The following is a 51208-nucleotide window of genomic DNA, read 5'->3' on the forward strand; positions in this document are numbered from 1 at the left end:
CGGGTCGCTGCGCGACAGGAAGCCGCCGGCAATGGCCTTCACCCTTGGTGCCAGCATGCGGTTGGCGCGTCCCATCACCGCATTCTGCTCATGGATCATCGCAGGAATGCCGATACTGGTCGCCGCCATCAGCGGCGGAACGGTCGGATAGCCGCCAAAGCCGATCACCGCCGCCGGGCGATGCTTGAAAAACAGCGCCCGCGCCTTGCGGGTGCCGATGAACAGCGTCCATGCCGCCTTGATGAGGGCGATCGGGTTCTTCGAGCCGAAGGTTGCGGACGGCACCACATGAATATCGGCGGGAAATCTGCCGGCATAGCGCTCCGCCCGGCTGTCGGTCACCAGATGGACAGCATGCCCACGCGCCGTCAGCTCATGCGCCAGCGCCTCGGCAGGAAAGACATGCCCGCCCGTTCCACCGGCGGACAGGAAGAAACAGGATTTATCCATGGTCTACTCCGCAGCCACATCGCGCGGCCGTTTTTCTTCGAACATCCGGTCGGCGCGCGATCGCTTGTCGGGCCGGTCCCGGGTCAGTGCAAGGATGAAGCCGGCGCCGATACAGGTGGCGATCATCGATGATCCGCCGGCCGAAATCAGCGGCAGCGTCATGCCCTTGGCCGGCATCAGCTGCAGGGCAACACCAATATTGATAACCGATTGCATGCCGAACTGCAGCACCAGGCCGGCAACCGCATAACGGGCGAAATCATCGCGCTCGCGATAGGCATGGTTCAGCCCGCGCATCACGATAAAGGCGAAAATGCCGACCAGAAACAGGCAGAACAGAATGCCGAATTCTTCCGCAGCAACGGAGAACACAAAGTCGGTATGACTATCCGGCAGGCTGCGCTTGACCACCCCTTCGCCAGGCCCCGTACCGAACAGACCGCCCCGCATGATCGCCTTGGCGGCAAGGTTCACCTGCATATTATCGCCCTCGCCGGTGAGAAACCGGTCAACACGCGACGTCACATGCGGCATCCAGGTATAGGCCCCGAGAAAGCCCGCGACAGCGCCACCCGATAGCCCGGCGATCCACAGCCACGACATGCCGGCCATGAAAAAGATACCGCCCCAGACGACGGTCAGAAGCACGGTCTGACCGAAATCAGGCTGGGCAATCAGCAGGACGACGGAGATCACATAGAGCATCCCGGCGAAGAGATTGCCCGGAATTTCCGGATAACGCTGATGTTCTGCAAACAGCCAGGCGCAGACAATCGCAAATGCCGGCTTCAGAAATTCTGACGGCTGCAGCGAAAAGCCCGCGATCACCACCCAGCGCCGCGAGCCATTATTGGAGGTACCGAAGAACAGCGCCGCCACCATTGCCAGCAGCGCACAGACGAGGATGACCGTGGAAAGCCGCCTGACCTGCTTCGGCGACAGAAAGGACAGACCGACCAGCGTGATGATCGAGGGAACCAGAAAAATCGCGTGCCGCCGGACGAAATAGAAGCTGTCATAGCCCAGTCGCTCCGCAACCGCCGGCGATGCGGCAAAAGACAGCATGAAGCCAATGCCCATCAACAGGATGAAGGCTGCCAGCAGATAGCGGTCAATGGTCCAGAACCAGTCGGCAATGACACCGCGCTGAACGCGACTTACCATGGCTTACATCCCTTCCTTGGGTCTCAAAAGGGTTTCAACGCCCTCAATTTCGGCCACATAGGCGGCAAAGGCTTCGCCACGATGCTCAAAACTTCTGAACTGATCCCAGCTGGCACAGGCCGGTGACAGCAGCACGACCGGCGCGTCATGGGGATCGGCAGCTGCATCTTCCGCAGCCGCGGCAACAGCCTTGTCCAGCGTATCACACATGACATGATCAACCGCGTCCCCCAGCGTTTCGGCAAAGGCATCGGCGGCTTCTCCGATGAGATAGGCGCGGGCAACCTTCGGAAAGAAGGCACCGAGAGAGGTGATACCGCCCTGCTTCGGCCGGCCGCCGAGAATCCAGTAGATCCGGTCGAAAGTTGCCAGTGCGGGCGCTGATGCATCGGCATTGGTCGCCTTGGAATCATTGACGAACAGAACCCGCCCGCGCCGCGCGACCGGCTGCATGCGGTGCGCAAGTCCGGGAAAGCTGGCGATGCCAGCCACGATTTCCGCGTCCGAAAGACCCGCTGCGAGACAGGCAGCGATAGCTGCAGCAGCATTCTGACCGTTATGGGCGCCCTTCAGCGCAGTCTGGGCCGAGAGGTCGACAACCGGGAACACGGCCTTGTGGTCAATCCTGAGCACCGCCGCGCCATCGAAAACCAGGCCTTCACTGACGGTACCAAGCTCTTTCGAAACGCGCGCGACCCGATGCCCTGCTGCGTCAAGCCGGGCGGCGATCGCCCGTGTATAGCTGTCATCGGCGGCAATCACAGCCACGACAGATTTTGCAACCAGCCGCTCCTTGATGGCAGCGTAATGCGCCATGTCGCCATGCCGGTCGAGGTGATCCGGCGTCACATTGAGCAGAATGCCGACATCGGGATCGAGACTTGGGGCCAGATCGATCTGGTAAGACGAGCACTCGACGACATAGAAACGCCCGGCGGCCGGTTCTGCCAGGCTCAGCACGGCGGTGCCGATATTGCCGCCAAGCTGGACATCGAGCCCGGCTTCTTCGAGAATATGGGCAATCAGCGCTGTCGTCGTCGACTTTCCATTGGTTCCGGTAATGGCGATCAGCGTCGCCTCGGGCGCATGGAGCCGCCGTTCGCGGCAAAACAGTTCGACATCGCCGATAATCTCGACACCGGCGGCCTGGGCCAGCTTTACACTCCAGTGTGGCACGGGATGCGTCAGAGGCACGCCGGGCGACAGCACAAGCGCGCCAGTCTCGCTCCAGTCGAGCGCGCGCAGATCACCGACGGGAATGCCCTCGGCACGCGCGCGTTCGACCATTTCGTGCTTGTCGTCAAAGGCAGTAACAAGAGCACCGCCAGCAACCAGCGCATGCGCGGTTGCCAGTCCCGAACCGCCAAGGCCGAAAAGGGCAACCTTCCTGCCGGAAAATGAAGTGACCGGAATCACGGGCGCAATCCTATCTGAGCTTCAGCGTTGCAAGGCCGAGCAGCGCCAGGCCGAAGGAGATGATCCAGAAGCGGATCACCACCTGGCTTTCGGTCCAGCCGAGTTTTTCAAAATGGTGATGGATAGGCGCCATCAAGAAGACCCGCTTGCCCGTTCGCTTGTAAACCGCGACCTGAATGATGACCGACATGGCTTCCAGAACGAAGAGCCCGCCGATGATAGCCATGACGATCTCATGCTTGGTGGCAACGGCGACGGAGCCGATCAGCCCGCCAAGTGCGAGAGAGCCGGTATCGCCCATGAAGATGGCGGCCGGCGGCGCGTTGAACCACAGAAACCCCATGCCGGCACCGATGACGGCGCTGAGGATCACCACCAGCTCTCCGGTTCCCGGCACGTAGTTGATCTGCAGATAATTGGCGAAAACCGCGTTACCGGCGACATAGGCAATCACCGCAAAGGAACCGGCGGCAATGATCACCGGAACCGTTGCCAGACCGTCGAGCCCATCCGTGAGGTTGACCGAATTTCCGGCTGCCACGATGACGAAGGCGCCGAAGGGAACGAAGAACCAGCCGAGATTGAGGACCAGATCCTTGAAGAAGGGAAAGGTCAGCGCCGTTGCCAGATGGCTGTCCGTCGGGCTGGCGATCACCGAAGCGCGCATCATGAAAAACACGGCAATGCCGGCAATGATGAATTCGAAAAACAGCCGTTTGCGGCCGGAGAACCCCTTGTCCGATTGCTTGGTGACCTTCAGATAGTCATCATAAAAACCGATGGCGCCAAAGCCGAGCGTGACGAGCAGCGTTGCCACGACATAGGCGTTGGAGAGGTCCGCCCACAGCAGCGAGGCACCGACGATACCGGCGAGGATCATCAGCCCGCCCATGGTCGGCGTGCCGGCCTTCTTGAAATGGGTCTGCGGTCCGTCAGCGCGGATCGGCTGCCCCTTGCCCTGGCGGATCCTGAGCGCGGCGATGATGGCCGGACCGAACAGGAAAACGATCAGCGCCGAGGTGAAAACCGCAGCGCCGGCACGAAAGGTGATATAACGGAACAGATTGAAAAACTGGAACCGGTCGGCCAATTCCACGAGCCAAATCAGCATAAACGCCCCTTTCCGGCGACAGCAACCCATACGCCCCCTAGAGCGCCGGGTAAGTCTCAAGCATAGTCTTCACGATCGAACCGAATCCGATCCCCAATGAAGATTTTATCATTACAATGTCGTTTACGCCCACGGAAGAAGCTACCAGAGGTCGCAAATCCTCGGTTTTTTCGCGGTATTCCACAACCATGCTGTCCGGCAGGGCCTGTTTCAGGGCCAGCATCTCGTGCCCGGCCAGAAAGACATGGCTGACGCCGGCGGAAACCAGCGGCGCGGCCAGCGCTTCATGCGCTGCCGGCGCATAGGCCCCGAGTTCGAGCATATCACCGAGCACGGCGATCCGGCGGCCCCCCTCAGCCGGCTCGGCAGCCCCCAGCAGTTCAAGGGCGGCGCGCATCGATGCAGGATTGGCATTGTAGCTTTCATCAATCAGCAGAAAGCCGCCATTGCCGATTTTCAGCCGGTGACGCTTGCCACGGCCGCTCAGCTGTTCGGCCTGGCTGAGCGTATTGATCGCCGCATCCATGTCACCGCCGGCAACCGAAACGGCTGCAAGCGCAGCAAGGGCGTTTTCCGCCATATGCTGGCCGGGGATCGCCATGTCGAAGGAAACCGGCTCATCACTGTCAAGCAGCGCCTGAACATGGCCGGTCTCGCCTGTCAGGCGATAGTCCAGCAGGCGGAAGCTGGCCTTGGCATGCTCGCCAAAGCCGATTACCTCGGCACCCGCTGATTTCGCTGCGCGCGACAGCCCCTCGAACTGCTCGATATCGCGATTCAGGATTGCGTGTCCCTGAGGCTCGAGCCCGTCGAAGATCTCCGCCTTGGCCGCTGCGATCTCGGCTATGCTGTTGAAATGGCCGATGTGAACCGGGGCGATGGTGGTGATGACGGCGACATGCGGACGCACCAGGCGCGACAGCGGGCTGATTTCACCAGCATGGTTCATGCCGATCTCGAACACACCGAAATCCGTGTCCGACGGCATGCGCGCCAGCGTCAGCGGCACACCCCAGTGATTGTTGAACGACTTGACCGCCGCATGAACATTGCCCGAAGGCCTGAGGCAGCCGGCAATCATTTCCTTGGTTGATGTCTTGCCGACAGATCCCGTCACCGCAATGATCCGGCCCTTGCAGCGCGCCCTGGAGGCGGCTGCGAGCATGACCATAGCTTCAAGCACGTCATCGACAACGATCATCGGGCAGGTCAGGCGCCCGAGCGCCGGCAGCTTCGCCTCGCTGACGACCAAGAGGCCCGCACCATTGGCGGCAGCAAAACCTGCAAAGCTGTGTCCATCGACACGGTCGCCCTTGATGGCGAAAAACGCGTCGCCGGGCGTGATGCTGCGGCTATCGATCGAGATGCCATCAACGCCCTCCGGCAGGTTGCCAACCGGACGTCCGTCCATGGCTTCGACCATTTCGGATGATGTCCAAAGCAAACTCACGATCTCAAGCCCTCCAAGGCAGTTCTGACTTCAACAATATCGGAAAACGGCCGCGTCACGCCGCCCGCCGTCTGACCTTCCTCATGGCCCTTGCCAGCGACGACAAGCGTATCGCCCTGCCGCAGAAGACCGACCGCATGGGCGATGGCCGCGCGGCGGTCGCCAATCTCGGTTGCGCCGGATGCGGCCGCCATGATTTCGGCGCGGATCACCTCCGGCACTTCCGAACGCGGATTGTCGTCGGTGACAATAACGACATCAGCAAGGCGGGTGGCGATTTCACCCATAATCGGCCGCTTGCCCTTGTCGCGGTCACCGCCACAACCAAAGACCACCAGCACCCGACCCGTGGTAAAGGGGCGCACCGCCGCAAGCACCTTTTCCAGCGCATCCGGCTTGTGGGCGTAATCCACATAGGCCAGTGCGCCATCCGGTGACTTGCCGACCAGCTGCAGACGCCCGGGCGCGCCTTCAAGCGAACCAAGCGCTGATATCGCCGTAGCCGGGGCAACACCCGTCGCGATCGCAAGGCCGGCAGCCACCAGCGCGTTGGCAATCTGAAAATCGCCGGCGAGCGGCAATTCGACTTCATAGTTCTCGCCGCCATGGCGGATTTCGGCAAACTGGCTGTCACGCTTCTGCTCGGCGCGTTTCAGCGTCAGGAAGGTGCCATTGCGGCCAACGGTCAGCACATCGTGCCCCGCTGCCCTTGCCGCCGCCGCCGCCCGCTCAGAAAAGGCGTCATCGGCATTGATGACTGCAGGACGCCCCTTCGGCAAAACGCGGTCGAAGAGATGCATCTTCGCAGCAAAGTAATCCTCGACGGTCGGATGATAATCCATGTGGTCCCGGCCGAGATTGGTAAAGGCCGCCGCTGCAAGGCGCACGCCATCAAGACGGTATTGATCGAGCCCGTGACTGGAGGCCTCCATGGCCGCATGGGTGACGCCAGAATCTGCAAGCTCTGCCAGAAGCCGGTGCAGATCAACAGGGTCCGGGGTCGTCAGCGAGCCATAATCATTGCGGCCGGGCGCGACCACGCCGGTGGTGCCGATCATGGCGGCGCCAAGCCCGGCACGGGCATAGATCTGCCGCGCAAACGAGGCGACCGATGTCTTGCCGGCGGTACCGGTGACGGCGACCATCACCGCCGGCTGGCTGTGATAGAAGGCCGCAGCCGCAAGGGCAAGAAAGCGACGCGGATTGTCACAGCGAAGCACAGGAACGGCGATCCCGGGCACAGCGGCAGCGCTGACCACAGCAGCGGCGCCGCGCTTGACGGCATCGGCCACGAATGCCGAGCCATCCGCCTTGACGCCGGGGATCGCCACGAAAAGCATTCCGGGGGTAATCTTGCGACTGTCGGCGGAAAGGCCGGAGATCTCCACGGCGCCTGCTGCAGCAGACAGTGAACGGCATAAGCCGGGAATGGCCGCTTCGGCCAGATCGTGGAATTTCATAGCTCCGTCTCCAGATCCCCGAAAAAGCGCGAACCGATTCGCGCTTCTCAAGCTTCTATCAATAGGACGCCAGCAAGGCATCTCCCTTTTCACCGAAATCCGGATCGACGCCGAGAATAGGTGCGCAGCGGCGAACGATCTCGCCGGTGATGATCCCCGCATTCCAGGCTGCTGTGCGGCCGTAAACGCCCTCGACGATCTTCGGATCGTCAATCGTGACCAACACGATGTATTTCGGATCGTCCATCGGGAAAGCGGCGAGAAAGGTGTTGAAATTATGATCATGGGCATATTTGCCATCGATGATCTTTTCCGCCGTTCCGGTCTTGGCGCCGATGCGATAGCCCGGCACCTCGGCGTTTTTGCCCGAACCGTCAGTGCCGTTCAGACGGAGCAGATAGCGCATGTCCTTGCTGGTTTGCGGCGAGATGACCCGTGTCGCAAGACTATCTGCCTGTGCCTGGGTACGCTGCAGGAAGGTTGGCGGGATCAGGTTGCCGCCATTGACGAGCGCGGCCGCAGCCGATGCCATCTGCAGCGGCGTGGTGGTGACGCCCTGGCCAAAGGAAACCGTGGCTGAGAAGACACCGCCCCATTTTTGCGGCGGCTGTGGCGTGCCGGCGCCGCCGATTTCGGTCTCGACCTTGTCCAGCAGATGGAACTTGGTCAGAAAATCCTTCTGATAGTCAGGTCCGACCGCAGCGGCGATGCGTGATGCACCGATATTCGAGGAATAGGTGAAGACTTCCGGATAGGTCAGCATCCGGTTCTGGGCATGATCATCACGGATGCGCGAACGGCCGAAAATCAGCGGCGTCTTCGCATCGACCATGCTGTTCATCGTGAACTTGCCCGATTCCAATCCCATGGCGAGCGTAAAGGACTTGAAGGTCGAGCCCATTTCATAAACGCCGGTAATGGCGTGGTTCAGCATCGCCGGGTCGGAGGCCTTTGGCGGGTTGTTCGGATCGAAGTCCGGCACCGAAACCAGAGAGACGATCTCACCCGTATTGGCATCGAGAATGGTCGCGGTCGCGCCCAGCGCCTGAAACCGCTCCATGCCGCGCATCAGCGTATCGCGGACGAGGCTTTCCACCCGGAGATCAAGCGCCAGATGGACCGGCTCGAGATTCATCGAGCTCGTCAGGCCAAGCCCCATCAGACTGGAAATGCCATCAGCCTTGTCAACGTAGCGCTCGATCCCGGAAAGGCCGCGATTGTCGATATCAACAAGGCCAAGAATATGGGCCGCCTCGGGGCCGCCGGGATAGAAACGACGCACCTCGGGACGGAAACCGACGCCGGGCACGCCGGCGGCCAGAACTTCGCTTTGCTGTTTGGGCGTGATCTGGCGCTTCAGCCAGACGAAATCGCCCTTGCGGTCAAGCAGCTTGTAGGCACGCGCGGCATCGAGATCCGGAAAGATCGGCCGCAGCGCCTCGATCACATCATCCGGGCTGGTGATCATTGACGGGTTGGCATAGAGCGACATCATGCGCACATCGGTCGCCAGGATCGCGCCATTGCGATCGACGATATCCGGACGGTGAGCCAGCGTCAGCGGCGCAACCGAACGCGATGCCGTGGCATCTTCCTTGGCGAGTGAATAGTGGATCAGCCGCCCGCCGATAACGGCATAAACGCCGACAAAGGCAGCTGTAATCACGGCGACACGACTACGGGCAAGCCCGGTCTTCTTCTTTGCCGTTCCCTGAAAGACCGCCGCTCCGTCCCGGCTGCGACCGTCTTCATCTCTCTTGGAGGCCTTGTCCTTGCGCGCGAAGAGTTTCATCAGGGCTTCACCGATCCTGTCACTACGATATCCGTTCCGTCCGGCGCCGTACCGGCCAGCGTATCAAGCGTTTCCGGATCAACCGGCGGCGGCGCGATCGGCGGCAACTGGCTGAGTTTTGCAATCTGCTCCGGCTCCGTCGGCTCGAGCCCGAGATCGGCCGAATAGAAGTTGGCGAGCCGCTGCAGCCTTGCCGGCTGGCTCAGAAGCGCCAGATCCGCTTTCAGAAGATCGATATTGTTCTGCTCCTCGGCGATCTGGTCGTCGAGCGAGCGAACGTCGTTCAGCGTGCTTTCCGCGCTGTATTTGATCGAATAGGTGACGGCAGCGGTAGCCACCATTCCAAGGATCAAAACGATATCGAGGGGTCTGAGCATGGTGCTAGTGGCCTCCTAGGCGGGAAATATCGGCAAGGGCGGGCAATCCAAAGGCATCGAGATCGTGCGGTCCGGCAGGTTCTGCGGTTCTGATCGCTGCGCGCAGCTTTGCCGAACGGGCGCGCGGATTCTGTTCGGCCTCCGCCTCACTCGCGCTCACCATGGCCTTGCCCTTGATGGCGAAAAGCTGCGGCGCCGCGGTGACGACCGGCAGATGCCGCGACCCCTGCGCCTTGCCCAACCGCTCGGAAATGAAATGCTTGACGATCCGATCCTCAAGCGAATGAAATGTGACGACAACCAGAACGCCACCGGGCTTCAGCGACCGCTCGGCTGCCAGCAGCGCCCGGGCCAGTTCACCAAGCTCGTCATTCACATAGACCCGGAGAGCCTGGAAGACCCGGGTCGCCGGATGGATCTTGTCCTTGGCTTTGCGCGGCGAAACCGTCTCGATCAGCTGCACGAGATCGCGCGTCGTCTCAAAAGGCGCCTCAGCCCGGCGTTTTTCGATCGCCCGCGCGATACGGCCGGCATGACGCTCCTCGCCCAGAAAGCCGAAGATCCGCGTCAGATCCTGAGCCTTGGCGCGGTTCACCACATCAGCGGCAGAAACCCCCGACGCCGACATGCGCATATCGAGCGGACCGTTTTTCTGGAAGGAAAAGCCACGCTCGGCTTCATCGATCTGCATCGACGAAACACCGATATCGAGCACGACACCATCATAACCCGCCTCCGGCGCGAAGACATCCAGGCGGGAGAAACAGGTCTCCTCCAGCCGCAAACGCCCGGCATAGGCTTCAAGCATGGGGGAAGCTGCGGCTATGGCATTGGGATCACGATCCAGCGCCAGCACATCGGCACCGGCATCGAGAATGGCGCGGCTATAGCCGCCAGCACCGAACGTGCCGTCAAGAATAAGCTTGCCGGGTGCCGGCTCCAGAGCAGCCAGCACCTCGGCAAGAAGAACCGGAATGTGGCGAACCAGTCCGCCATTGGCATCCTTATTGCCAAGATTCCCCGACATTCCGCTTCCCCGTCTCGTTATGCGCCGGCACGGCCGCCAAAGCGTGCCTTGCGTGCGGCATCCTGTGCCGCCTGGAAGGCCTGCGGCTCCCAAAGCTGGAAGTGATCCGCACGCCCCACGAAAGTGACCTCCGAACCGATGCCGGTGAAATCGCGGATAAAATCCGTGACCATCAACCGCCCTTCGGCATCGAGTTTCATGAACACCCCGCCACCGTGAATGAGCAACGACATGCTGTTCGCCTCCGGCGAAAAAGGATCTTCCTGATCGATCTGCCGCTCGAACCGCGCCAGAAGATCGGGACCGCCAATGCTGATCGCCGGAAAGACAAAATCCTGGAAGCAGTAAAGCTCCTCGATCTGCCGTTCGGCCAGAACGCTGCGAAATGCCGCAGGCACCGATACACGGCCCTTGGCATCGATCTTCTTCGTCTGATTGGAAAGAAATCGGTTCATCACGCGCTACAGCCGACAACGTCGACGGCACCACATGCGCCGCCACCTTCCAATCCGAAAAACTCAAACGCAACCCCATCCGCCCATGGAGCAGATTGCCCAAACATTCCGGATACTTAGAACTAGATTGCCCCTTACATGGAGCCGTGTGGCCCCGGAGCGAACTCTTGTCTAATGGGATAACATGGGACGGTTTGGGCGTCAATGGGATTACCTGTTGTTAACCATGCCGGCACGGTGTCGCATCAATGTTTATTTTAGCAATCAGCCATTAACGAAAGCTTTCCCCGCGCAGCCCGGGCGCGGGAAAGTTGGGTAAGCCCATAACGTTGATTTTGTGATGAAAACCAGTTGGCCTGTAAGCCGGGTTCTGTATGGCCCTTTCCGTCAGGAAAGGACGTGGCGACCATTCATCTGGGACAGCGCTCGCGCACTGCCTCTCGCAACCCACCCGGATGACTGGCCCGGAAACAGGCTGACGCCGAAGCGTCACGTCATCCCTATTCGGTCTTGCTCCCGGTGGGGTTTACCTTGCCGTCTGCGTTGCCGCATTCGCGGTGGGCTCTTACCCCACCCTTTCACCCTTACCCCGCCATCATGGCGTCTGCCTCTCACGCCTTAAGGCGACCAGACGTCATGAAAGCGGGGCGGTTTGCTTTCTGTGGCACTTTCCCTGGGGTCACCCCCGCCGGACATTATCCGGCACCGTGTTTCCGTGGAGCCCGGACTTTCCTCACCATACCGCCTTTCGGCATTGGTACAGCGCGGCCGCCCGGCCAACTGGTCCGGCCTACATAGTCGAGACGGGTTGAAATTGCCACTCGATAATTGATTGCATTGCGCGTTCAGCCGAATGCGGGCGCGAAATCGGCGTCATAGCCTTCGTCTTTCAGGCTGCCCTTGACCATCAGTACCGCGCCCAGCCTGCCGATTTCGTCCGAGCTTTTGGCGGCGGCCCCGCAGCCGGCGGTCAAAACGGCAATGCGGTGCGAGGGCGAAAAGCCGATCATCGGATAACCGGATGGCGAGAAGGTTGTCGCGCAGGACGATGTCAGCGTATTGCGCACGCGAATGCCGGGCATCAGATCACAGAGGATCCGGGTCAGGTGCTCGCGCGTCGCCATGCGCCCCTCGCTCACGAACCATGCCCTGAGTGCTGCTTCATCGCTCAGGCGGACATCGTCCGGATCGCCGCCGATCTTGATGTAGAACCGGCCGTCCGGATAGCGGATCGGCGGCAGAAGATAGAAGCCATGCCCCTCGCTTTCGGCACGGAAAATCACGCTTGGCATGCCGGCAAGGTCGGCAGCCTCCGCCTCGTCGAGCTCGAAAAACGCGACGGTGCGCGCATAGACCGAAAGCGCTGCAGGAACCGGAAGCAGTTTTTCATTGATGGTGAAAGCGCCAGTGGCAACAAGAACCTGTTCGCCGGTAACGCCGGTGCCATCATCCAGAGTCACCACGACGCTGTCGCCGGCATCACGAATGGCCGTGACCGTTCTGCGGATGATCGCCGCGCCCTGCCCCTCCGCCAGGATGGACTGCGCCGCGACCAGACGCCGCGGCGAGATGTGACCGGCGCCCTGCGGCTCGTAGAGCGCCTCGATTTTCGCCGGGAATTCGAGATAGGGAAAGCGTGCAGCCAGCGCCTTGCCATCGAGCAGTTGCGCCTGCGCTCCGGCCTTTTGCGATGCAGCAGAAAGCGTCTCCATATAGCGGGAGCGTTCGCGTGAGGGGCCGGCGATCAGAGCCCCGCATTCGGTGAAGAAATCAATGCCACTTGCGGCGGCAATCGCACCATAACGTGCGATGGAACGATGGGCCAGCTGACCCCAGACCGGATCGCGGTCGATGGTCCGCGTTATCCGCCCCTCATCATAGTGACTGGCAAACACACCCTGATGGGTGGCCCGGTCGAGCGGCTCATCAGGGCCGATCAGGGCGACGCCCTCGCGCATGGTCGCAAGATGCCGTGCAGCAGCGGCACCCATCAATCCGCGCCCGACAATAATGGTGTTGAAACGCCCCGACATATCACTCCCCGCCTCGGTGATCGGGCAGAGAGTGAGGGTAAGTCCGCATCAATGCAAGAGGGTTGAGGGCTCAGGCAGCCCGGCGCTCCCGCTCGATCGCCTCATAGGCAGCATTGATGCGCGCCATGCGATCATTTGCGGTGGCATGAAACTCTTTCGGCACTCCGCGCGCCATCAGACGGTCGGGATGGTTTTCCGCCGCCAGGTTGCGGTAGCGGCTCCGGATCGTGGCGAAGTCATCCGAACGCTTGACGCCAAGCACCGAATAGGGATCGCGATCGCCGGTGGAAACATGACGCGCGGTAATGGCGGCGAAGCGCGCCTCGCTGATGCCGAAAATGGAAGCAACATCAGCAAGAAAGGCCAGTTCATTATCATGCACGTGGCCATCGGCCTTGGCAATGTGGAACAGCCCGTCGATCACCTCTTCCAGCAGCGGGCACTCGCCGTCACCTTCCGTGCAGAGCGACCGCATCTTGCGGGCATAGGCATCGTATCCGGCGATATCCTGCCGCGCCAGATTATAAAGACGCGCGACGTTGACGCGCTCCTCCTCAGGGATCTCGAAGATCTCGTGAAAGGCAACGACCTCTTCCTCGGTGACAAAGCCATCGGCCTTGGCCATCTTGGCAGCGAGCGCGATCAGCGATACCGAAAAGGCAACCTGACGGCGCGTCTCCGGGTCGCCCTCGAAAAGCGTGTGAACCGCTTCGACGACACTTGCCAGCACATTACCGGCAGAAGACACGGTCTGGCTGACGAAGTTGACGAGTTTTTCCCAGAAAGACATGGCCTTGCGCTCCCTGACGCTGAAGATGCGCCGTTTTGACCGGGCTGCAGATTGAACAATATTTGCGCCCGTTTCAAGTCGAACCATGCGGTTCGATTTCACTTTTTTGCGACGTTCGTCGTGGCCCACCACCCAGAGCTGCACGATGAATGCACCCTCCCCATACCGGAAATCAAAGACCGGGAGCAATTTCCAATTGCCTGAACTTTCACACGAACGCTATACGTTTCAAAGTAATTAAGTCCGAATTTCATCGTCTTGTCTGGAGTTTTATTGAATGGAACGCAAGCATACGTTCAACTTTGGCTATTTTCTGGTCGCTTTCCTGATCATCATGGCATTTCAGGCCTGGTTTACCTCGCGCGATTACGCCGAGATCAGCTATTCCGACATGCTCAACTATGTCGACAAGGGCCAGGTCGAATCTGTTGCCATCTCCAACAACACCATTCAGGGCACCTTCACCGAGCCGGTCAACAACAAGAAATATTTCGTCACCTATCGCGCCCCGCAGGATCTGGCGGCGGATTTTGATCAGCACAAGGTCAACGTCACCGGCGTTCCCGATCACACGCTGCTGCAGAAGATCCTCTCCTGGGTGCTGCCGGTCGTCCTGTTCTTCGGGCTGTGGATCTGGTTCTTCCGCCGTTTTGCCGAAAAGCAGGGCATGGGCCTTGGCGGCATGATGAATGTCGGCAAGTCAAAGGCGAAGATCTATGTCGAACGCAAGACCGGCGTGACCTTCGATGATGTCGCAGGCGCTGAAGAGGCAAAGGCGGAGCTGAAGGAAGTCGTCTCCTTCCTCACCGACCGGGAGAAATACGGCCGTCTGGGCGCCCGCATTCCCAAGGGCATCCTGCTTGTCGGCCCGCCCGGCACCGGCAAGACGCTGATCGCCAAGGCCGTTGCCGGTGAGGCAGGCGTGACCTTCTTTTCCATTTCCGGCTCCGAATTCGTGGAGATGTTCGTCGGCGTCGGCGCTGCCCGCGTGCGTGACCTGTTCCAGCAGGCCCGCGAAATGGCGCCCTGCATCATCTTCATCGATGAGCTCGATGCGCTCGGCCGCGCCCGCAATTCCTTCGGCATGGGCGGCAATGATGAGAAGGAGCAGACGCTCAACCAGCTGCTGGTCGAGCTGGATGGTTTCGATCCGGCATCGGGCATCGTGCTTCTGGCGGCAACCAACCGCCCCGAAGTCCTTGACCAGGCGCTGACCCGCGCCGGCCGCTTCGACCGTCAGGTCGTCATGGATCGCCCCGACCGCGAGGGCCGCGCTGCAATCGTCTCGGTTCACATGAAAAAGGTCCAGATCGCCGATGATGTCGATGCCGACGAGATTGCCGGCCTTACGCCCGGCTTTTCCGGCGCAGATCTCGCCAATCTGGTCAATGAAGCGGCAATCTTCGCCACGCGGCGCGGCGGCGAAACGGTTCATATGGAAGACTTCACCCAGGCGGTGGAACGCATCGTTGCCGGCTCGGAGCGGCGCGGCCGCCTGCTCAACAAGGATGAGCGCGAGCGTGTCGCCTATCACGAAATGGGCCACGCTCTGGCGGCGGCAGCGCTGCCGAAAACCGATCCTGTCCACAAGATCTCGATCATTCCGCGTTCGATCGGCGCACTCGGCTATACGATGCAGCGTCCAACCGAAGATCGCTTCCTGATCACCGCCAGTGAATTGCGCGACCGCATGGTCGTGCTGCTTGCCGGCCGCGGCGCGGAAGATATCGTCTATGGCGAGATCTCCACCGGCGCGTCCGATGATCTGGCCAAGGTGACCGACATTGCCAAGCAATATGTCATGCGCTTCGGCATGGATCCGAAAATCGGCCAGGCTGCCCTTGATGAGCAGCGTGCGCAATATCTCGGCGCAGCGCCCGGAGCCGGCAAGGCCCGCGATTATTCGGAAGAGACCGCCCGCGAGGTGGACCTTGCGATCCGCAAGCTGATCGACGAGGCCTATGAACGGGCCAAGAAGATCCTGGTCGACCGCCGTGACGATCTCGAGCAAGGCGCGAAGATCCTGCTGGACAAGGAAACCATCACGCCTGACGATTTCCCGCCGCTGGTGCAGCAACCGCTGGCCCAGGCCAAAACCTACTGAGGCAACAGAAGAGAAAACAAGGCCCGGCCCGCAAGGCGCCGGGCCTTTCTCTTTCGCCTCACCTGAATGAAAGCGCTGTCATGCAGCACGGGACTGATAGAAGATCTCGGACCTGTTCCGCCCGCCGGATTTGGCTCTGTAAAGCGCCTCGTCGGCTTTCTTGATAACCGCGTCGAGATTGAGGTCACAGGTTGAAAAGCAGGCAACTCCTGCACTGATCGTGGCATTGATGCTGCGATCCTGATAGGCGATGGTAAGAGCGGCGATTTTCTGGCGCACGGTTTCCGCCAGTCCATAAGCCCCTTCAGCGCTTGCGCCCGGCAGGACAACCAGGATCTCCTCGCCGCCATAGCGGGCGACAAAATCGCTGTGGCGAACGCTATTGCGGATCGTGGTCGCCACCGCGCTCAAGACGACATCACCGGCATCGTGGCCAAATGTGTCGTTGACCGCCTTGAAGTGATCCAGATCGAACATCACGACCGCATAGACGTCGCCCGCCATCCCGACATGCAGGGCATTGCTTTTGCCGAAAGCCTCCAGCGCCCGGCGATTGGCAAGCTTGGTCAGGGGATCGCGTTCTGCCGCCGCCTGAAGCGCGACGAAACGATCATGATGATTGAGTTCATAGGCCAGCGCCGAGCCCAGCAGGACGACGCCAGCGAAGTTCAGCACCACGACATGCGGCCCCGTTGCGAAGAGGGCAGCGGCCGCCACATCCCTTGGCAGAAGCGCATAGGCAAAAAGATATAGCGGTGTGAGCAGGCCGAGCTGAATAAGACCGCGCATGTCCAGCCGGTTGCTCAGGCCATAGCGAAAGGCAAGGCCGATACCGCCGGAAACGGCAATGCCGAGGAGACCTGCATGAACGCCAGCACCCCCGATATATATACGTGTCAGCGCTGCCATCGCCATGCTGACAAAAGCCGCCATGGGTCCGCCAAAGGGTGCCGCAAGCACCAGCATGACAGCACGCGTGTCAATCAGGACGCCTGGTGAAAAGACCGATGGATAAACCATGGCCGCCATGGCGCCGAAGCCGAATAGCAGGCCGAGAATCACACTGTTCGGCCGTTTCTGATGCGATTTTCTCAGCAGCAGAGAGAAGACCAGCACCACGAGAGCGGCCAGGCCCAGACCGGACAGAAGATGTGACAACACGTCAAGAAAGCGGGACATCGTTACGGCCCTCAGCTATCGGGTTAAAAACGGCAACAGCGAACATGCGACGGGAAGAGCCGCTGTTGCATTGCGCGGGCGCGGGGAAAACCCGGTGAACACCGAAAATATGCACAGTTTCCATGTCTCCTTCCCGCATCTGACGGCCCTCCCAAACGGCACCTTCAGGCCATCATGACCGAAAGCGGCTCATTCCGTAATCCTGTCTGCCCGCCTCATGTCAGGGCTTGCACGTTATGATTTCACTGGCTGAAACTGATGCGCCCGTCAATTAGTACCGTCAATATGCTTTTGGTATATGCCCTTGTCTCAATCGGACAGATCGCGCAGACAAAAGCAGTAGGCCAAATCGATTTGAGTGATGACGATCATCCAAAAGCGTCAGTTCCTCCTTTCAAACAACAGATTTTGTTCGGCTTTGCGCTTTACAAAGGCCTAAGCCTGTCGCATCCATGTCGCAGATTTGCCGGATGATCGAACATTGTCTCGAGGAAGGGAACCAATGACGAAGCACAAGGTCGCCATGCTCACCGCCGGGGGACTTGCCCCGTGTCTTTCATCCGCTGTCGGAGGATTGATCGAACGCTATTCCGACCTCTCTCCTGAAACCGAGATCATTGCCTACCGCTCCGGCTATGCCGGCCTTCTGACCGGAGACAGCTTCACCGTGACCGCAGCCATGCGCGAAAAGGCGCATCTGCTTCACAAATTCGGTGGCTCGCCGATCGGCAACAGCCGCGTCAAGCTCACCAATGTCAAGGACTGCGTCAAGCGCGGCCTGGTTCAGGAGGGTGATGTTCCGCTGCAAGTCGCGGCAGAGCGCCTTGCAAGGGATGGCGTCACAATTCTGCATACGATCGGCGGCGACGACACCAATACCACGGCCGCCGACCTTGCTGCCTATCTGAAGGAGAACGGTTATGACCTGACCGTTGTCGGCCTGCCAAAGACAGTCGACAATGATGTCAAGCCGATCCGCCAGACGCTCGGCGCCTGGACGGCGGCCGAATATGGCGCACTGTTCTTCGACAATGTTTCCAATGAACAGAGCGCCGCACCGGGAACACTGGTCATTCACGAGGTCATGGGCCGCAACTGCGGCTGGCTGACCGCTGCCACGGCCCGTTCCTATCTCGATCGCATTCGCCCGGTTGAATATGTCGATGGCATGCTGATGGGCCCGGCCCTGAAGATGATCGACGGCGTCTACCTGCCGGAAATGGCCTTCGATCTCGACAAAGAAGCCGAACGGCTGAAAAAGGTCATGGCTGAAAACGGCACGGTCTCGCTGTTCGTCTCGGAAGGCGCCTGCCTGGACGCCATCGTGGCGGAGCGCGAAGCGGCTGGTGCTGAAGTGACCCGCGATGCCTTCGGCCACGTCAAGCTGGACAAGATCAATGTCGGCGACTGGTTCGCCAAGCAGTTCGCCGCCATTCTCGGCGCCGAACGCGCTCTGGTGCAGAAGTCCGGCTATTTCGCCCGCTCAGCGCCGGCCAACAGCGACGACCTGAGGCTTATTCATTCCATGGTCGACCTCGCGGTCGAAAGCGCCATGGAAGGCGTTTCCGGTGTGACCGGCCATGACGTAGAAAACAATGGACGGTTGAGAGCCATCGAGTTTCCCCGTATCAAGGGCGGCGGTCACTTCGATCTGAACACGCCATGGTTCGGTGATGTGATGGCCGAAATCGGCCAGGATTTCTCAGCTGCCGATTGACGTTTACGTGGCCCGGCGCTTTTATGTCCGGACGCGATGGAGGAGCACGCTTTGATGCTTCAAATCATGGCTGCTTTCGCCCTGCTGCTGGTGGTGACAGCTGCCCTGCCCTCGCGCGGCGTCATCGACGTCGCGCGCTTCCAGTCAGAACGGGGGCTCCGTGTGAGCCTGCCGGTGAGCGTTGTTGTGCTGTTCGTCCGGCTTGGCGCCATTGCGATCGGCATTGCTGGCGTTTCCCTGTTTCTTTCTGCCATGCCGGATGGATTGATGCTGGCGAAATATGTTGCCGGCGCTTTCGTGCTGTTGACGGTGGTGAAGCAGCTGTTGGCGCTTCGCAAACCGCTGGCCCTCGCCGACAATGACAATATGCCCGAGCGGTCGATCATCGGGATTTTGCGCTTCACCCTTGCTCGAACCCGCTTTTCCACCGAAATCCTGCTCGGGCTTTCGCTGATTGCGCTCGTGGTGCCAGCCACACCGATGACCCGCCAGGCAAGCCTGTCCATTGCCCTGATAAGCGTTGCGGTCATGATCGTGGTTCTTGCCGCCTACACCCTGTTTTCCCAGCGGTTTTTAGGACTGCTTGCACGCCCGCGCAGCCAGGCGCGCAAGGAGCGGATCGAGAAGCTCCTGTCGTCCGGCCTGCCGCGTGTCTCCGCCCGTTTCCGCCGGAACGCCGCTTAGTCCCCACCCTTTCGCCTGTCTGTCATCAAGCTTTTGCAAAGCGCGATTAACCACGGAACAACCGGCGGTCGAGCCTCTGGATCGAACCTCGCCGCCGGAGGTCTGACCGCGCTTTTCGAAGGATGGGGCTTTACCGCATGAAGGCACAAGAGACCGGGGCCGGATACAAGCGGCCACTCGACAAATCACTGCTCCAGCACCGTCCGTTATCGCGGGAAGGTCTGTCCGAGCGCCTGTTCGGCCTGATGTTCTCCGGCCTCGTCTATCCGCAGATATGGGAAGATCCTGCCGTCGACATCGCCGCCATGGCACTTGAGAGCCACCACCGCATCGTCACCATCGGCTCGGGTGGCTGCAACATGCTCGCCTATCTGACCCGCATGCCGGAGCGGATCGATGTCGTCGACCTCAATCCGCATCACATCGCGCTCAATCAGCTGAAGCTGGCAGCTTTCCGCCACCTGCCCGACCACGCTGCCGTGCTGCGTCTGTTCGGCAATGGCGAAAAGGGCAGCGCATCTGACTACGACCGCTACATCGCCCCGCACCTCGCACCGGAAATCCGGCGCTACTGGGAGGGACGCGACGGGCTTGGACGCCGCCGCATCACCGTCTTCGAGCGCAATATCTATCGCACCGGCCTGCTCGGTCATTTCATCGGCGCCGGCCATGTGATCGCGCGGCTCTACGGTGTCAGGATTGCGGATCTGACCGAGACCCGTTCGCTGCGCGAACAACGACGCTTCTTCGACGAGCACATCGCTCCGCTGTTCGACAAGCCGTTGATCCGCTGGTCGACCGCCCGCAAGGCCTCGCTGTTCGGCCTCGGCATTCCGCCGCGTCAATATGACGAGCTGGTCCGCGAAAGCATTGACGGAACACTGGCGCCGGTTCTGCGTCAAAGGCTGGAGAAACTCGCCTGCCAGTTTCCCCTGCGCGAGAACTACTTTGCCTGGCAGGCCTTCGCGCGGCGCTATCCCGATGACGAGACAAGCGCCATGCCGCTCTATCTTCAGCGGGAGGCATTTGAGACCATTCAGAGCCATGTCCGCCGGGTCACCGTCAACCACGTCAATTTCACCGATTTCCTGACCGGCAAGAACGTGAATTCCATCGACCGCTATGTGCTGCTCGATGCGCAGGACTGGATGAATGACGAACAGCTGCAAGCGCTCTGGCGCGAAATCGACCGCACGGCGAGACCGGCCGCGCGCGTGATATTCCGCACCGCCGCAGCCGAAAGCATCATCACCGGGCGTCTGCCAGCCGATATCGAGGCGCGCTGGTCCTATCTCGCCCAGACCTCAGAAGAACTCGGCATGCTTGACCGCTCGGCAATCTATGGCGGCTTCCACATTTACGAGCGAAACGTCGCATGAGCGGTGCAGCGACCAGCCATGCTGCGGCAATGGACGCGATGTACCGCTATCAGCGCCATATCTATGATCTGACGCGCAAATATTACCTGTTCGGACGCGACCGGATGATCGACGGACTCGCGGTCAAGCCCGGCATGAGCCTCCTCGAACTGGGCTGCGGCACGGGACGCAACCTCAAGCGTGCCTCGCAGCGCTTTCCAGATGCGGCACTTTTCGGCCTCGACATCTCCGAGGAAATGCTGGCATCGGCGCGGCGCAGCTTCCGGCGGGACAGCCGTATGCCACTATTCAAGGCGGGCGATGCAACCGCCTTTCAGCCCGGAGACTTCGACCGTTCGGGCTTTGACCGCATCATGATTGCCTATGCGCTTTCGATGATCCCCGACTGGGAGCTGGCGATCGAACGCGGCATGGAAGCGCTGCAGCCTGGCGGCGCGCTGCACATTGTCGACTTCGGCCAGCAGGAACAGCTGCCGCGCTGGTTCCACCACGGCCTCACCGCCTGGCTCGACAAATTTCATGTGACGCCACGCCATAACCTTGAGGCCGTCCTGGAACAGGTTGCCCGTCGCCACCTTGCCAGCCTGGAATTCCGGTCAATAAACCGTGGATATGCCTGGCTTGCGGTTCTGCGTCTTCCGGCCCCATGAATTGGACGCATTCCGGCTTTTAATGAAAGCTTAGGCTGTGCGGGCTAGGCTCTGCATCTATGTGGCAGCGCGTCCCGCCGCCCCACGAAGCAGCGTTGAGGAGACATTGATGCTTTCGAACCATACCCGGGCCTTGCTTCTGGCGGCCGGACTTTCGACTTTCGCCGCAGGCTCGGCGCTTGCCGCAAACCAGTGCGGCGCCCCTCTTCCCACCTTCCTGTCCGGCGTGAAGGCCGAGGCTGTCGCCATGGGCCTGTCGCCCGCAGCAGCGGACACAACCCTTTCAGGCGCCTCGATCAGCAGCAAGGTGCTGAGCATGGACCGCGCCCAGGGCGTGTTCAAGCAGACCTTCCTTGAGTTTTCGTCCCGCACGGCCAGCCAGGCACGCCTGACCAAGGGCAAGCAGCTGATCCAGAAATATGCCAGCACCTTTGACCGCGCGAACCGTGAATTCGGCGTCCCGCCCGGCGTTCTGACGGCATTCTGGGCGATGGAAACCGATTTCGGCGCCGTACAGGGCAACTTCAATACCCGCGACGCGCTTGTCACCCTTTCCCATGATTGCCGCCGTCCCGAAATCTTCCGGCCGCAGCTTCTCGCTCTGGTCGAAATGACCCAGCACGGCGATTTCGACCCGTCGACGGAGACCGGCGCCTGGGCCGGTGAGCTTGGCCAGGTGCAGATGCTGCCGCGCGATATCATCGAATTTGGCATTGACGGCGATGGCGATGGCCATGTCCGGGTCAAGGAGAGCGCGCCCGATGCACTGCTGACGGCTGCAAACTATCTGAAAAGCCTGGGCTGGCGTGCGGGCGAACCCTGGTTGCAGGAGGTGACGCTGCCGCAGAACCTGCCCTGGGACAAGACCGGCTTTGGCGGCGGCCTCAGCGCCGGCGACTGGTTCAAGCTGGGCGTGTCGCCGCGCGATGGCAACACCAAGTTCGGCGGTCTGCCCACGGCACTGCTGCTGCCGCAGGGCCGCTACGGACCGGCTTTCCTCGCTTATCCGAACTTCGACGTCTATCTGCAGTGGAACCAGTCCTTCATCTACACGACCTCGGTCGCCTATTTCGCCACCCGCTTTCAGGGGGCGCCCGCCTATAGCGCCGGCAAGCCGGAGCCTGGCCTTACGGACGCGCAGATGAAGAAACTCCAGTCGATACTCGCGGCCAAGGGCTACGATGTCGGTGCCATCGACGGCATCCTCGGCTCCGGCACGCGTGATGCCGTGCGCCAGGAACAGGCCCGCCTCGGCCTGCCTGCCGATGGCTGGCCGACCTCCGCGCTGCTGAACGCCTACTGATCCGAGAATAGCAAAGTAAAAAAACGCGCGGTCCCCGGGGCCGCGCGTTTTGCTATCTGCTTTGTCTCACAATGCAAAACGCCACCCGAAGGCGGCGACAGACGGCTGACAAAGTCATTCAACTTGTCTGTTTGGGGTGAAATAGCCATCGCCTCCGTCGTCATCCCCGTGCTTGTCACGGGGATCCATATTCTTAAGGATTTGAACAAGCAGAGTCTTTCGACGCGCGGACGCGCGCCGTCTGGATGCCTGTGACAAGCACAGCCATGACTTTAGAGAAGGGGCTAGGGTTTGTCAGCAATCTGACGCCACCCGAAGGCGGCGTCTCAAAATCAGTCGATATCCTCGATGTCGGATCCCGCGCCGCCTTCGATGCGGTGTGCGAGCGCCGCTTCCATGAAGGGGCTGACTGCACCGTCCAGCACGTCGGACGGGCTGGTGCTTTCGACGCCGGTTCGCAGATCCTTGACCAGCTGGTAGGGCTGGAGAACATAAGAACGGATCTGGTGACCCCAGCCGATATCGGTCTTGGAGGCGGCTTCCTTGTTGGCCGCTTCCTCCCGCTTCTGCAGCTCGGCCTCGTACATGCGCGCACGCAGCATGTCCCAGGCCTTGGCGCGATTCTTGTGCTGTGACCGTTCCTGCTGGCACTGCACCACGATCCCGGTCGGAATATGAGTGATGCGCACGGCCGAATCGGTCGTGTTGACGTGCTGGCCACCGGCACCGGAAGCGCGGTAGGTATCGATGCGGCAGTCACTCTCATTGATCTCGATATTGATCGAGTCATCGACGACCGGATAGACCCAGACCGAGGAAAACGAGGTATGACGGCGGGCATTGCTGTCATAGGGCGAGATGCGCACCAGCCGGTGCACGCCCGATTCCGTCTTCATCCAGCCATAAGCATTGTGACCTTTGACGAGAATGGTCGCGGACTTGATCCCGGCTTCTTCGCCATCATGAACTTCCAGCACATCCACCTTGTAGCCCTGACGCTCGGCCCAGCGGATATACATTCTGAGCAGCATATTGGCCCAGTCCTGGCTTTCGGTGCCACCGGCGCCGGAATGGACTTCGACATAGGTGTCATTGCTGTCGGCTTCGCCGGAGAGCATCGCCTCGACCTGCTGGCGCGCGGCGTCTGCCAGCAGATGACGCAGGGCCTCTTCCGCCTCGGCGACGACATCGTCGTCTTCCTCGGCCTCGCCCATCTCGATCAGCTCGACATTGTCGGCAAGCTCACGCTCGATCCGGCGGACTGCCGATATGCCTTCTTCCAGCAGCTGGCGCTCACGCATCAGCTTCTGGGCTTCCTGGGCGTCATCCCAGATACTCGGATCTTCGGCCTTGTTGTTCAGCCAATCCAGTCGCTTGATTGCCTGATCCCAGTCAAAGATGCCTCCTCAGCAGGGCGATCGCCTGCTTGGTTTCGTCGACTACAGATATGATTTCCGCGCGCATGATTCTCTTCTCTCGTGCTGGCGTTCAATGGTTTCGGTGGTGAAATAAGGTTCAGCGGTCAATCTGTAAACCCCTCCCGCCATACGGGATGGCAGAAGGGGTCACAGATCGGATCTTCGCTTGTCAGTATAGACCGCTGGCGCCGGTCGAAATTGCCTTATTGGCCTGACCGGAATCCTTGAGGATCTGTTCCGGCGGAACATAGCCGGCCATATCGATGACATCGAGCGACTGGGCCGGGCCTGTGCCAGGCTTGAAGGCCTCGACAATAGCGCCTGCATCACCCGGATTGGCCGCCATGCCGGTCTGACGATTGACGGCTATATTGAGCATGCCTTCCGGCTCGATGAAGTTCTCGACCGGCAGCTTCTTCAGCGCATCCGTCATGAATTCGTTGAAGATCGGCGCGGCAAGGCTGCCGCCTGTTCCCAGATGGCCGAGCGGAGCCGGCTGGTCGAAACCGACATAAAGCCCAGCCACGAGATTGGGGGTGAAGCCGACGAACCAGGCATCCTTCTCGTCATTGGTGGTCCCGGTCTTGCCGGCGACCGGACGGTCGAGATGAACGGCGCTGGCACCCGTGCCGCGCTCAATCACGCCTTCCATCATCGTGGTGATCTGATAGGCGGTCATCGGATCGAGAACCTGCTCGCGCGTATCGACAAGCACCGGCTCGGCCTGCCCGGTCCACTGCGCCGCATTGCAGTCCATGCACTGGCGGTCCTCATGCTGGAAGATCGTTTCGCCATAGCGATCCTGAATGCGGTCGATCAGCGTCGGCGTCACCTGCTTGCCGCCATTGGCGATCACCGAATAGGCCGAGACCATGCGCATGACCGTGGTCTCGCCCGAACCGAGCGCCATGGCCAGCACCGGCTCCATATGATCGTAGATACCAAAGCGTTCGGCATAGTCGGCAACGACATCCATGCCGAGATCATTGGCAAGCCGCACCGTCATCAGGTTTTTCGATTTTTCGATCCCGGTGCGCAGCGTCTGCGGTCCGGAGAAGTCTCCACCGTAATTCTGCGGCTTCCAGACTTCACCGCCGGACTCGATCTCGATCGGCGCGTCCATGACCACGGATGCAGGCGTGTAGCCATTATCAAGCGCTGCCGAATAGACAATCGGCTTGAACGAGGAGCCCGGCTGACGCATCGCCTGGGTGGCGCGGTTGAACTGGCTCTTGGAAAAGGCAAAGCCGCCCGACATCGCCAGCACGCGGCCCGTCTGCGGGTCCATGGCGACAAGGCCGCCCTGAACCCTGGGGATCTGGCGCAGGCGATAGGCATCACCGGTATCACCGACGGCCTCGACATAGACAACGTCACCCGGCTCGAGCACGCCTGACGGGCTCTTGGCGTTTTTCTTGCCCTTTTCCTGGAAACGGTAGGCCCATTTCATGTCGTCGGCGCTGATGCGCCCGGTCACACGTTCGCTATCGACCCTGTTGCCGGCATTGATCTGCGGACGAATGCCGATATCGACGCCTTTGTCATCAACGCCGAGAACGACGGCAAGCTTCCAGGACGGCACATCCCAAAGCGGCGCTATCTTCGAAAGCGGAATGCCCCAGTCGCCCGAAATGTCGATATGATCGACAGGTTTCTGGAATCCGGCTTTCTCATCATAATTGACCAGTCCGTCACGCAGCGCCTTGTTGGCGAATTCCTGTATCTGCGGATCCAGCGATGTCCGCACCGAAAGACCGCCCTCATAAAGCGTCTTTTCACCGTATTTCTCGAGCAGATCTCGGCGGACGGCCTCGGCATAGTATTCGTCGCCGGCAACGGCGCCATTGTCATGCGAGTTCACCACGCCCAGCGGCTGCTGCTTGGCCTCGTCGGCTTCCTCATCGGTGATATAGCCATTTTCCGCCATGCGATCGATGACCCAGTTGCGCCGCTCCATCGCCGCATCCGGATGGCGATAGGGATCATAATTGGCGGGACCCTTCAGCACAGCGGCCAGATAAGCACTTTCTGCGATCGTCAGATCGGCCACGGGCTTGTCGAAATAGGTCAGCGCGGCATCGGCAATACCATAGGCATTCATGCCGAAATAAACTTCATTCAGGTAAAGCTCGAGGATCTTGTCCTTGGAATAGGCCTGCTCGATGCGGAAGGACAGGATTGCCTCCTTGACCTTGCGCTCGATGGTCTGATCGGAGGACAGAAGAAAGTTCTTGGCAACCTGCTGGGTGATGGTGGAGGCGCCGACCGGACGCCGGCCGCTGCCGATATTCTTGATGTTGGTAAGCACCGCACGGGTCAGACCAACAACGTCAATGCCGGGATGGGTGTAGAAATTCTTGTCTTCCGCCGACAGAAACGAGCCGCGAACACGCATGGGAATGGCATCAATCGGCAGGAACAGACGACGTTCATGCGCATATTCGGTCATCAGATCGCCATTGCCGGCATAGATGCGGGTGGTGACCGGCGGCGCATACTGGCTCAGAACCTCATAATCCGGCAGGTCCTTGGCGACGCGGCCCAGATAGAGCGCAACGCCAAGCGCCACGACGATGAACATGACACAGGCCAGTCCGAAGAGATAACCAATGAATTTGAGTACACCCACTTTAGTCAATATCCTGTTCTTCGCCGCATCGCAGCCAGCATGCCCATTTCAGGCCAGGGCGTTTTTCTCGACGCCTGCAAATCATCGCGCAATAGCGCCGCTTCCTCGCGAAGGAAACACCTTACTGGCAATTTACGATGATTGTGGGCATTTTACGACGCCGGACAATAGTCATGATAGCAAGACGGTTCGATCTATTACCATTTGTTGCAATCTTGCGACTCCGTTCTCAACCACCAGACACAGTCGTTTCATGATATTGCTTGACGGCTTTTACCAGCCGATCGACCAGCAAGGCCCGCCAGGCCGGGTCCTGCATGCGCTTCTCATCATCCGGATTGGACAGAAAACCGATCTCCAGCAGAACCGAGGGAATATCGGGCGCCCGCAGCACCTGGAAGCCGGCATAGCGATGGGGATTGTTGATCAGCCCGATCTGGCCGTTGAACGAATCCACAATCTTGTCGGCAAAATCAATGGAAAAATTCTGTGTCTCGCGCCGCGTCAGGTCGAGCAGAATATCGGTCACCGCCTCCGGCTCATCCGTGCTGTGAATACCGGCAATGGAATCGGAAAGGTTCTCACGCTGCGCCATCGCGGCAGCCAGCTGGTCCGAGGCCGTGTCGGAGATCGTATAGACCGTGGCGCCCGAAATCTCAGGCTGCTGGGTGAGCGAATCGGCATGGAAGGAGACAAACAGGTCGGCGCCATGCTGACGGGCAATCTCGACGCGTTGCGACAGGGTCAGATATTCATCCTTATCGCGCGTCAAAACCGCATCATAGCCGCTTTCCTGTTTCAGACGGGTGGCGAAGGCTTTGGCAAAGGCCAGCGTGATCACCTTTTCCGGCGTGTGGGTGTCCTCCCCCATGGCACCATTATCGATGCCGCCGTGACCGGCATCCACGGCAACAAGAAAATCGTCATTGTCCCGGGGGATGATCGCCGGATCGCTGACGGTCGCGGAAGAAAGGGGTGCCGCACCCTCTCCCGTCTGCTTTGCCAGCTGATCAGCCATCAGCGCTGCGAACTGGTCATCGGTGATCATGGCGAAATCGACGACGAGACGATATCCGTCGGTTTCCGATTTGCGCACCTCGCCAAGGGTCATCTTGATGGCGCGCGCGCCGGTCAGCACGATCCGGGCACCGCCCTCCGGCGTCGAACCGTATCGGATGTCCGAGATCAGCCCGCGCGGACTGAGCGCACCATCCGGAAAGCCGAAGGCCGTCGGCGGCAGAGAAATGATCACCCGGTCGGGATTGGCGACATAGCGAAAGCTGAAGCTCGGCTCACGGTCGAAATCAACCACCAGTCGCGCGCGCGCGTCGTCACCGACAAGCAGCCCGTTATAGGCAATCAATGGCATGTCCTTGCTGGTATCCGAAGCCTCGGCGCGCGGCGCCTTCATGACAAATATCAAGCAAAGCAACGCCATCATCATCATGATAGCGCACACAGTGAAACCGCGTCCCATCTTGCCTGCAGCCATCACAGCTTCTCTGCCCTTGCCTTCGCCCATCATGTCCTTCGCAGATCATCTCACAAGGTCGGGAGATCGCCTTGTGATTGCATCGAATATTATTCGAAAATATCTACCTCTTGGCATGTTGCCATGCAGAAGGAAAGCGGCGATTTTCTGGCCGCGGCCTCATCCCTGGCCGGATTGAGCGCAATGTTTTCGTGAACTGCCTGTCAAACATTTCGGTCGACAGGCTTTTTTCTTGAAATTGTTGCGTGAAAAACATAGAAATGCAGATTAGGCGAAGCGTGTAGACGGGATAGGTCCGCGTAACGGCTGCCAGGAGACCAGCTCTGGCGCCATGAGTTGCGTGAGGACATCCGCCGTTAATCCATTCGCTGACTTGTGAATCTCCGCTTGCAGACGTCTCAAGCAAACAAGACGTTGCAGCGATAGCGTGCACCGCTCTTTACCGGGCAAATTCATCGGGTCCTGACGGACCTTGGCATTATTTTGAGTTCGATTGGTTCCTATGATCCCGACGCGCAATTTCCTCCAGGCACACGGAAGAGCCCCTGACAGGTCCTCCGTTCGCATGATCGAGAGACGCGTCCGTTACGAACCGTCGGAATTACATTCATCCGGCAGCAGAACACCCCGTATCGCCCGTCCGCCAGTTGGCGGCCCCCGGCGAAACTCTGATTCTGCCCGCCGAGGAGCTTTCCTTACATGGCAGACAAAATGCTTATCGACGCCTCCCACGAAGAGGAGACTCGCGTCGTTGTTGTACGTGGAAATCGGATAGAGGAATTCGACTTCGAATCGCAGCACAAGAAACAGCTGCGCGGCAACATTTATCTGGCGAAAGTCACGCGGGTTGAACCCTCGCTGCAGGCGGCCTTTGTTGACTATGGCGGAAACCGCCATGGCTTCCTCGCCTTTTCTGAAATCCATCCGGACTACTACCAGATTCCGCTTGCCGACCGTCAGGCCCTTCTCGAAGCCGACGAAGAGGACGATGACGATCTGGATAGCGGGCTGAGCGAGCCGGCCGAAGCCGCTGAACAGGCTGCCGAGGAGAAATCCGCCAAGCCGAAGCCGCGCACCCGCCGTGGACGCGGCAAGTCGAAGTCGGCCGTCAAGGCTGGTGACGAGGCGGCCACGGACGAAAAGGCCGAAACGGCCCAGGCTGCAGAAGCGGGCGAAGCCGATACCGGCAATGGCGAAGACGGCAATGACAACGGGCCGTCCCATATGGCTGCGGACGTTGATGCCGACATTGTTTCCGAAGATGTCGATGATGACGAGGCAGACCAGGTCGAATCCGTCGGCGCGGAAGACGCGCTGGAGGAATTGCCGGACCGCGCCAGCCGCAAGCCGCGCAAGCAGTACCGCATTCAGGAAGTCATCAAGCGCCGGCAGATCCTGCTGGTCCAGGTGGCCAAGGAAGAACGCGGCAACAAGGGCGCAGCGCTGACCACCTATCTGTCGCTTGCCGGCCGTTACTCGGTGCTGATGCCGAACACCGCGCGTGGCGGCGGAATTTCCCGCAAGATCACCAACCCTGCCGACCGCAAGCGGCTGAAGGAAGTCGCCAAGGGCCTCGAAGTGCCGAAGGGCATGGGCGTGATCCTGCGCACGGCCGGTGCCAACCGCACCAAGGCCGAGGTGAAGCGCGACTTCGAATATCTGATGCGCCTTTGGGAAAATGTCCGCTCCAAGACGCTGACATCGACCGCGCCCTGCCTCGTCTATGAGGAAGGCAGCCTAATCAAACGTTCGATCCGTGACCTTTACAACAAGGATATCAACGAGATCATCGTTTCCGGCGAGGAAGGCTATCGTGAAGCCAAAGACTTCATGAAGATGCTGATGCCGAGCCATGCCAAGGTTGTTCAGCCCTATCGCGACGTCCATCCGATCTACTCGCGCTCCGGCATTGAGGCACAGCTTGACCGCATGCTGCAGCCGCAGGTGACGCTGAAATCCGGCGGATATCTGATCATCAACCAGACGGAAGCGCTGGTGGCGATCGACGTCAACTCCGGACGCTCGACCCGCGAACATTCCATCGAGGACACAGCGCTGCAGACCAATCTGGAGGCAGCCGAAGAAGTGGCGCGCCAGCTGCGCCTGCGCGACCTTGCCGGCCTCGTGGTCATCGACTTCATCGACATGGAAGAAAAGCGCAACAACCGCGCCGTCGAGAAGCGTCTGAAGGATTGCCTGAAGAACGATCGCGCCCGCATTCAGGTTGGGCGGATCTCGCATTTCGGCCTTCTGGAAATGTCGCGCCAGCGCATTCGCGCCTCGGTGCTGGAATCGACCACGCAGGTCTGCTCGCATTGCGGCGGCACCGGTCACGTCCTGTCGCAGTCTTCTGTCGCCCTGCATGTTCTGCGCGGCATTGAGGAATATCTGCTGAAGAACACGACCCATGACATTACGGTCAAGACGACGCCAGATATCGCGCTTTATCTGCTGAACCAGAAGCGTCACTCGATCGTCGATTACGAAACCCGTTTCGGCCTTTCGATCAGCATCCAGGCGGAAGCAGACATCACCGGCCGTCACTTCGATATCGAACGCGGCGAGCCGGTCGAAACCCCGGTCAAGATTGAAGCCCTCTTCAACTTCGTGCCCGAGGAAGAAGAAGACGAGATCGTCATCGAGGCAGAGGTCGAGGAAGACGAGAGCACGACCGAAGCAGAGGCACCGCGCGACGACGAGAGCCGCGGCTCCAAGCGCAAGCGCCGCCGGCGTCGGCGTGGCGGTCGTGGCGGCCAGAACAATAGCGGTGAGACCGAAGGCCGTGAAACGACGCCTTCGAACAGCGAAGCCGCGGAAAATGCTGACGACAGCGACAGCGAACCGGAAGAAACAGCAGCCGAAGCCGGCACCGCTGATGCTGACGCCGACGACGCACCGAAGCGCAAGCGCCGGCGCGGCAAGCGTGGCGGACGCCGCAATCGCAGCGACGACGCGACTGGCCAGCAGGACGACAATGCATCAGACGTCGCTGACGAAACCGTCGCCGAAACCAGTGACGCTGCCGCTGAAGCAACAGACGCCAGCACTACCGAGGCATCAGCGCCGGTAGAGACAAGCGAAACGGCGCCGGCAGAAACGGCTGAAAAGCCGGATGCTGCAGAGACGCAGCCTGCAGCAGCAGAAACAGCTGCGGTGGAAGCGGCACCGGCAGAACAGGCGGCCGCTGCAAGCGAGGCACCGGCTGAAGAAGCGGCTCCGGCAAAGCCTGCCCGCCGCCGTCGCACGACCAAGAAGAAAGCTGCTGAAGCTGAGGCCGCTCCCGCTGAGGACGTCAAGGCGGAAGCGCCCGCAGCCGAAGCGCCTGCAGCCAAAGCGGAATCCGCCATCCCGGCCGAAGCCCCTGTTGCCGCCCCGGCTGCAACAGAAGTGGCAGAAACCCCGGCAGAGGAAACGGCAGCTGAGACTGAAACATCGGAAGCAACGCCCGCGCCGGCGACGGCTGCCAGCAGCGAACCGGTCGTCACATCGAGCTTCAACAATGATGATGACGAAGAAAAGAAGCCCAAGCGCGGCTGGTGGCAGCGCCGCGGTTTCTTCTGAGACCAGACCAAGTGTCAGACCTGAAAAACGCCGGCCTCAAAAGGGCCGGCGTTTTGCTGTCCGCATATCATCTCGGGATCATGGCCGCTGGCGTTCCATGATCAGGGCTGGATGGCCGAGATAGTCCCCCATGCCCATCTCGCGATATCCATTTTTCTCCGCCACCCGTATTGATGCCGCATGCTGCGGATCGAAGATGCAGACCGTCCGATCGGCCGAAAGATGCACATCCGCCCAGACCAGCGCCGCGGCAACGGCTTCGCTGGCAAGACCGCGCCCATGGACGGCAGGGATCAGGGTCCAGCCGATTTCCGGCCAGGCTTCGAGCGACGGTGTGATCTCGCGCTTGTTTGCGGAAAAGCCGACACCGCCGATGAAGGCGCCGCTTTCACGATCCTCGACCGCCCATGAGCCGAATCTCAGGGCTTTCCAGTGCCCGAAATAGCGCAGCAGCCGTTCCCAGCTCTGCGAACGCGGCTGCGGCGTGCCCGAGATGTAACGGACCACGGCCGGGTCCGCCCACATGGCCGCAAGATCCTCGAAATCATCCAGTCTGAAACCGCGCATACGGATCCGCGCGGTCAGGAGTTCGGGAACATTATCCGCTTCAGCCGTCATGACCCCTCCCTCTCATGGCCTTCCCCCTTATGGCTTGAGCCAGTTGCCGAGCCGCTGAATGGCCTCGACAATCTCGTCATAGGTACCAGCGTAAGACAGCCGCAGAAAGCGCCCGCCCTCCTCGGGATCGAAATCCGCCCCGGGCGTTACCGCCACATCAGCCCCGGCAAGGATGTTGCGGGCCAGCGCCATACTGTCATTGGAATAGCGGCTGCAATCGACATAGGCGTAGAAAGCCCCGTCCATGGGCGAGACAACCGGCAAGCCGATCTCAGGCAAGGCGTTCAGCAGAAAATCGCGGTTGGCGCGGTAACGGTCCCGGTAGATATCGAGCTGCGCGCGCGCGCCGAGGGCGGCTTCAGCCGCGACCTGCGACAGCTCCGGAGCGGAGATATAGAGGCTCTGGGCAATCTGCTCAACCGGGCGCACCATCGCCTCCGGCAGCACCATCCAGCCGACCCGCCACCCGGTCATGCAATAATATTTGGAGAAGGAATTGATGATCACCGCATTGTCGGTGACCGAAAGCGCCGAGGTTTCCTCCCCGGAAAAGACCAGTCCGTGATAGATCTCGTCGGAGATGAAAGCGGCATTTCGGGCATCGCACCAGTCGGCAATCGCCGTCAGCGCCGCCCGTCCGGTCACGGTTCCCGTCGGGTTTGCCGGGCTCGCCAGAAGCACGCCACGAATGGTCACACCATGCGCGCGTTCCGCTGCCTCCAGCCCTTGAGGGCTCAGGGTAAAGCCACTTTCCGCATCGGCAGCAACTTCAACCGGATTGAGGTTAAGAGCTTTCAGGATATTGCGGTAGGCGGGATAGCCCGGCTTGGCAATGGCGACGGCATCACCCGGATCGAACAGGGCCAGAAAAGCGAGATTGAAGCCTGCCGAAGATCCCGTTGTCACCGCAATGCGCGCCGGATCAACCGAAACGCCGATCCGGTCTTGGTAGTCCGCCGCAATGGCACGCTTCAGCGACGCAAGCCCGAAGGCATCGGTGTAGCCGACATGGCCGTGGGCAAGAGCGTCACGCGCCGCCTCAAGAGCGGCATCAGGGGCAGGAAAAGAGGGCTGACCGACGGCGAGAGAGATAACGGGGCGCCCCGCTGCCTTCATGCGATTGGCCTCCGCCAGTACATCCATGGCATGAAAGGGTTCGACTTGGCTGCGGCGTGAGGGGGAGATCATCTGTACTTCCTTGCGGGATTTCCGGATTATAGGCCTTCGATGAGGCATCGCTGCGGCAATCTCAACCACACAAAGACATTCTTCAATGCGTAATCATGTTGCAAAGGGCAGTTTATAGGACATAGCTATGGACATCGCCGCCTTTTTTGCACATTTCAAATCTAGGCACGGGGCGCTCTCGCATGGCTTCCCGCCGCGCGAAACCAAGGGGACAACATGGCTTCCAAGGGACTGACACTTGCAATAGCTGCGGTTTTCGCCACCGCAATCGCTTCGGCAGCAGCAACCACTGTGGCGATCTATCATTTCACGCCGCCGGCCCAGACCGCAGTGACCGAGACGCCCGACACCAGTCAGGGCGATTTTGGCCAGCGCGTCCATGATTATCTCGTCGCCAACCCGGAAGTGATGCTTGAGGTTCAGACTGCGCTTCAGCAAAAGCAGATGGCCGACGAGCAGGCTGCCGCCAAGGCAGCGCTGGTCGCCAACAAGGACAAGCTGCTGGAACCGGATCATGATGCCGTCTTCGGCAACAAGGACGGCGCCATCAATGTCATTGAGTTCTTTGACTATAATTGCGGCTATTGCCGTCGCGCCGTGCCGGATATGGACGGCATCATCGCTAAGAATGACGATGTTCGCTTTGTCCTGAAGGAAATTCCAGTTCTGGGCCCAGACTCGGAGGCGGCACAGAGGGTTTCCTATGCCATGCTGCGCGTTGCCCCCGACAAATACAGCGATTTCCACCACGCGCTGATGGAATCGGGCACCAAGGCAAATGAAGAAACCGCGATCGCAGTCGCCGCCTCGCTCGGCGTCGACGAAGCGACGATCCGCCAGGCGATGACGGATTACCCGGCCAAGGATGCACTTGATCCGCATTTCGCGCTCGCCCGCGCCATTGGCGTCACCGGAACGCCGGCCTATATTATCGGCGATACCCTGATCCAGGGCGCTGTCGGGGCTGACACACTGCAAAAAGCGATCGACAATGTCCGCAGCTGCGGCGACGCCAACTGCTCGTAAGCATAGCCTGGTTAAGGCGCTTTTTTAGAAATGTGCCTTAACCAAGCTGTTTTATGGCTTTTCTGGGGGCTTTTCCTCGTAGACGCGAACGTCTATAGGTGGAGCAAAAATCGGAATTGACGTATGACACGCAAGATTTACGTATTGAACGGCCCGAACCTCAATCTTCTGGGTCAGCGCGAGCCTGGCATATATGGCGCACTGACACTGGCCGATGTTGAGGCTGCCTGCCACAAGGAAGGCGACGCGCTTGGTTTTGAGATCGACTTCCGGCAATCCAATCACGAGGGTGTTCTCGTCGACTGGATCCACGAAGCGCATAGCGAAGCCGCAGGCGTTGCGTTCAATCCCGGCGCCTACGGACACACATCAATCGCACTGCATGATGCCATCAAGGCGGTCATTGTCCCCGTTGTTGAACTGCATATCTCCAATATTCACGCCCGTGAGGCCTTCCGGCACAAGAGCATGATCTCGCCGGCGGCGAAGGGCATGATCTGCGGCTTTGGCCTGGACAGCTACCTTCTGGCACTGCGTGCGCTCAAGACACTCACGGAATAAAAAGAACCAAGGAAAGACACCCCCATGGCTGATGAAAAGAAGGCAATCGACGCGACGCTCGTTCGCGAACTCGCAGTGATCCTGAAGGACACTGACCTGACCGAGATCGAGGTTGAGCAGGATGGCCTGCGTATTCGCGTCGGTCGCGACATTGTCGTCCAGCAGGCCCCGCAGCCGTTCGCCTATGCGGCGCCGCAGGCAGCGCCTGCTGCTGCTCCCGCTCCGGTCGCAGCCGCCGAACCTGCCAAGGCAGCGCCGAAGAATGAGAACGCGCTGAAGGCCCCGATGGTCGGCACGGTCTATCTGGCACCGGCGCCGGGCGCACGCCCCTTCATTGAAGTCGGCGCCAATGTCAAGGAAGGCCAGACGCTTCTCATCATCGAAGCCATGAAAACCATGAACCAGATCCCGGCGCCCAAGAGCGGCAAGATCGTCGAGATTCTGGTCGAAGACGCCCAGCCCGTCGAATATGGCGAGCCGCTGGTCGTTATCGAATAACGGGCGGCTGATCACATGTTCAACAAAATCCTCATCGCCAACCGTGGCGAAATCGCACTGCGCGTGCAGCGGGCCTGCAAGGAGCTCGGCATTGCCACCGTTGCGGTCCACTCCACGGCCGACGCGGATGCCATGCATGTCCGCCTGGCCGACGAAAGCGTCTGCATCGGCCCGCCCTCTTCGCGTGAAAGCTATCTCAATATCCACCAGATCGTCGCAGCCTGTGAAATCACCGGCGCCGATGCGGTGCATCCCGGCTATGGCTTTCTGTCTGAAAATGCCAAATTCGCCGAAATTCTTGAGGCGCATGGCATTACCTTCATCGGACCGACGTCAGAACATATCCGCCTGATGGGTGACAAGATCACCGCCAAGGCGACGGCGGAAGGCCTCGGCATTCCGGTCGTTCCGGGCTCCGGCGGCTCCGTCGACACCGACGAAGATGCAATCCGTGTTGCCGCTGAGATTGGCTATCCGGTGCTGATCAAGGCAACGGCTGGCGGCGGCGGTCGCGGTATGAAGCTTGCCCGCACGGAAGAAGATCTGCTCGAGGCCTATCGCACCGCGCGCGGCGAAGCGGGAGCCGCCTTCGGCAATGACAGCGTCTATATGGAAAAATATCTCGACACACCGCGCCATATCGAGGTGCAGGTGTTCGGCGATGGCGAAGGCGCGGCCGTGCATCTGGGCGAACGCGACTGCTCGCTGCAGCGCCGCCACCAGAAGGTCTGGGAAGAAGCCAATTCGCCCGCGCTCAATGTCGAACAGCGGATGAAGATCGGCGAGATCTGCGCTGAAGCCATGCGCAAGATGAAATATCGCGGCGCTGGCACCATCGAGTTTCTCTATGAAAAAGGCGAGTTCTATTTCATCGAAATGAACACCCGTCTGCAGGTGGAGCATCCGGTCACTGAAGCGATCACCGGTATTGACCTCGTGCACGAGCAGATCCGCGTTGCCGCCGGCAATGGCCTTTCGGTCACGCAGGACGAGATCAAGTTCTCCGGTCACGCGATCGAATGCCGCATCAATGCCGAGAACGCCCGCACCTTCGTTCCCTCGCCGGGCACGATCACGCATTTCCATGCGCCGGGTGGCCTTGGCGTGCGCGTCGATTCAGGCGCTTATCAGGGCTATAAAATTCCGCCCTATTATGACAGTCTGATCGGCAAGCTGATCGTTTATGGCCGCACCCGCGTCGAATGCATGATGCGGCTGAAGCGCGCACTGGACGAATTCGTCGTTGACGGGATCGACACGACCTTGCCGCTGTTTCAGGATCTGATTGCCAACCAGGATATCGCCAATGGCGATTACGACATTCACTGGCTGGAACACTATCTTGAAGACAAGGCGAAGTAGCCGGTCGGGATAACAGGGGCTCGATACGAAGGACATGGGAAGAAACGCAAAGGGCAGCGGCATTACGCCGGAACTGCTGCTGAATGCCTATAGCATAGGTCTTTTTCCCATGTCCGAATCGGCTGATGACCCAGAGCTTTTCTGGGTCGAGCCCGACATTCGCGGCATTATTCCGCTGGATGGATTGCATATCTCCCACAGCATGAAGAAGGCGATCCGCCGCCATCCCTTCGAGATCCGCTTCAATCATGATTTTGATTCGGTCATGCGCGCCTGCGCCGCACCGGCGCCAGACCGGCCGGAGACCTGGATCAACGCTGAAATCCTCTCGCTTTACAAGGGCCTGCACCAGATGGGTCACGCCCACAGTGTCGAAGCCTATGAGGATGGCGTTCTGGTGGGCGGGCTTTATGGCGTTTCGCTCAGATGCGCCTTTTTCGGCGAGAGCATGTTCTCCCGCCGGCCCAATGCCTCGAAAATCTGCCTCGTCCACCTGGTTGAGCGCCTGCGTGAAAACGGCTTCATGCTGCTCGACACCCAGTTCACCACCGAGCATCTGAAATCCATGGGCGCGATCGATATTCCCAAAGACGAATATATGACCATGCTCAACGCGGCTCTGGTCTGGCCGGACAAGCCGTTTCCGTGAGTGTCCGGGCGGCCGCTGCCGCCCGTCACGCCTTAGCTGTTGTTATATTCCGCCAGCCATGGCTCGGCCGGATCCGCTTCGGCGTAAGAAAGCCCTTCCGCTTGCAGCCAATCCTTGAGATAGCGGTGAAAATCGTCTGATGTGTACTGCACCGGACGGTATTTGCTGTTCCACAGCCCCGGAATGAACTCGCCATCAGCATTGCGGCTGCCGCCGCTCCAGTCGTCCCAGGGGGCTTTGGCGTCGATATGAGCACCGATCCGTGAATTCATCACCACGCATTTGCCAACCGCTTCCAGCACGTCGAGCGAGATCGTGCCGAGAGGCGGATGATCGAGTTCCGAGGTCTCGGCAAGCCGTGTGCGGTAGCCCTCGATATTCGGCGTGCCATAGGGCGTTGCACGCACGGTCTGGAACCATTGCCGGCCAAGGGCGAAAGTCCCTTTCAGTGCCGAAGCGCTGCCATCATGGGTGAAGTCGCAGTCGTTGAAGACGATGCCGTAGCGCGTGGCGATATTGGTCGACGGTGCCACAACATAGGTGTGGCCGACACGGCTGCCGAGCGAGCGGATTTCGCAGGCATCAAAGAAGGCCGTGGAGCGCCCGAAGATGAAATCGATATCGCCTTCCACCATGCAGTGGCTGTAGAAGGAGCGGACCGTATGCCCCGGCACACGGCTCTTGAAATAGAGCGTATCCTGAAAGCTCCTGAAGCCGACATTTTCGAAATGCACCCGGTCAGCATTGTGAATGAGCGCGGCAACCGCCTGATGCCAGCCGATGGCGAACTGGCCGCTGGCATTCTTCGGCCCGCCCTTGCCGTCCTCGCAATGGGAATTCACATCCGCGCGATCGGCATTATAGGCATTGTGAACGGTGAGGTTCTTCGCCTGAAAGCCATCATTCTCGACCCGCAGCACGGATGCATTCTCGGTCGAAAGACGCGGCAGCGCGGCATTGGCGCGGAAAATATCGGCAATCTCCGGCTCTAGCCCGTCAAAGACCGGACCGAAACGGCGGCCATAATCGGCTCCAGTCATGCCCTGATCGATGGCGATGCGAATGGAGGTCTTCTGCGCATCCGCATCCGCGCCGTAAAGCGTGATCGCCACAGGCTTGCCGTCGACGAACAGTTTCGGCACATAGACGAGTTCTTCATAGGTGCCCGGCTCGATCGCGATATAGGCACGCCCGGATATGGCGCCCGCTTTGGCCTTTTTTACCGCTTCGTTGACGGCCAGCTGAATGGTGGCAAGACCGCCCTCACCGACCCGGAAATCGGGTTCCACGGCGCTTTTCCCGGCCATGAAGGTGTCAGCCTTCGGATCCCACGGGTCAACGCGCTCGGCGCCCGCCCGCCCGGTATATTTCATCACTTCAAGATAGTGGTAGCGAAGCGCCTGCTCGTCAGTCAGGTGAGGCCGGGTTGAAGACATGGTTTCCTCCCATGGCGGAATGATGCGTGAGTTCTCTGGAAAGGGACAGAGCCGGAACCGGCGACCCAAAGTGCAGACTAGCATATCTGTTTTGAGAATGCTTGTCATGACCTGTCGCAAAGCCAGTGTTGCCGGCCAAGGCTCCCACGATCTGGGACGGTCTCAATGATCAGGGCTTGGGAATATCCGACTTTTCGGTGCAACCGGTCAGCCAGACGTCATAGATCGAATCCTGCACGGCATTGAGCGCCGGCGAATCAGCAAACATCCAGCCGGAGAAGATCCGGTCGACGTCCTGCTTCAGCGACACCTTGTCGACCTGAACGAAGGCATCGACACGCTGGGCCTCGGTATCATCCCGCGAATAGCAGACCCGCGGCGTGACCTGCAGACGGCCAAACTGCACCGTCTCGCCCACATAGGCGCTGAATGTGTATGTCCGTCCGGTGATCTTGTCGATACCGCCAAACACGGCGACGGGGTTCTCGATCTTCTCCGCCCTTGCCTCAGACAGCGGCAGAAACGCCGTCACAAGCGCCACCAGCGCGGCGCTTCCGGTAATAAACGAGGAACGAGAAACATTCATGCGAAGATCCTTGAACGACCAAGCGCGGCATCAGCCGCGCTTTATCATGCCTATCCGCACTTACATAACAAGCAAATGCGGCAAAATGCGATCAGCTGCCCGGCGTCCAGGCGTCGTAATCGCCCGTGACCTTGGGGCGCTCGCCGGCAGCGGCCAGCGATCCCGGCGGCAGGTAGGCTGTTGCCGTGCCGGTGCGGTTGGGAATATGCGGCTTCTGCCATTCACGCGGCTGATAATTGTCCTTCGTTGGCGGCGTATCGGTGCGGTGATGCATCCAGCCATGCCAGCCCGGAGGAATGGAGGACGCATCGGCGTAGCCCTTGTAGATGACCCAGCGCCGCGTCAGACCATAGGTCGACTTGCTGCCTTCATAATAGACATTGCCAAACTCATCTTCGCCGACCTTCTTGCCGAAGCGGCGGGTAAAGACGTCCGTCCCGATCGTCGAACCACTCCACCAGATGAACATCTTCGTCAGAAAACCAGCCATTGTCCTATCCTGTCGAAACTCGCACCGGCCAGACCGGCGCATGTCGAATGTCATGTTTTTATGGCGTCTTGCACCGGGCTTGTCCAGTGCTGCGCGATGCTATTTCAGCTTCATCTTGAAACCGAGATGCGACGGTGAGAAGCCGAGCCGCTCATAGAAGCGATGCGCATCGAGCCGCTTCGCATTCGACATCAGCTGCACCAGCCGGCAATCAAGCCGTTTTGCCTCGTCAATGGCGTAAGCCACCATCTTGCCGCCGATACCATGACCGCGCACATCCGAGCGCGTCTGCACGGCCTCAATGATCAGGCTCTTGCCGCCGCGCCCGGTCAGCGAGCGTGTCAGCATGGTCTGGAACGTGCCGACCACCGTGCCATCAAGTTCAGCGACATAAAGCGTCTCGTAGGGAGAGCTGGCAATATGATGAAAGGCGGCGCGGTAATCCGGCAGAGCCGCCGCATCGGTGGTATCGCCATGGCCGCCGAGATCATCTGCAGCAAACATGGCGATCAGCGCCGGAAGATCGTCTTCGCCCGCTTGGCGAATCAGCAGCTCAGGCACCCGGCAGCTCCTTCTCCATCACAATCGCCGGCAGACCGGAATTGCAGGAACCGCAATTTTCCGTCCGCCCGACCTCGGCAAAGCCATGGGCCAGATAGAAGGCGACGGCATTCGCATTTGCCGGTTCGACCTCTAGCCTCATCCGTCTGGCATGCGGAAAACAGGTCTCGATCTCGGCGAAGAGATCCCGGCCGATACCGTGGCGCTGATGATCGGGATGCACATAGAGCTGATGCAGCCAGACGAGATCGCCTTCCTTCGTATCAGCGGCAACGAAGGCCATGCCGCCGAGCATCTTGCCGTCATCGGCGACAAGGAACTCGCCATCCCGTCGCTGAAGCCGGGCTTGCAGCTTTTCCAGCGAGAACCAGTCATCGGTAATGGAAGCGACCTTTTTCGCCCCGTAGAGCGGGTCATAGGTCGCGTGCCAGGTGATGACCAGCAATTGCCTTACGGCTGGCAGATCGGCGGCTGTGGCTGTTCTGACGAAGAACAAGGCCTATTCCTCAACGCCGAGCTTTGCCTTGACCAGCGCCTGGACGGCCTGCGGATTGGCCTTGCCCTGGGATGCCTTCATCACCTGACCGACGAACCAGCCGGCGAGCGAAGGCTTGGCCTTGACCTTTTCGACCTGGGCCGGATTGGCAGCGATGATCTCGTCAACGATCTTCTCGATCGCACCGGTATCGGTCACCTGCTTCATGCCGCGTTCTTCAACGAGAACATGGGGATCGCCGCCTTCATTCCAGACGATCTCGAACAGGTCCTTGGCGATCTTGCCGGAAATGACACCGTCCTTGATGAGATCGATGATCGCGCCGAGCTGTTCGGGCGATACTGGCGTATCCTCGATATCGCGGCCAGCCTTGTTCAGCGCACCGAGCAGATCGTTGATGACCCAGTTGGCGGCAGCCTTGCCATCGCGCCCTTCGGCCAGATGTTCGAAATAATCGGACACCGCCTTGTCGGAGACAAGAACCGAGGCGTCATAAACGGAAAGGCCGAGATCCGCGACGAAGCGGGCCTTCTTGTCATCCGGCAGTTCCGGCAGATCAGCGGCAAGCGCTGCGACAAAGGCGTCGTCGAATTCCAGCGGCAGAAGATCGGGATCGGGGAAATAGCGATAGTCATGCGCATCTTCCTTGGAGCGCATGGAGCGGGTCTCGCCCTTTACCGGATCGAACAGGCGGGTTTCCTGATCAATCTCGCCGCCTTCTTCCAGAACATCGATCTGGCGCCGGGCTTCATATTCGATCGCCTGACCGACGAAGCGGATCGAATTGACATTCTTGATCTCGCAGCGCGTACCGAATTCGCCGCCCGGCTTGCGGACGGAGACGTTGACGTCGGCACGCATGGAACCTTCATCCATGTTGCCGTCGCAGGTTCCGAGGTAGCGCACGATGGTGCGCAGCTTGGTGAGATAGGCCTTGGCCTCGTCGGAAGAGCGCATATCGGGCTTGGAGACGATCTCCATCAGCGCCACGCCGGAGCGGTTGAGATCGACAAAGGACATGGCGGGATGCTGGTCATGCATCGACTTGCCGGCATCCTGTTCCAGATGCAGACGCTCGATGCCGATCTCGACATCCTCGAAATTGCCCTGACGGTCGGGGCCGAGCGAGATCATGATCTTGCCCTCGCCGACGATCGGATCCTTGTATTGCGAGATCTGATAGCCCTGCGGCAGATCGGGATAGAAATAGTTCTTGCGGTCAAAGATCGAACGGTTGTTGATCTGCGCCTTCAGGCCAAGACCGGTCCGTACCGCTTGTCTGACGCATTCCTCGTTGATGACCGGCAGCATGCCCGGCATCGCCGCATCGACCAGCGACACGTTGGAATTCGGCGCATTGCCGAACGTGGTCGAGGCGCCGGAAAACAGCTTCGAATTGGACAGAACCTGCGCATGCACCTCCAGGCCGATAATCACTTCCCAATCGCCGGTGGCGCCGGGAATCAGTCGTTTCGGATCAGGTGTGCGGGTGTCGACAATGCTCATCTTCGGCTTCTCAATTTCAATGGCAAATCCTTCTCCGTGAGGTAGAGCAATTGCGCCGCCGACGCAAGCCGTAGGCTTTGCCGTCAAACGCTTTCGCTTGACGAAAGGGACAACCGGGACTAGAAAAACCCATCCATTTTGGAGTGTTTATGTCCAGCTATAGGGAATCCCGCTAGGGGCCCTGCCGCTGCCGCGATTGACGCGGGTGCGCGCAGAGGCCGGAAACGAACCCCACCATGCATGACAGCATGCGCGGACCCAGTTTCCCTGTGCCTTCTTCTTTGGAAGAAGGCTGAGAGCGGATTTCACCACGATGGATATTTCCCGCGCCGAACAGCGCATTCTGCACCTGCTCGCCCAGGGCGGCAGGATCGAACTCATACGCACTGAAACCAATAAGATCGAAAAGGCCGAATGCTTCACCCGCGATGGCTGGCTCTATCCGGACCTCGATCTCATCCTGTTTCGTAAACTGAAGGCGAAACGGGCGATCCGCTCAAAAGACGGACGCCCCTACCAGATCACCGCCCGCGGGCTCGAACTGGTCAGAGCCGAACCGGACAACCGGTAATGAAGGAAGCACGGCCATGCCACAGACGATCCACTGCGAATGGGGCATGGCCGGACTTCAAGCCCTCAAGCCGCTCTGCAGCGTCATCATCATTGTCGACGTCCTGTCCTTCTCGACGGCCGTCGATATTGCCGTTGCCAGTGGCGCAACCGTCTTGCCGTTTCCACTCGGGGACCGTCGGGCTGCCGAGCAGGCCGCAGCCCGCGCCAATGCCGAGCTCGCCTATCCGCGGTCGGCACAGGGCGGCCAATACTCGCTCTCGCCCGCAAGCCTCGCGCGCATTCCCGCAGGAACCCGGCTGATGCTGCCCTCGCCCAACGGATCACGGCTCAGCTTTGCCGCAAGCGCCGAGCGCGCGGTGCTCTCCGGTGCATTACGCAACAGCAAGGCCGTTGCTGACGCCGCCCTGGCGCTGGCCAATGGCGGTGATATCGGCGTTATCCCCGCAGGTGAGATGTGGCCCGACGGCAGCCTTCGCCCGGCAATCGAGGACTGGCTCGGCGCTGGTGCCATCATCGCCGCGATGCAGGCGGCGCGCTCCAGCGAAGCCGCTCTTGCGGCTATGGCCTGGCACGCTGCCGAGACCGGTTTTCCCGGGATGATCCGCAATGCGCGATCCGGCATCGAGCTGTCACAGCGCGGATATGCGGGCGATATCGACATCGCCATCGAACATGACGCAAGCGACACAGCACCGGTGCTGATTGATGGCGCATTTCGAAGCGTGGCTGAATGCCGCCAACAGGCATCGCCGCATCCGGATCAGGCATAGCAGCCATGGACAGGACTGCCCGGATTCCGGCGGTAAGGCAAGATCCGGGCGGTGCCCGCCGCCGGCCTGCCATCACCCAAACCGCGCAGCGACGATTGCAGCTCAGCTCGCCCCGACCGTTTTCTCAAACCGCGCCAGCTGCGTGCCGGTCAGCGTGCCGTCGATGATGAAGTGGACCTTCATCGGATCAACGGCCTTGCCGCCGACAACAACTTCGTAGTGAAGATGCGGCCCGGTGGCCAGGCCGGATCGTCCGACATAGCCGATCACCTCACCCTGGCTGACCTTTGTGCCCACCTTGATATTGGCGGCGAATTTGCTCTGATGGCTATAGGAGGTCTGGTAGCCATTGCCGTGATCGATGACGATCTGGTTGCCGTCCTCGCCCTTGCGTCCCTTGAAGGAGACCACGCCATCAGCCGCAGCGAGAATGGGGGTGCCGGCAGGCGCCGACCAGTCAACGCCGGAATGCATGCGCGTATAGCCGAGAATGGGATGGCGCCGCATGCCGAATCCGGACGTCTTCTTGCCATCCGGTACGGGATTGCGCAGCAGATACTGACCGATCTTGTTGCCCTTGGCGTCGAAGAAGGCTGTCTTGCCGGAGGCCGGATCACGATAGCGGTAGAGCTTGACCTGATTTTTGCCAAGCGCGATAAGAAGGTCGAAGGACCGGGCCGAGGCGTTCAGATCATCGCCTGTGTCGGCAGAGGCATAGGCAAGCTTCAGGCGGTCATCCGGCCCCGCATTCGACTGAAGGTCGAGGTTACTATCCTGTTTGTGGACGAATTGCTGGAAAAGCTGGGTTTCACTGTTTCCGGTTGTCACGGTCGTACATCCGGTTACGGCCAGAAGGGCCGCACACATCAAAAAGGGTGCAGGTCTCAAAGTTTGTTATCTTCTATTCTGTTTCTTTGACGCCCTCTATCAAGTTGAAATCCGTGTTTTTTGTGAATTAAGACAACATGTCCAAGTGACAAAAATCGTCACATAGATTCTCTGAGCGCAATACAGGCACCGCTGCACAAAGAATACTTTGTTAAAAGTACCAACAAATGCTGAAAAAACCCATCACATCGACTTTGCCACGTTTCGTTCGGGCGCGAGACCGCGTTGCAATATTCAAATGATATCCGGAAGCAGGTCACTCTACATCGAGACATCAAGAACAAACGGGAGAAAGGCACACGGCGGGATTGCAGTGTAAATTCGGACTTACCGCAGATCACAAAGTTGCCGCAAAATCGACCATTCCGACCGGAGGCAGGCAAAGAAAAACGCCGGCTGCAGATGCAACCGGCGTCAGATTGCCGAGAAAGTCATTGGCTTGGGATGGAATAGCCGCCCCCTCCGTCGTCATCCCCGTGCTCGTCACGGGGATCCGTGCTCTTCAAAGCATTGTATTAAAAGAGTCTTTCGCCGTGCAGACGCACGGCATCTGGATATCTGCGTCAAGCACAGCTATGACGCCAGTGGGAATTGGCAAGCTTGCCAACAGGTTGATGCCGGCTGCAGATGCAACCGGCATTCCCAAATCAAGACTGGTAAAATCTGTTACCACCACTTGGACGGCATGAAACGTCCGGCAGCCTTTTCGATCACTGACGCCGTGCGGAACAGCGTTTCTTCCTCAAACGGCTTGCCGATCAGCTGCAGACCAAGCGGCAGGCCGCTCGCGTCGACACCGGCGGGAACAGAAATACCAGGCAGCCCGGCCATGTTCACCGTCACCGTGAAGATATCGTTCAGATACATCTTGACCGGATCTGCCGCCAGTGCCTCATCAGCGATACCGAATGCAGCCGACGGTGTCGCCGGCGTCAGAATGGCATCGACGCCTTCGTGGAAAACGGTTTCAAAGTCGCGCTTGATCAGCGTGCGAACCTTCTGGGCACGCAGATAATAGGCGTCGTAATAACCGGCAGAAAGGACATAGGTGCCGATCATGATACGGCGCTGCACTTCCTTGCCGAAACCTGCCGCGCGGGTGTTCTCGTACATCTCGGCAATGTCGCGGCCGGGCACGCGCAAGCCGTACTTCACCCCGTCATAACGCGCGAGGTTGGACGACGCTTCCGCCGGAGCAACAATGTAATAGGCGGGCAATGCGTATTTGGTATGCGGAAGCGAGATATCGACGATCTCGGCGCCGGCATCCTTCAGCATGGCAATACCCTTGGCCCAGAGCTTTTCGATATCCTCCGGCATGCCATCGACCCGGTATTCCTTCGGAATGCCGATCTTCATGCCCTTGACCGACTGGCCGATCGCAGCTTCATAATCAGGCACGGGCAGATCAACCGAGGTCGTATCCTTGTCATCGACGCTGGCCATTGACTTCAGCATGATCGCAGCATCACGGACATCACGGGCAATCGGGCCGGCCTGATCAAGCGACGAGGCAAAGGCGGCGACACCCCAGCGCGAGCAGCGGCCATAGGTCGGCTTGATGCCAACCGTGCCGGTGAAGGCAGCCGGCTGACGGATCGAGCCGCCGGTATCGGTTGCCGTGGCGCCAGCACAGAGATTGGCGGCAACGGCTGCGGCAGAGCCGCCCGAAGAGCCGCCGGGCACCAGGTTCTGGTTCGAGCCATTGGCGCGCCAAGGATTGATCACCGGACCGTAAAAGGAGGTCTCATTGGAGGAGCCCATGGCGAACTCGTCCATATTGAGCTTGCCGAGCATCACCGCGCCGTCGTTCCACAGGTTCTGCGTGACGGTTGATTCGTAGCGCGGCTTGAAGCCATCGAGAATATGAGACGCAGCCTGGGTGTGAACGCCTTCGGTGGCAAACAGATCCTTGATGCCGAGCGGAACACCCTCCAGCGCACCGGCCTTGCCCGCGGCAATGCGCACGTCCGAGGCCTTCGCCATGTCGCGCGCCTTCTCCGGCGTGACCGCGACATAGGCGTTGAAGGTCGCATTATAGGCATCGATCGCCGCGATATAAGCTTCGGTCAGCTCAAGAGCTTTGATTTCCTTTGCCGCAAGCTTCTCGCGCGCCTCGGCGATGGTCAGGCTGGTCAGATCGGTCATGGGTGTCACTTCAAATTAGGCCGGGAACACGCCCGCTGACTGAATATCAACGGTCGCATCCCATCATGTTGTTTTTACGCAATTACCGACGAAAACCGGTTCCTGCTATCCCGAAAGGCCTCAAAGCGCCTTCTTGAAATAGACGGAATGCTTTGACGGCGCATGGTCGAGGATCTTCTCAGAGCGCTGAAAGCCCTCTTTTTCATAAAAGGCGATCGCATCATCATATTTCGCGCCGGTCACGACAACCAGTTCTCGAAACCCTTCAGACATCGCCAGCGCACTGATATGACGCAGGACAGCCTTGCCGATCCCGTGCTTGCGGAACTTCGGCTCGGTATACATGCGCTTGATTTCGGCGATACCGTTCTTGTGGCGGACCAGCGAACCGCAGGCCACAGCCTCATTGTTGACACGGGCGACAAATGTCGTCGTATCCGGCGCGGTCATGTCGGCAACCGACATCTGATAGTCGATCACGTCATTCGTTGACATGCCGGCGAGCGAAACCTTGAGTTCCGTGAAAAGCGCGCGCAGATCCTCCTGATGCGGGCTTTCGATATCAATCTTTGTCTGTACCATCCCTCACTCCACAACCTTGGGCACTAGAAAGAAGTTCCTCTCCGATTCCGGGGCATTGGCAACGATGTCTTCGGCCTTGTTGCCGTCGGAGACGACATCTTCGCGCTTTTTCATGGCCATCGGTGTGACCGAGGTCATGGGCTCCACGCCTTCCACATCAACTTCGCCAAGCTGTTCGACAAAGCCCAGGATTGCGTTCAGCTCGCCGGTCATACGTTCGGCAGCTTCGTCATTGACGGCAATACGGGCCAGGCGTGCAACACGTTTGACGGTCGCGGTGTCTACGGACATGAATTCTCTCCGGATCGTGGTTTCCCTGAACGCTATAAAGGGCGTCGCCGCCCTTCGCAACGGGGCATTTCGTCAGAAGGAGACGCTCTCTCCCGGTTTTATCGCCTGAACTTCGGCACGCGCCCCCTCCATACCAGCGATAAACTTTTCCGCCGTCTGGTCAATAATGGGGAAAGTGCCGTAATGACAGGGCATTACGGTATCGAAGTTGAAATAACGCTGGCAGGCAAGCGCCGCAACCGCGCCGCCCATCGTGAATCGGTCACCGATCGGCACCAGACCGATCGATGGCGCATGAAGTTCATTGATCAGCGCCATGTCGGAGAAGATATCGGTATCGCCCATATGATAGAGCGTCGGCTCGTCATCGATATGCAGCATCAATCCGTTGGGATTGCCAAGCGCATGCGACACGCCATCTTCGGTGAGGAAAGCGGACGAATGAAAGGCATTGGTGAAGGTGACGGTGAAGCCATCGAACCCGACCGTGCCGCCGGTATTGCCTGCCTCGATCCGGCTGAGTCCTTTGGTGCCGAGCCAGGCGGCAAGATCGGCATTTGCCAGCACGACGGCGCCACTCTCCTTGGCAATGTCAACCGTATCGCCAATATGGTCACCATGGCCGTGGGTCAGCAGGATATGGGTCACGCCCGCCGTCGCAGCCTTGAAATCCTGCCCGGCAAAAGACGGGTTTCCAGTCAGAAACGGATCCATCAGGATCGTGGCACCGGCAATTTCGATGCGGAATGCGGCATGGCCAAGCCAGGTAACCTTCATGGGATGTCTCCTTCGGCAGTGAATTTGTGTTTATTCCTCTCTATTATGAAGGTAACAACTCGCACCACCAATTTCCACGCCAGCGGGCGGCGATGATGAAAAAATGGAAGATACAGTCATGACCGTGCTGACCATCGAGGACTTGGCTGAAACGCTTTCCCCGCCCGCCGTGATCGCCGGTCTCGACCTTGGCACAAAGACGATCGGCCTTGCCGTCTCGGATCTCGGCTGGCGGCTTGCCAATCCGCGCCCGGTCATTCGCCGGGTAAAATTCACCATCGATGCCGAAAATCTGCTGACCGCAGCCGCCAGGGACTCGGTCCGGGCCTTCATCATCGGTCTGCCGATGAATATGGACGGCTCAGCCGGCCCGCGGGTACAGGCAACGAAGGCCTTCGTGCGCAATATGGCCGAAAAGACCGATATTCCCTTCGTGTTCTGGGACGAGCGGCTTTCAACGGTGGCGGCTGAGCGGGCTTTGCTGGAAATGGACGTCTCGCGGCAGAAACGCGCCGAGCGAATCGATTCGGCGGCGGCATCGTTCATTCTGCAGGGCGCGCTGGACCGCCTGAGTGCGCTTAACCGCGGCTGAAAACGGTGCTTGGCCGGCGCTCCGTCGGCGGTACATCCGGCGGCAGGGCGCGACCGCCCTCGGCCATGACATGGCGTGCGACACGACCAAGACCACCCTGAAGCAGAAAATCGGCAACGACGACAAAGCCCATGACGGATGCGCTGATATAAAGATCCACCGGCACGGTCGCGAAAAACACGCCCGTCAGCATCATGTAGTCTTTTTTGCTCCCGGCAACCGCCATCAAACGCACTCCATTCTCAAAACCTGTGGCGGTGTTAACGCTGTCAGGCAAGCCCCCTTCTACAACAGTGGTTAAAATCACGCAAACAAAACCGATCGCATTGCAGCGGGACCAAACGCCGCGTAAGCAGAAACAGCCTCAAGACCGGAGCCGTCCATGCTGATCATCTTCGAAAGCGTCCTGCCGATCTTTCTCACCGTTGCCCTGGGCGTGGTGCTGAAACGTATCCCGATCTTCGATGACGGCTTCTGGCGCGGTCTCAATCAGCTTGGATATTATGTGCTGTTTCCGGCCCTGCTCTTCACCACCCTGTCACGGGCCGATTTTTCCGCGCTCTCCGCCTCCGGTATCGGCTGGAGTGCGATCCTCAGCGTCCTCGTGATCTCGGCGCTCTCGCTGTTTCTCTGGCTACCGCTGAAGCGCGCCGGCGTCCCCGCCCCTGCCTTCACCTCGCTGTTTCAGACGTCAACACGCTGGAATGGCTTCATGGCGCTGGCCATTGCCGACAAGCTGGCCGGTCTCAACGGCATGGCGGTCATCGCGCTGGTCATGGCCGTCAATATCATTCCGCTCAACATCCTCAATGTCGGCGTTCTGGTATGGTTTTCCGGCGAGAACCGCGATGTTCGCGCGATGATCAGAAAGGTCATCAGCAATCCGCTGATCATCGGCGCCCTGGCGGGCATCCTGTTCAATGCCCTTTCCATTCCCGTCTATGAACCGATCTTCGTGACGCTCGATCTCGTCGCCCGCGCAGCGCTTGGCATGGGCCTCATCCTCGTCGGCGCAGGCCTTGTCCTTGCCGATGCGCTGAAGCCGCGCCCCATGGTGCTTTTGGCCTCGATCATCAAGCTGATCATCTTCCCGATCGTCATATTCGCCCTTGGACGCGCATTCGGTGTCACCGGCGTGCCGCTGACCATGCTGGTGCTCGGCGCCGGCGTCCCGACGGCCATGAACGGCTATGTTCTGGCCCGCCAACTCGGAGGCGATGCGCGGCTCTACTCCGCCGTGGTCACCGTGCAGACCGCGCTTTCCTTCTTCACCCTGCCGCTTGCGCTGATGTGGCTTACGGGCTGATCCTAGCGGATATGCCGGCCCGGAACGGCCGCAACCAGTTCGACCGTGTTTCCATCCGGATCCCGCGTGAACAATCCGCGCCAGCCGGCCCAGTCAAAATCCTGAAAGCGCGCCTCATAGCCGTGCTTTTCCAGCCATGTGGCCGCGTTGGTCTGCTCCTCATGGGGCAAGCTCAGCGCCACATGATGAAGCGAGGACCGCGCGCCGGTTTCGACGTCCTCGGCAAGATCCTCGAAGAGCGCCAGCACAGCCACATGACCGCCGAAACTTTCGCCCAGCCGGTAGAAGACAATCCCCGAGCGGTGATCCCGCCCCGCATCGCCACTCAGTCTTTCAAGACCGAGAACGAGCCCGTAAAACTCCTGCATGGCCGCAAAGTCCTTGCAGCGTATGGCAATCTCCCCCAGCGCCCGCGGCGCAAATCCCCGTCCTGGCATGTCTCCCCCCTCCCGGGCTTCGACGCCCGATGATGCATCGCTTCGGGCATGATCCGTCAAAGCATGCCCTGATGGCAACGAAAAACCCCGCCGGTCGCCCGGCGGGGTTGAGAAAATCCTGATGGATCAGAAGATTACTTGATGATCGAGGCGACGATGCCGGCGCCGACGGTGCGGCCACCTTCGCGGATAGCGAAGCGCAGCTTTTCTTCCATCGCGATCGGAA

At 59.9% G+C, this 51208-nt stretch carries 47 protein-coding genes, 1 other RNA gene and 1 pseudogene (1 of these 49 only partly in view); 16 read left to right on the forward strand and 33 right to left on the reverse strand.

What is annotated here, in order from left to right; genetic code table 11:
• The 13 genes from murG to HCK86_RS09205 form a co-directional block, all read right to left on the reverse strand.
• A protein-coding gene (gene murG / locus HCK86_RS09145) for an undecaprenyldiphospho-muramoylpentapeptide beta-N-acetylglucosaminyltransferase (RefSeq protein WP_176084147.1) crosses the window boundary here: on the reverse strand, positions 1–450 show its 5' portion. Its footprint begins 663 nt before the window's first position; the window shows 450 of its 1113 coding nt (coding positions 1–450); its start codon is at positions 448–450; the stop codon falls past the left edge of the window.
• A 3-nt stretch (positions 451–453) separates the two neighbouring features.
• Complete coding sequence (locus HCK86_RS09150) at positions 454–1614, reverse strand: putative peptidoglycan glycosyltransferase FtsW (protein ID WP_176084148.1); 1161 nt, start codon at positions 1612–1614, stop codon at positions 454–456.
• Positions 1615–1617: 3 nt separating this feature from the next.
• Positions 1618–3030, reverse strand: a complete 1413-nt coding sequence (gene murD, locus HCK86_RS09155) for a UDP-N-acetylmuramoyl-L-alanine--D-glutamate ligase (protein WP_176084149.1) — start codon at positions 3028–3030, stop codon at positions 1618–1620.
• 10 nt (positions 3031–3040) lie between these two features.
• The gene (gene mraY / locus HCK86_RS09160) at positions 3041–4141 is read right to left on the reverse strand and encodes a phospho-N-acetylmuramoyl-pentapeptide-transferase (protein WP_176084150.1); all 1101 of its coding nucleotides are present in this window, start codon (positions 4139–4141) and stop codon (positions 3041–3043) included.
• Positions 4142–4178: 37 nt separating this feature from the next.
• Positions 4179–5591, reverse strand: coding sequence for a UDP-N-acetylmuramoylalanyl-D-glutamyl-2,6-diaminopimelate--D-alanyl-D-alanine ligase (locus tag HCK86_RS09165; RefSeq protein ID WP_176084151.1), 1413 nt, complete (start codon positions 5589–5591; stop codon positions 4179–4181).
• The gene (locus HCK86_RS09170; RefSeq protein WP_176084152.1) at positions 5588–7051 is read right to left on the reverse strand and encodes a UDP-N-acetylmuramoyl-L-alanyl-D-glutamate--2,6-diaminopimelate ligase; all 1464 of its coding nucleotides are present in this window, start codon (positions 7049–7051) and stop codon (positions 5588–5590) included. The genes HCK86_RS09165 and HCK86_RS09170 overlap by 4 nt, the downstream gene beginning before the upstream one ends.
• Positions 7052–7109: 58 nt before the next feature.
• Positions 7110–8843 (reverse strand): penicillin-binding protein 2, encoded by a 1734-nt coding sequence (locus HCK86_RS09175; RefSeq protein WP_176084153.1) that lies wholly within the window; start codon positions 8841–8843, stop codon positions 7110–7112.
• Entirely contained in the window at positions 8843–9220 is a 378-nt protein-coding gene (locus tag HCK86_RS09180; RefSeq protein ID WP_176084154.1) for a hypothetical protein, read from the reverse strand. The genes HCK86_RS09175 and HCK86_RS09180 overlap by 1 nt, the downstream gene beginning before the upstream one ends.
• A gap of 4 nt (positions 9221–9224) precedes the next feature.
• The gene (rsmH, locus tag HCK86_RS09185) at positions 9225–10247 is read right to left on the reverse strand and encodes a 16S rRNA (cytosine(1402)-N(4))-methyltransferase RsmH (RefSeq protein WP_176084155.1); all 1023 of its coding nucleotides are present in this window, start codon (positions 10245–10247) and stop codon (positions 9225–9227) included.
• 17 nt (positions 10248–10264) lie between these two features.
• Positions 10265–10702 (reverse strand): division/cell wall cluster transcriptional repressor MraZ, encoded by a 438-nt coding sequence (gene mraZ / locus HCK86_RS09190; RefSeq protein WP_176084156.1) that lies wholly within the window; start codon positions 10700–10702, stop codon positions 10265–10267.
• A gap of 343 nt (positions 10703–11045) precedes the next feature.
• Positions 11046–11486: RNase P RNA component class A (gene rnpB, locus HCK86_RS09195), an RNA gene on the reverse strand.
• Between the two features lie 61 nt (positions 11487–11547).
• Positions 11548–12735: an FAD-dependent oxidoreductase gene (locus HCK86_RS09200; protein WP_176084157.1), complete on the reverse strand. Its 1188-nt coding sequence runs from the start codon at positions 12733–12735 to the stop codon at positions 11548–11550.
• Positions 12736–12805: 70 nt separating this feature from the next.
• The gene (locus HCK86_RS09205; RefSeq protein WP_176084158.1) at positions 12806–13525 is read right to left on the reverse strand and encodes a DnaJ family molecular chaperone; all 720 of its coding nucleotides are present in this window, start codon (positions 13523–13525) and stop codon (positions 12806–12808) included.
• A gap of 277 nt (positions 13526–13802) precedes the next feature.
• On the opposite strand from HCK86_RS09205, the gene ftsH reads away from it, so the two are divergent.
• Positions 13803–15629 carry an ATP-dependent zinc metalloprotease FtsH gene (gene ftsH / locus HCK86_RS09210; protein WP_176084159.1) on the forward strand — a complete coding sequence of 609 codons (1827 nt, stop codon included), beginning with the start codon at positions 13803–13805 and terminating at the stop codon, positions 15627–15629.
• A gap of 78 nt (positions 15630–15707) precedes the next feature.
• Here the strand turns inward: ftsH and HCK86_RS09215 are convergent, their stop codons facing one another.
• Entirely contained in the window at positions 15708–16808 is a 1101-nt protein-coding gene (locus tag HCK86_RS09215; RefSeq protein WP_176084160.1) for a diguanylate cyclase, read from the reverse strand.
• A gap of 502 nt (positions 16809–17310) precedes the next feature.
• Between HCK86_RS09215 and HCK86_RS09220 the strand changes: the two genes are divergently transcribed.
• The 5 genes from HCK86_RS09220 to HCK86_RS09240 all read left to right on the forward strand — a co-directional run bounded on the left by HCK86_RS09220 (position 17311) and on the right by HCK86_RS09240 (position 22541).
• Positions 17311–18525, forward strand: a complete 1215-nt coding sequence (locus HCK86_RS09220) for a pyrophosphate--fructose-6-phosphate 1-phosphotransferase (RefSeq protein ID WP_176084161.1) — start codon at positions 17311–17313, stop codon at positions 18523–18525.
• 54 nt (positions 18526–18579) lie between these two features.
• Positions 18580–19209 carry a hypothetical protein gene (locus HCK86_RS09225; protein ID WP_176084162.1) on the forward strand — a complete coding sequence of 210 codons (630 nt, stop codon included), beginning with the start codon at positions 18580–18582 and terminating at the stop codon, positions 19207–19209.
• Positions 19210–19346: 137 nt separating this feature from the next.
• A complete protein-coding gene (locus HCK86_RS09230; RefSeq protein ID WP_176084163.1) occupies positions 19347–20588 on the forward strand; it encodes a DUF3419 family protein in 1242 nt (413 codons plus the stop codon).
• Positions 20585–21238 (forward strand): class I SAM-dependent methyltransferase, encoded by a 654-nt coding sequence (locus tag HCK86_RS09235; protein WP_246739518.1) that lies wholly within the window; start codon positions 20585–20587, stop codon positions 21236–21238. Before HCK86_RS09230 ends, HCK86_RS09235 begins: the two co-directional genes overlap by 4 nt.
• Positions 21239–21347: 109 nt before the next feature.
• On the forward strand, positions 21348–22541 hold the full coding sequence (locus HCK86_RS09240) for a lytic murein transglycosylase (RefSeq protein ID WP_176084164.1): 1194 nt from the start codon (positions 21348–21350) through the stop codon (positions 22539–22541).
• A gap of 332 nt (positions 22542–22873) precedes the next feature.
• Here HCK86_RS09240 and prfB read toward each other — a convergent pair.
• The 3 genes from prfB to HCK86_RS09255 all read right to left on the reverse strand — a co-directional run bounded on the left by prfB (position 22874) and on the right by HCK86_RS09255 (position 27999).
• Positions 22874–24005, reverse strand: a protein-coding gene (gene prfB / locus HCK86_RS09245) for a peptide chain release factor 2 (protein ID WP_176084165.1) whose coding sequence is annotated in 2 segments (ribosomal slippage) — positions 22874–23935 and positions 23937–24005 — 1131 coding nt in all. Because the reading frame shifts where the segments join, the coding sequence is not laid out codon by codon here.
• 123 nt (positions 24006–24128) lie between these two features.
• On the reverse strand, positions 24129–26540 hold the full coding sequence (locus HCK86_RS09250; protein ID WP_176084212.1) for a penicillin-binding protein 1A: 2412 nt from the start codon (positions 26538–26540) through the stop codon (positions 24129–24131).
• A gap of 277 nt (positions 26541–26817) precedes the next feature.
• The gene (locus HCK86_RS09255) at positions 26818–27999 is read right to left on the reverse strand and encodes an N-acetylmuramoyl-L-alanine amidase (RefSeq protein WP_246739519.1); all 1182 of its coding nucleotides are present in this window, start codon (positions 27997–27999) and stop codon (positions 26818–26820) included.
• Between the two features lie 780 nt (positions 28000–28779).
• Between HCK86_RS09255 and HCK86_RS09260 the strand changes: the two genes are divergently transcribed.
• Positions 28780–31641 carry a ribonuclease E/G gene (locus HCK86_RS09260; RefSeq protein ID WP_176084166.1) on the forward strand — a complete coding sequence of 954 codons (2862 nt, stop codon included), beginning with the start codon at positions 28780–28782 and terminating at the stop codon, positions 31639–31641.
• 78 nt (positions 31642–31719) lie between these two features.
• Here the strand turns inward: HCK86_RS09260 and HCK86_RS09265 are convergent, their stop codons facing one another.
• On the reverse strand, positions 31720–32259 hold the full coding sequence (locus HCK86_RS09265) for a GNAT family N-acetyltransferase (RefSeq protein ID WP_176084167.1): 540 nt from the start codon (positions 32257–32259) through the stop codon (positions 31720–31722).
• A 27-nt stretch (positions 32260–32286) separates the two neighbouring features.
• The gene (locus HCK86_RS09270; protein ID WP_176084168.1) at positions 32287–33447 is read right to left on the reverse strand and encodes an aminotransferase class I/II-fold pyridoxal phosphate-dependent enzyme; all 1161 of its coding nucleotides are present in this window, start codon (positions 33445–33447) and stop codon (positions 32287–32289) included.
• Positions 33448–33663: 216 nt separating this feature from the next.
• On the opposite strand from HCK86_RS09270, the gene HCK86_RS09275 reads away from it, so the two are divergent.
• The 5 genes from HCK86_RS09275 (at position 33664) to aat (ending at position 37543) form a co-directional block, all read left to right on the forward strand.
• Positions 33664–34473: a DsbA family protein gene (locus HCK86_RS09275; RefSeq protein WP_176084169.1), complete on the forward strand. Its 810-nt coding sequence runs from the start codon at positions 33664–33666 to the stop codon at positions 34471–34473.
• A gap of 123 nt (positions 34474–34596) precedes the next feature.
• Positions 34597–35034 (forward strand): type II 3-dehydroquinate dehydratase, encoded by a 438-nt coding sequence (aroQ, locus tag HCK86_RS09280; protein WP_176084170.1) that lies wholly within the window; start codon positions 34597–34599, stop codon positions 35032–35034.
• A gap of 24 nt (positions 35035–35058) precedes the next feature.
• Complete coding sequence (gene accB, locus HCK86_RS09285; RefSeq protein ID WP_176084171.1) at positions 35059–35532, forward strand: acetyl-CoA carboxylase biotin carboxyl carrier protein; 474 nt, start codon at positions 35059–35061, stop codon at positions 35530–35532.
• Positions 35533–35547: 15 nt separating this feature from the next.
• Complete coding sequence (accC, locus tag HCK86_RS09290) at positions 35548–36894, forward strand: acetyl-CoA carboxylase biotin carboxylase subunit (RefSeq protein WP_176084172.1); 1347 nt, start codon at positions 35548–35550, stop codon at positions 36892–36894.
• 34 nt (positions 36895–36928) lie between these two features.
• On the forward strand, positions 36929–37543 hold the full coding sequence (aat, locus tag HCK86_RS09295; protein ID WP_176084173.1) for a leucyl/phenylalanyl-tRNA--protein transferase: 615 nt from the start codon (positions 36929–36931) through the stop codon (positions 37541–37543).
• A 32-nt stretch (positions 37544–37575) separates the two neighbouring features.
• Here aat and HCK86_RS09300 read toward each other — a convergent pair whose 3' ends face one another.
• The 6 genes from HCK86_RS09300 to gatB form a co-directional block, all read right to left on the reverse strand.
• Positions 37576–38979 (reverse strand): pectinesterase family protein, encoded by a 1404-nt coding sequence (locus HCK86_RS09300; protein ID WP_176084174.1) that lies wholly within the window; start codon positions 38977–38979, stop codon positions 37576–37578.
• Positions 38980–39148: 169 nt separating this feature from the next.
• Complete coding sequence (locus HCK86_RS09305) at positions 39149–39565, reverse strand: DUF2155 domain-containing protein (protein ID WP_176084175.1); 417 nt, start codon at positions 39563–39565, stop codon at positions 39149–39151.
• Between the two features lie 91 nt (positions 39566–39656).
• Entirely contained in the window at positions 39657–40055 is a 399-nt protein-coding gene (locus HCK86_RS09310) for an NADH:ubiquinone oxidoreductase subunit NDUFA12 (RefSeq protein ID WP_176084176.1), read from the reverse strand.
• Positions 40056–40154: 99 nt separating this feature from the next.
• A complete protein-coding gene (locus HCK86_RS09315; protein ID WP_210259863.1) occupies positions 40155–40559 on the reverse strand; it encodes a GNAT family N-acetyltransferase in 405 nt (134 codons plus the stop codon).
• Between the two features lie 49 nt (positions 40560–40608).
• The gene (locus tag HCK86_RS09320) at positions 40609–41112 is read right to left on the reverse strand and encodes a GNAT family N-acetyltransferase (RefSeq protein WP_176084178.1); all 504 of its coding nucleotides are present in this window, start codon (positions 41110–41112) and stop codon (positions 40609–40611) included.
• Between the two features lie 3 nt (positions 41113–41115).
• Complete coding sequence (gene gatB, locus HCK86_RS09325; RefSeq protein ID WP_176084179.1) at positions 41116–42618, reverse strand: Asp-tRNA(Asn)/Glu-tRNA(Gln) amidotransferase subunit GatB; 1503 nt, start codon at positions 42616–42618, stop codon at positions 41116–41118.
• 313 nt (positions 42619–42931) lie between these two features.
• Here gatB and HCK86_RS09330 point away from each other — a divergent pair, with 313 nt between their 5' ends.
• On the forward strand, positions 42932–43189 hold the full coding sequence (locus HCK86_RS09330; protein WP_141147562.1) for a YjhX family toxin: 258 nt from the start codon (positions 42932–42934) through the stop codon (positions 43187–43189).
• Between the two features lie 16 nt (positions 43190–43205).
• On the forward strand, positions 43206–43961 hold the full coding sequence (locus HCK86_RS09335; protein WP_176084180.1) for a 2-phosphosulfolactate phosphatase: 756 nt from the start codon (positions 43206–43208) through the stop codon (positions 43959–43961).
• Between the two features lie 102 nt (positions 43962–44063).
• On the opposite strand, the gene HCK86_RS24290 is transcribed toward HCK86_RS09335, so the two are convergent.
• From HCK86_RS24290 to HCK86_RS09360, 5 genes are all read right to left on the reverse strand, one after another.
• The gene (locus HCK86_RS24290) at positions 44064–44789 is read right to left on the reverse strand and encodes a M23 family metallopeptidase (RefSeq protein WP_176084181.1); all 726 of its coding nucleotides are present in this window, start codon (positions 44787–44789) and stop codon (positions 44064–44066) included.
• Positions 44790–45515: 726 nt separating this feature from the next.
• The gene (gene gatA / locus HCK86_RS09345) at positions 45516–46997 is read right to left on the reverse strand and encodes an Asp-tRNA(Asn)/Glu-tRNA(Gln) amidotransferase subunit GatA (protein WP_176084182.1); all 1482 of its coding nucleotides are present in this window, start codon (positions 46995–46997) and stop codon (positions 45516–45518) included.
• Between the two features lie 120 nt (positions 46998–47117).
• Positions 47118–47579 (reverse strand): GNAT family N-acetyltransferase, encoded by a 462-nt coding sequence (locus HCK86_RS09350; protein ID WP_176084183.1) that lies wholly within the window; start codon positions 47577–47579, stop codon positions 47118–47120.
• Between the two features lie 3 nt (positions 47580–47582).
• Entirely contained in the window at positions 47583–47870 is a 288-nt protein-coding gene (gene gatC, locus HCK86_RS09355) for an Asp-tRNA(Asn)/Glu-tRNA(Gln) amidotransferase subunit GatC (protein WP_141147566.1), read from the reverse strand.
• A 72-nt stretch (positions 47871–47942) separates the two neighbouring features.
• Positions 47943–48647: a metal-dependent hydrolase gene (locus tag HCK86_RS09360; RefSeq protein ID WP_176084184.1), complete on the reverse strand. Its 705-nt coding sequence runs from the start codon at positions 48645–48647 to the stop codon at positions 47943–47945.
• 118 nt (positions 48648–48765) lie between these two features.
• Between HCK86_RS09360 and ruvX the strand changes: the two genes are divergently transcribed.
• On the forward strand, positions 48766–49239 hold the full coding sequence (ruvX, locus tag HCK86_RS09365) for a Holliday junction resolvase RuvX (RefSeq protein ID WP_176084214.1): 474 nt from the start codon (positions 48766–48768) through the stop codon (positions 49237–49239).
• On the opposite strand, the gene HCK86_RS09370 is transcribed toward ruvX, so the two are convergent.
• Positions 49226–49465: a hypothetical protein gene (locus tag HCK86_RS09370; protein ID WP_176084185.1), complete on the reverse strand. Its 240-nt coding sequence runs from the start codon at positions 49463–49465 to the stop codon at positions 49226–49228. The two genes, ruvX and HCK86_RS09370, sit on opposite strands and share 14 nt — an antisense overlap.
• 156 nt (positions 49466–49621) lie before the next feature.
• Here HCK86_RS09370 and HCK86_RS09375 point away from each other — a divergent pair, with 156 nt between their 5' ends.
• Positions 49622–50545 (forward strand): AEC family transporter, encoded by a 924-nt coding sequence (locus HCK86_RS09375; RefSeq protein WP_176084186.1) that lies wholly within the window; start codon positions 49622–49624, stop codon positions 50543–50545.
• Between the two features lie 2 nt (positions 50546–50547).
• Here the strand turns inward: HCK86_RS09375 and HCK86_RS09380 are convergent, their stop codons facing one another.
• Together HCK86_RS09380 and HCK86_RS09385 are read right to left on the reverse strand one after the other, a co-directional pair.
• Positions 50548–50982, reverse strand: a complete 435-nt coding sequence (locus HCK86_RS09380) for a VOC family protein (protein WP_176084187.1) — start codon at positions 50980–50982, stop codon at positions 50548–50550.
• Between the two features lie 134 nt (positions 50983–51116).
• Positions 51117–51208: pseudogene (locus tag HCK86_RS09385) on the reverse strand (elongation factor Tu); the annotation flags it as partial.

This window comes from Martelella sp. HB161492, assembly GCF_013184775.1.
GTDB lineage: Bacteria > Pseudomonadota > Alphaproteobacteria > Rhizobiales > Rhizobiaceae > Martelella.

What these genes read in the sequence shown, in the direction of transcription:
- HCK86_RS09150 (WP_176084148.1), bottom strand. Translation starts at nt 1,614, where the DNA reads ATGGTAAGTCGCGTTCAGCGCGGTGTCATTGCCGACTGGTTCTGGACC.
- mraY (WP_176084150.1), bottom strand. Translation starts at nt 4,141, where the DNA reads ATGCTGATTTGGCTCGTGGAATTGGCCGACCGGTTCCAGTTTTTCAAT.
- HCK86_RS09170 (WP_176084152.1), bottom strand. Translation starts at nt 7,051, where the DNA reads ATGAAATTCCACGATCTGGCCGAAGCGGCCATTCCCGGCTTATGCCGT.
- HCK86_RS09175 (WP_176084153.1), bottom strand. Translation starts at nt 8,843, where the DNA reads ATGAAACTCTTCGCGCGCAAGGACAAGGCCTCCAAGAGAGATGAAGAC.
- HCK86_RS09180 (WP_176084154.1), bottom strand. Translation starts at nt 9,220, where the DNA reads ATGCTCAGACCCCTCGATATCGTTTTGATCCTTGGAATGGTGGCTACC.
- rsmH (WP_176084155.1), bottom strand. Translation starts at nt 10,247, where the DNA reads ATGTCGGGGAATCTTGGCAATAAGGATGCCAATGGCGGACTGGTTCGC.
- mraZ (WP_176084156.1), bottom strand. Translation starts at nt 10,702, where the DNA reads ATGAACCGATTTCTTTCCAATCAGACGAAGAAGATCGATGCCAAGGGC.
- HCK86_RS09200 (WP_176084157.1), bottom strand. Translation starts at nt 12,735, where the DNA reads ATGTCGGGGCGTTTCAACACCATTATTGTCGGGCGCGGATTGATGGGT.
- HCK86_RS09205 (WP_176084158.1), bottom strand. Translation starts at nt 13,525, where the DNA reads ATGTCTTTCTGGGAAAAACTCGTCAACTTCGTCAGCCAGACCGTGTCT.
- ftsH (WP_176084159.1), top strand. Translation starts at nt 13,803, where the DNA reads ATGGAACGCAAGCATACGTTCAACTTTGGCTATTTTCTGGTCGCTTTC.
- HCK86_RS09215 (WP_176084160.1), bottom strand. Translation starts at nt 16,808, where the DNA reads ATGTCCCGCTTTCTTGACGTGTTGTCACATCTTCTGTCCGGTCTGGGC.
- HCK86_RS09220 (WP_176084161.1), top strand. Translation starts at nt 17,311, where the DNA reads ATGACGAAGCACAAGGTCGCCATGCTCACCGCCGGGGGACTTGCCCCG.
- HCK86_RS09225 (WP_176084162.1), top strand. Translation starts at nt 18,580, where the DNA reads ATGCTTCAAATCATGGCTGCTTTCGCCCTGCTGCTGGTGGTGACAGCT.
- HCK86_RS09230 (WP_176084163.1), top strand. Translation starts at nt 19,347, where the DNA reads ATGAAGGCACAAGAGACCGGGGCCGGATACAAGCGGCCACTCGACAAA.
- HCK86_RS09235 (WP_246739518.1), top strand. Translation starts at nt 20,585, where the DNA reads ATGAGCGGTGCAGCGACCAGCCATGCTGCGGCAATGGACGCGATGTAC.
- HCK86_RS09240 (WP_176084164.1), top strand. Translation starts at nt 21,348, where the DNA reads ATGCTTTCGAACCATACCCGGGCCTTGCTTCTGGCGGCCGGACTTTCG.
- HCK86_RS09250 (WP_176084212.1), bottom strand. Translation starts at nt 26,540, where the DNA reads ATGTTCATCGTCGTGGCGCTTGGCGTTGCGCTCTATCTGGGCCGCGTC.
- HCK86_RS09255 (WP_246739519.1), bottom strand. Translation starts at nt 27,999, where the DNA reads ATGAAGGCGCCGCGCGCCGAGGCTTCGGATACCAGCAAGGACATGCCA.
- HCK86_RS09260 (WP_176084166.1), top strand. Translation starts at nt 28,780, where the DNA reads ATGGCAGACAAAATGCTTATCGACGCCTCCCACGAAGAGGAGACTCGC.
- HCK86_RS09265 (WP_176084167.1), bottom strand. Translation starts at nt 32,259, where the DNA reads ATGACGGCTGAAGCGGATAATGTTCCCGAACTCCTGACCGCGCGGATC.
- HCK86_RS09270 (WP_176084168.1), bottom strand. Translation starts at nt 33,447, where the DNA reads ATGATCTCCCCCTCACGCCGCAGCCAAGTCGAACCCTTTCATGCCATG.
- HCK86_RS09275 (WP_176084169.1), top strand. Translation starts at nt 33,664, where the DNA reads ATGGCTTCCAAGGGACTGACACTTGCAATAGCTGCGGTTTTCGCCACC.
- aroQ (WP_176084170.1), top strand. Translation starts at nt 34,597, where the DNA reads ATGACACGCAAGATTTACGTATTGAACGGCCCGAACCTCAATCTTCTG.
- accB (WP_176084171.1), top strand. Translation starts at nt 35,059, where the DNA reads ATGGCTGATGAAAAGAAGGCAATCGACGCGACGCTCGTTCGCGAACTC.
- accC (WP_176084172.1), top strand. Translation starts at nt 35,548, where the DNA reads ATGTTCAACAAAATCCTCATCGCCAACCGTGGCGAAATCGCACTGCGC.
- aat (WP_176084173.1), top strand. Translation starts at nt 36,929, where the DNA reads ATGGGAAGAAACGCAAAGGGCAGCGGCATTACGCCGGAACTGCTGCTG.
- HCK86_RS09300 (WP_176084174.1), bottom strand. Translation starts at nt 38,979, where the DNA reads ATGTCTTCAACCCGGCCTCACCTGACTGACGAGCAGGCGCTTCGCTAC.
- HCK86_RS09305 (WP_176084175.1), bottom strand. Translation starts at nt 39,565, where the DNA reads ATGAATGTTTCTCGTTCCTCGTTTATTACCGGAAGCGCCGCGCTGGTG.
- HCK86_RS09310 (WP_176084176.1), bottom strand. Translation starts at nt 40,055, where the DNA reads ATGGCTGGTTTTCTGACGAAGATGTTCATCTGGTGGAGTGGTTCGACG.
- HCK86_RS09315 (WP_210259863.1), bottom strand. Translation starts at nt 40,559, where the DNA reads ATGTTTGCTGCAGATGATCTCGGCGGCCATGGCGATACCACCGATGCG.
- gatB (WP_176084179.1), bottom strand. Translation starts at nt 42,618, where the DNA reads ATGAGCATTGTCGACACCCGCACACCTGATCCGAAACGACTGATTCCC.
- HCK86_RS09330 (WP_141147562.1), top strand. Translation starts at nt 42,932, where the DNA reads ATGGATATTTCCCGCGCCGAACAGCGCATTCTGCACCTGCTCGCCCAG.
- HCK86_RS09335 (WP_176084180.1), top strand. Translation starts at nt 43,206, where the DNA reads ATGCCACAGACGATCCACTGCGAATGGGGCATGGCCGGACTTCAAGCC.
- gatA (WP_176084182.1), bottom strand. Translation starts at nt 46,997, where the DNA reads ATGACCGATCTGACCAGCCTGACCATCGCCGAGGCGCGCGAGAAGCTT.
- HCK86_RS09350 (WP_176084183.1), bottom strand. Translation starts at nt 47,579, where the DNA reads ATGGTACAGACAAAGATTGATATCGAAAGCCCGCATCAGGAGGATCTG.
- gatC (WP_141147566.1), bottom strand. Translation starts at nt 47,870, where the DNA reads ATGTCCGTAGACACCGCGACCGTCAAACGTGTTGCACGCCTGGCCCGT.
- HCK86_RS09360 (WP_176084184.1), bottom strand. Translation starts at nt 48,647, where the DNA reads ATGAAGGTTACCTGGCTTGGCCATGCCGCATTCCGCATCGAAATTGCC.
- ruvX (WP_176084214.1), top strand. Translation starts at nt 48,766, where the DNA reads ATGACCGTGCTGACCATCGAGGACTTGGCTGAAACGCTTTCCCCGCCC.
- HCK86_RS09370 (WP_176084185.1), bottom strand. Translation starts at nt 49,465, where the DNA reads ATGGCGGTTGCCGGGAGCAAAAAAGACTACATGATGCTGACGGGCGTG.
- HCK86_RS09375 (WP_176084186.1), top strand. Translation starts at nt 49,622, where the DNA reads ATGCTGATCATCTTCGAAAGCGTCCTGCCGATCTTTCTCACCGTTGCC.
- HCK86_RS09380 (WP_176084187.1), bottom strand. Translation starts at nt 50,982, where the DNA reads ATGCCAGGACGGGGATTTGCGCCGCGGGCGCTGGGGGAGATTGCCATA.